This is a genomic window from Simplicispira piscis (assembly GCF_054783455.1).
In genome coordinates, this window is sequence record NZ_BAAGQN010000016.1 from 1 (window position 1) to 57,671 (window position 57,671).

The window sequence follows — 57,671 nt, forward strand, 5'->3', positions numbered from 1 at the left end:
AGGTCAAGCGCTCTCGCAGCAAGTTCCCAACAAAAAAAATGCCAGTCAGGGCTTAACTGACTGGCATTGCACTTCGGTGGCCTTTGTTTTGGGTGAAGCACTCCACCTGCGGCGTGAGGCCACGGCTACACTGCAGCGTTCTGTGGTGAGTTCGTACTACTTTTTTGATAGCTGCTTGCGCTTAATAGATAAGCGTTGGAGACACATTTGATGCATGACGGAGAAGAGTCCCATACTGACCAGGGCGTAGTGCTACGCAAGCGGCGCAAGGGCATCTACATCCTGCCCAACCTGTTTACTCTCGCCGCGCTGTTTGGCGGGTTCTATTCCATTGTCATGGCCATCAACGGTCGGTTTGACCAAGCTGCCATCGGTGTGTTCTGTGCCATGGTGCTGGATAGCCTGGATGGCCGCATTGCCCGCATGACCAATACGCAAAGCGCGTTTGGCGAGCAAATGGACTCTCTCTCAGACATGGTGTCGTTCGGCGCCGCTCCTGCTCTCATCGCCTATGTCTGGGCGCTGCACGGCCTGGGTCGGTGGGGGTGGATTGCCTCGTTCGTTTATTGCGCCTGCGCTGCTTTGCGGCTGGCGCGTTTCAACGTCAACACGGCTGTGGTGGACAAACGTTATTTCCAGGGTTTGCCGTCCCCGGCTGCCGCTGCACTGGTAGCGGGGTTTATCTGGCTGATGACCGAGTTGGGCGTAGCACGTGGACAAGATCACTGGATCAGCTGGGCGCAGGTGACCTGGTTGATGTTTGCTTTCACGTTGTACGCGGGCCTGACCATGGTGACCAATGTGCCGTTCTACAGTTTCAAGGATGTGCAGATGAAGAAAAGCGTGCCGTTCATCGTGATCGTGCTGATTGCGTTGGGCATTGCCATCATCAACATCCACCCGCCCATCGTGTTGTTCAGCGTATTCGTGTTCTATGGGCTCAGTGGCTATGTCGTTTATGCCGTGCGCAAGTCCCGGGGGCAGCACAGCAGCGTCATCAGCATGTCTACGGATGAGCCCGACGAGCGTGGTTTGCACAAATGATGCGGGCGCATGCAATTTTTGTGCTACATTGACATCCATGAAATCGTTTGCACTGGCCCTACTGCTATCCCCCCACGGGCGGAGACAGTAAAGCGCGCGCGCACACTTTTTCCACACAGGCCCGTCTGCAGTCGCAACGGGCTTTTTTTATGGGTGCCATAAATTGCGCTGCGGGCCATCAACCCACCAGGAACCAGGAGAAACCACATGGCTGACAAACTGATTATTTTCGATACCACCTTGCGCGACGGCGAGCAGTCGCCCGGTGCATCCATGACGCGCGACGAGAAGCTGCGCATTGCACGCCAACTCGAACGCCTGCGCGTGGATGTGATCGAAGCCGGTTTTGCGGCCAGCTCCAATGGCGATTTCGAGGCGGTGCAACTGATCGCCAACTCGATCAAGGATTCCACCATTTGCTCGCTCTCGCGCGCCAATGACCGCGACATTGCCCGCGCGGCCGAGGCTCTTAAGGGGGCCAACAGTGCGCGCATTCACACCTTCATTGCCACCAGTCCGTTGCACATGGAAAAGAAGCTGCGTATGACACCCGAGCAGGTGCTGGAGCAGGCCAAGCAATCGGTGCGCTTTGCACGTAACCTGGTGGGCGACATCGAGTTCAGCCCTGAGGACGGTTACCGCAGCGAAGTGGACTTTCTTTGCCGCGTCATCGAGGCCGTGATCCATGAGGGCGCTACTACTATCAATGTGCCTGACACCGTAGGCTATGCCGTACCTGAGTTGTACGGCAACTTCATCAAGACCTTGCGCGAACGCATTCCCAACAGTGACAAGGCAATCTGGTCTGTGCACTGCCACAACGACCTCGGTATGGCAGTGGCCAATTCGCTCGCCGGCGTCAAGATTGGTGGCGCGCGCCAAGTGGAATGCACCATCAACGGTTTGGGTGAGCGTGCGGGAAACTGTTCGCTCGAAGAAGTGGTCATGGCGGTCAAGACACGCAAGGACTACTTCAACTTGGAAGTGGGTATCGATACGCAGCATATCCTTGCGGCCAGTCGCATGGTAAGCCAGACGACTGGCTTTGTGGTTCAGCCCAACAAGGCCGTGGTAGGCGCCAATGCCTTTGCCCATGCCAGCGGTATCCACCAAGATGGCGTGCTCAAGGCACGTGACACCTACGAAATCATGCGCGCTGAAGACGTGGGTTGGAGCGCCAACAAGATCGTTCTGGGTAAGCTCAGCGGTCGCAACGCTTTCAAGCAGCGCTTGCAGGATCTGGGAGTAAGTTTGGAAAGCGAGGCCGATACCAACGCCGCGTTCGCTCGCTTCAAGGAACTCGCCGATCGCAAGAGCGAAATCTTTGACGAAGATATTCTGGCGCTGGTGAGCGATGACAGCGTTCACGGGGGCAGCGAGCAGTATGCGTTCGTGTCTCTGGCGCAGCACAGTGAAACCGGAGAGCGGCCCCATGCCAGCGTGGTTTTCACGGTAGACGGCAAAGAGGTGCGAGGCGATTCTGATGGCAATGGGCCTGTGGATGCCTCACTCAAAGCCATCGAGTCGCATGTGAAAAGCGGCGCAGAAATGGTGCTGTATTCGGTCAATGCCATCAGCGGCTCCACCGAGAGCCAGGGCGAAGTCACTGTGCGACTGCAAAACAGTGGGCGGGTTGTCAATGGTGTGGGGGCTGATCCCGATATCGTGGTGGCCTCGGCCAAGGCCTATATCGGTGCACTCAATAAACTGCACAGCAAGGCGGATCGGGTGGCTGCGCAGGGTTGAATCGCCGAGGCGAGTTCGCAGGGGCGGTTGAATCCGCGTAAAATCTCGCCTAATTGATGCAAATCATCGCGCAAGACATTGATCTTGCGCGATTTTTTTATTGGAACTACACTGTGAAACAATTGTTGCCGCCAGGAGATGAGCTTTGATTTCACACCAATCCAAGATGGCCCCACGCTCACTGCTTCAACTGTGTGGAATGGTATTGGCAGGGCTGTTGTTTGCCACCTCTGGCGCCCAAGCCGCACCGCGTAAACAGGCGGTGGAAAAAAAGCACCAAGTCGCAGGAAAACGTCCTGCAGCCAAGTCGGTGGCCCCGCGCAAGCTGGCAGCACGTGGGAAGGCTTCACGTATCGTTTCGGCGTCCGCACGTGCACCGGTTCGCATGGCGGCAGCGCGCCAGTCCTTTGGAGAGTTGGCAGGCCTGCATGATCGGAATGACCCCCTGGACCTCAAATCCAGTGTTGCCTTGGTCGTAGACCAGGACACCCACGAAGTCTTGTTCAGCAAAAACGATCAAGTCGTGCTTCCTATTGCCTCGCTCACCAAGCTCATGACGGGTCTCATCATCAGCCAAGCGGCCTTGCCGATGGATGAGGCCATCACCATCACAGAAGACGACATCGATACGGAGAAGGGAAGCCGCTCGCGTCTGGTTGTTGGCACCACGCTGAGTCGGAGGGAGATGCTTCATTTGGCGCTGATGTCCAGCGAGAACCGGGCAGCCAATGCATTGGGACGCACCTATCCCGGAGGCCTCAAGTCTTTTGTCACCCAAATGAATGTCAAGGCGCGCCTGTTGGGAATGACCGATACGCGCTACGTCGAACCCACCGGGCTTTCCAGCCTTAACCAGTCCAGCGCCCGCGATCTGGCGTTGCTGGTCAACGTTGCTCACAGCGACCCGGTTCTGCGCGAATTCTCCACTTCCCCAGGTTATGAAGTTGCGGTCGGGCAAAAAACCCTCCAATACAACAACACAAATCAGTTGGTGAAAAATCCCAGTTGGGATATTGGCCTGCAGAAAACGGGCTATATCTCGGAAGCAGGCCGTTGTCTGGTGATGCAGACACAAATATCGGGACGTAAACTGATCATGGTTTTCCTCGATTCGGCAGGCAAGCTCAGCCGAATTGGCGATGCGGTTCGCGTGCGCAACTGGGTTGAATCCATGGTCGCCACGCACCCAGCGGCTTTGGGTGGCGGGGGCATTGCGGGCAAGAGTTGAAAAAATTCTTGCCGTGTCGCACTGGTGCAGCCTGTTGTTGGGCCTAATGGGTCGGTAACGATAGGGCGCCCCGTGGCGCACTATCTGGCTGCGGTTTGTAGCCTAAAGCTACGGATATTTCGTGCGCTGTGGACTGCAATTTGGGTAACCAGCTTTCATCCAGCCGATCGGCCGGAGCAGAGATCGATAGGCCGGCCACTAGCCGTCCTTGGTCGTCATAGATGCCTGCCGCCATGCATCGCACCCCCAGTTCCAACTCCTCGTTGTCACGGGCGATGCCGCTGGCGCGGGCTTTGGACAGTTCCCGTTCGAGCGCAGGCAATTGCGTCAGGCTGTTGCGTGTGTGGCCAGCCAGGCCTGTGCGCATGGCGTAGGCGCGTAGGCGTTGAGGATCGTCAGCCGCCAGAAATAATTTGCCAGTAGATGTCAAGTGCAGTGGCGCACGCCCCCCAATGGCCCGCACCACCTGCATGCCTGAGCGTTCGCTGTACGCCCGTTCGACATAAATGATCTCATCACCCTGGCGCATGCTGAGATTGACAGGTTGCTGTATGAGGCGGTGCAACTCGCGCATGGGATGCATGGCTGCATCGCGGACACTCAGGCGCCCTTTGACCAAGTTACCCAATTCCAGAAGGCGCATCCCCAGCCTGTAACTACCTGATTCGGGGCGGTCCACGAAACGGCCAATGGCCAAGTCATTCAGGATGCGGTGTGTGGTGGAGGGGTGCAGTCCGGTTCGCTCGCTGATTTCTTTGAGAGAAATCGCTTCCTCACGCGAGGCAAGCACATCGATCAGTGCAAACATGCGCTCGATGACTTGTACGCTGGGTTTGGCGGGAAGGTCCGGGTCTGTTTTCTTCATGGGGTGTGCAATACGGCAGAAATGTGATTTTACCTTGTGAAATCACGCCGCTTCTCTGGAGCAGGTGCCTTGCGTAAACCGACCGGGTGCCACTGTTCGTCTGTCAGTACTTCATGGGGAAGAAAGCGGGCCTTGTAGTTCATCTTGGGGCTCTCTGCAATCCAGTAGCCCAGGTAGACATGGGCCAGGCCCAGTGTACGGGCCTGTTCAATCTGCCACAGGATGCTGAATGTGCCATAGCTGCTGCGGGCTTGGGGTTCGTAGAAGGTGTAGACCGCCGAGAGCCCATCGTCGAGTACATCCAGTAGCGACACCATGCGTAAAGGGCCCGGGGTGCCTTCCGTGTCCGGTTCACGGAATTCCACCAGACGTGAGTTCACCCGGCTCTGGAGCAAAAACTGGGTGTACTGGTCAATGCTGTCGTGGTCCATGCCTCCGCCAGCGTGGCGACCGTTCTGGTAGCGTAGATAGAGTTGGTAGTGTTCAGGGACGAAGCTGGGGCGCAGTACCCGGGCTTGTAAATGGGCGTGCTGTGCCTGGGAGCGGCGTTGGCCGCGATCGGGCTTGAAGTCATTGACCAGCACGCGCAGTGCCTTACACGCTCGGCAACCATCGCAATAAGGGCGGTAGGTAAACATCCCGCTGCGGCGGAAACCTTGTGAGACCAGTTGGGAATAGATGTCGCTGCGGACCAAGTGGCTAGGCGTTGCAACCTGTGATCGGGCTTGGCGATTGGGCAGGTAACTGCACGGATATGGTGCCGTGGCGTAGAACTGCAGTGTTTGTAGAGGAAGGTCGTTGAGTTGCGTCATGCCGCAGGCGCTGAGGGTGGCAGAAGCTCGTCCCAGTATACGGGGTCGAAAGACCAATGCAGTGGTTCCTGCGTGCATGCTGCAGACACATGTTGCAAGAATGCCGTGCGCGAGATTTCCCGTGCGCCGAGTGACGCAAGATGGCCCGTGTTTTGCTGGCAGTCAATCAGAGGAACCTGCTGGTGACGGCACAAGCATACCAAAGCAGCCAAGGCGATCTTGGAGGCATCAGTCGCCAGCGCAAACATGGATTCACCGAAAACAGCGCGACCCATGCCAATGCAGTACAGACCTCCAACGAGTTGACCGCCCACCCAGGTTTCAACACTGTGGGCATGGCCTGCTGCATGAAAGGCGCAATAAGCCTCGATCATCGATGGCACGATCCAGGTGCTGTTCTGTTCTTTGCGTTTTTTTCCTGCGCAATAGGCAATTACTGCCTGAAAGTCGTGGTCTACCCTGATTTCACATTCAGAGTTGGCACGAAATTTTTGGAGTGTCTTGCGCAGTGAACGGTGCAGCTGAAAGTTGCTTGTCTCCAGCACCATCCGTGGGTCGGGTGACCACCATAAAATGGGCTGGCCCGTGCTGAACCAGGGAAAGGTGCCTTGGCGATAGGCTTGAGCGAGATGAGATACGTCGAGATTTCCCCCGGCCGCTAGCAGTCCAGGGGCTGGGCTATCAGGCCCCCAAGCCCGAAGAGGGGCGGGGAATGGATCCGTATCTTCCAGCCAAGGCAGTTCGGGTGACATGGGGTTGGTTAACGAGCAATGTCATGATTGTCGCTGAGACAAGGGGTCTTGAATTCAGACAAATCTGGTGCAGCAGCAATTTGCAAAAAAAGAGCCCTGAACGGAATCGTTCAGGGCTCTTTTTTTTGGCTCCTCGACCTGGGCTCGAACCAGGGACCTACGGATTAACAGTCCGGCGCTCTACCAACTGAGCTATCGAGGAATGATTGGTATTGAAAAAGCCCTGCTTACACATGCAGGGCCTGAAAATTTTGGCTCCTCGACCTGGGCTCGAACCAGGGACCTACGGATTAACAGTCCGGCGCTCTACCAACTGAGCTATCGAGGAATAAGCCTCAGATTATATACATAAAAAATTGTGAAATTCAGCTGTTTGCCATATTCATACAGGCTCTGGGCGGCACCAGAGCCATGTCAGCACGCAGGCCATGAAAGTGCAGGCCATCGCCGCAGCCCAAATCTTGGGCGTTGTGACAAACAAGATGACTCCGCACAAGGTCATCAGTATCGTCGCGCTCCATTTTGAGCGGCGGTTGACACGGCCGCCGTTGGCCCAGTCGCGCAGCATGACACCAAACAAGGGGTGGTACCACAGCCATTCGTGCAGGCGGGGAGAGCTACGAGCTGCGGCCCATGCGGCCATCAGTATGAATACGGTGGTCGGCAGTCCGGGAACAAACACGCCAATGATTCCCAGCACCAGACACATGATGGCAAACGACAGCAGTGCCCATCGCACCAGCAGCGGAAGCGTGCGGTGAACGGGTGGAGCAGGTCGGCCGGTGCCCGCTGCCGCTGCGGTAGGCTTGCCAGTGGAGGGTTCCATGGTCTGGGTCGGTAGGGCATGGTTTTTAGTCACCGTATTTTGCATCCAGGGCTGTGCTACTGGAGGGAAAGAGCCTGTCCGCAGTACCGGTATGCTGTGGTTCGGTTTGCAGCCCCTGCCAATACAAGCGTTGGCAAAAAGATTTACGCTCGCCCGTTACCAACTTTTCTCTGACCATGGCTGTCCACACGATACTGAGAATGGGTGACCCGCGGTTGTTCCGTGCGGTTCGTCCTGTGACTGAATTTGGCACTGATGCACTGCGGCAACTGGTCGCCGACATGCACGACACTATGCGTGCGGCCATGGGGGCAGGGCTTGCTGCACCGCAGATCGGGGTGGATCGTCAGGTGGTGGTCTTTGGCTCCGATGTACCCAACCCCCGCTACCCTGACCGGCCACTGGTGCCTGCCACGGTGCTTATCAATCCAGTGATTACCCCGGTAGGGGATGAAGAGGCGCTGGATTGGGAAGGCTGTCTGTCGGTGCCCGGATTGCGAGGCCGCGTGCCGCGTTGGTCCCACATCCGCTACACAGGTTATGACATGCAAGGGAATGCCATAGAGCGCGATGTAGATGGTTTTCACGCGCGGGTGGTGCAGCATGAGTGCGACCATTTGGCTGGCATCCTGTACCCGATGCGTATGCGCGATTTCACCCAGTTTGGTTTTACTGAGGTACTGTTTCCGGAGATGGATCCGGGCCTGGATGATTGAGGGTCTCCAGCTCTGCGTCGGTCCACAGTCTGGAGCCAGTCGTAAAGCAGACGCCCTCTGGGCCTTCTAGGGAGAAGGTGGAACCACTTCCTTCGGTGACGTCAATGATCAACTGGCTGTTTTTCCAGTATTGATACTGGGACTCGCTGATATAGAAGGGGCAGCCTCCGATTTTCCCGAGCAGCAGGTCGTAACGGCTTGGGGTCAGCTCGCCTTCGAGGTAGCACATCGGCGCACTGCCATCGCAGCACCCGTGTGATTGATAGAACATCAATGCCAAACCGTGCTGCTCTTTGAGGCGATCGATCAGGGCCTCGGCAGCAGGCGTCGCTACGACACGTTCGGGCATGGCAGTCCTTTCAAGGTCGGTTGCTGAGAGAAAAAAGGCGGCCAGAGGCCGCCCGTCCTACGTCAGAAGAAGCCGAGTGCCTTGGGGCTGTAGCTTACGAGCAGATTCTTGGTCTGCTGGTAGTGGTCGAGCATTACCTTGTGGGTTTCGCGGCCAATGCCTGATTCCTTGTAGCCGCCAAACGTGGCGTGAGCGGGATAGGCGTGGTAGCAGTTGGTCCACACCCGGCCTGCCTGGATGGCGCGTCCCATACGGTAGGCTGTGCTGCCGTCCCGCGTCCATACCCCAGCGCCCAGACCGTAGGGTGTGTCGTTGGCAATCGCCAGGGCTTCAGCTTCGTCTTTGAACGTGGTGACTGCCAGCACAGGGCCGAAGATTTCTTCCTGGAAAATGCGCATCTTGTTGTGGCCTTTGAACAGTGTTGGCTGGATGTAGTAGCCGCCCGACAGGTCGCCGGGCAGCTGTGCGCGGTTACCCCCGATCAACACCTGCGCACCTTCTTCCTTGCCCAATGCAAGATAGGTCTCGATTTTTTTCATCTGCTCAACGGAGGCCTGGGCGCCCATCATGCAGTTGGTGTCAAGTGGGCTGCCCTGCTGGATGGCTTTGACACGTGCCAGAGCGCGTTCCATGAAGCGGTCGTAGACCGATTCCTGGATAAGTGCTCGGGAGGGGCATGTGCAGACCTCGCCTTGGTTGAAAGCAAACAGCACCAGTCCTTCGATGGCTTTGTCAAAGAAGTCGTCATCGGCATTGGCCACGTCGGCAAAGAAGATGTTGGGCGACTTTCCACCCAGTTCCAGCGTGGCCGGAATCAAGTTGTTAGCCGCAGCTTGCGCAATGACTCGTCCTGTGGCGGTGGAGCCCGTAAAGGCAATCTTGGCAATGCGGCGGCTGGACGCCAGCGGCATTCCCGCCTCACGGCCATAACCGTTAACAATGTTCAAAACTCCGGGAGGCAATAGGTCGGCAATCAACTCCATCATGACCAAGATGGATACCGGCGTGGATTCCGCCGGTTTGAGTACCACGCAGTTGCCAGCGGCCAGTGCCGGTGCAAGCTTCCATGCAGCCATCAGAATGGGAAAGTTCCAGGGAATGATTTGGCCAACGACGCCCAGGGGTTCATGGAAATGGTAGGCAATGGTGTCGCCATCGATTTCGCTCAGACTACCTTCCTGAGACCGCAGACAGCCTGCAAAGTAGCGGAAATGATCCGCGGTGAGGGGAATGTCTGCATTCAGCGTTTCACGAATGGCCTTGCCGTTATCCACCGTTTCTACGTAAGCCAATAGTTCCAAGTTTTGCTCGATACGGTCGGCAATTTTGAGGAGAATGTTGGAGCGCTCTGCGGCAGGGGTGCGACCCCATTTTGTCGAGGCGGCGTGTGCGGCATCCAACGCCAGTTCAATGTCTTCTGCAGTAGACCGTGCAGCCTGGGTGTACACCTTGCCGGTGATGGGAGTGACTACATCAAAGTACCCACCCTTCACCGGTGCAACAAACTTGCCGCCAATAAAATTGTCATAGCGGGGTTTGTATTTGATCTTCGCGTCGGGGGAGCCGGGGAGGGCGTACAGCATGGAATGTCTCCTTGAATGAATGTGTTGACCATGAAGCGATCCACGATTCCCGTGGGCAGTCTTCGCAGGACGTTACGCACAATGCATGCCAGCCTTTGTTTGGGTAGTTTGATGGCGTGAAGCCAGTGTTCTTGCTGGTTTAAGGCGAAAGCGAGGCTGTACCGGGTGTCCCAGTGTGCTGCCAGGTGGTACAGGGTGTTGCAAAACAGAACAACTGGGTGGGTTTTCCTGCTGAAACTGAAATACACCCTGGCGCACAATGGGCCTGTCACCATGTATGCCGCAATGGCGACGCCGGAGATGGCGCACCCATCCTGGCCACTGAACCATCAGGAGACAAACGGCCATGCCCCCTTCCGCTCTTCCGGATAGACCCGTTCCGCGTCTGCTCAGGCAGGCACGCCGCCAACTGATGAACAGCGGCAGCCTGCCGCCCGACATGATTCAGTCGGAGTTATCCCGCTCCTGGTTGCGAAGCTGGAATGCCGGTTTACAGCCTTGCGGTCGAACTCCAGGCGTCCCGCATGCTTCTGCTGCACAACTGGCCCGGGCGCTCGAAATTCAGCGTGAATTGGTCGCGCATGCGCGACCAGTGATGGAGTTTTTGTTCGACCAGACACGCGACAGCGACAGCATGGTGGTGCTGGCCGGGACGGACGGCATGCTCTTGCATGCATCAGGAGACCCTCAGTTTGTGGACCGTGCCGAGCGAGTCGCGTTGCGCCCGGGTGCCACATGGCATGAGCAATACCGCGGTACGAATGCGATTGGCACGGCACTTACGGACGATCGTGCGCTGGTTGTGCACGCCGATGAGCATTTTCTTGAGCGCAATGGTTTCCTGACCTGTGCCGCAGCCCCCATTCACGCCCCCGATGGCCATTTGCTGGGTGCACTGGATGTGTCCGGCGACTACCGTGGCTACCATCGTCACACCCTTGGTCTGGTACGGTCGGCCGCGCGAATGATTGAGCACCGGCTGTTTGAGACGCGGCACGACCTGCGCCAATGGGCTGGATTGCGATTGCGTCTTCATGCCCAGCCTGAAGGTCTGGGAACCATGACGGAAGGTTTGTTGGCAGTGCGGGGGGATGGTGTGCTCGTCGGCGCCAGTGTTTCGGCCCTCGATCTTCTAGGCCTTGTCTGGCAAGACCTGGGACAGGTGCGGTTGGATGCAGTTTTGGTGGAACCACTAGACCAGTTGTTCGATTGGTGTCAGCGATCGGTGCATATTCCGCGGGTCGTACACACAACATCAGGAGAATCCGTCTGGTTGCGGGCCGAGACGGGGCGTTCGCTGCAATACACGCGCGGCGCGCAGTCACAGTTGCCCGAGGCGGGGCAAAGGAAGGATGCGCTGGCGGCGCTGGACACGGGTGATGCAGTGATGCAAGCAGCGATTGCGCGTGCACGCAAGGTGATGGATAAGCCGATTCCCTTGCTGCTGCAGGGGGAGTCGGGCGTGGGCAAAGAGATGTTTGCCCGGGCCGTGCACGACAGCGGCACACGCTGCACAAAAGCCTTTGTCGCGGTGAACTGCTCCGCTTTGCCCGAGAACCTGATAGAGGCTGAACTGTTTGGTTATCAAGGGGGCGCATTTACCGGTGCCCGCCGCGAAGGCACGCCTGGGCGTGTCCGAGAGGCACATGGCGGAACCTTGTTTCTGGATGAGATCGGAGACATGCCGTTGTCTTTGCAGGCCCGGCTGTTGCGTGTCCTGCAAGAGCGCGAGGTCGTGCCCTTGGGGGGTGGAAAACCTGTGCCAGTGGATTTTTCCCTGGTCTGCGCAACCCATCGGCAGTTGCCTTTGGAGATGCAGGCAGGACGCTTTCGCGAAGATCTGTATTACCGCATCAATGGTCTGACACTGCAATTGCCCGCGTTGCGTGAGCGCTCCGATTTTGACCATCTCTTGGAAACTCAGCTCTCGCGCCTGGTGCCCGATCGCCCGATTGCCGTTGCTGCTGGGTTGCGCGACAACTTGCGTCGGTATCCCTGGCCGGGGAACGTGCGTCAGCTGGCAAATGCCTTGCGCACGGCCTGCGCGCTGCTGGAAGAGCATGAATCCATCATCGACTGGCACCACCTTTCCGATGACTTGGCGCTGGCCCTCGGATTGGGCGTTGCTGCCCCAGACCAAGCAGGCGCGGCCGGTAGTGAGGCGGTAGACGTGAGATTGGCGAAGCTTCAGTCGATTTCGCGCCAGGCCATTGCTCAGACCGTTGCGGCTTGCGCGGGCAACTTGTCCGAGGCAGCCCGGGTGCTGGGTGTCAGCCGCAATACCGTCTACCGGCGCCTTCGGGAAGTGCCGGGGGGCGACTGATTCAGGGGCCGGGGGGCGTGACCAGGTCCCAGATGGCGATGAACAATGCAGCGATCACGGGCCCGATGACAAAACCATGCAGGCCGAACAGGGTCATGCCGCCAAGGGTAGAGATGAGCACCACATAGTCGGGCATCTTGGTGTCTTTTCCCACCAGGATGGGCCGCAAGATGTTATCCACCAGCCCGATCACTCCCACGCCATAAGCTGTCAATATGCTGCCTTGCCATACAGCGCCTGTGGCAAAGAAATAGATGGCCACCGGGCCCCAGATCAGACCGGCGCCTACAGCCGGCAAGAGGGACAGAAAAGCCATCAGGACCCCCCACAGTACGGGCCCTTGAATTCCCAGCACCCAGAAGATGAATCCCCCCAGCAAGCCCTGCGTGGCGGCCACCATGATGTTCCCCTTGAGGGTGGCGCGGATCACGGTGATGAACTTGCTGCTCAGATCCTGTTTATGGCTTTCGTCCAGCGGAATAGCTCTGCGGATACGCGCCCCCAGCGCCTGGCCATCGCGCAGCAAAAAGAAAAGCAGATACAGCATCACGCCAAAGCTCACCACAAACTGAAGGGTGTTCTGCCCAATGTTCAGTGCGCGGGTCGCCAGCAGCTGGCTGGCCTGCACCGATACCGTAGACAGCTTGTGCTGCAGTGCGGCCACACTGGTCAGATCCAGGCTGTCGAGCAGGCTCACGGCCCAGGCGGGCAGGGCGGCAATGACCTGTTGCACATAGGTGCCGAAATCCAGTTGGCCCGAGCGCAGCCGCTCGTACACATGGGTGGCCTCCTGCACAAGCGAAATGCTCAGCAGCGTCATGGGCAGGATTACCACCACCAGGCACAGCAGCAGGGTCGACAACGCAGCCAGATTGGGCTTGCCTGGCATGCGCTTACGTACCTTGCGGTGCAGCGGCGAGAAAAGAATGGCCAGCGCAACACCCCAAAAAACGGCTTCATAAAAGGGGAAAAGAATCGCCGCGAAGGCCACGGAGACCGTGACCAGGAGCAGCAAGAGGGTCTTGTTCTGGAGCGTAGGCTGGTTCATGGGTGTGTGTCGGTTCGGCAACAATGCAAGGCGCTGAATGTACGCCAGAGCCGCATCGCGCGGACGGTGTTCATGAAACAAATGAGGCGCAACGGCGCCAGGTTTCAGCGATCAATGGCACAATCGCGTTCGTACCAGGCCCTTCCCCAGCCACAGTCGCATCCGCCAACCGGTTCAGCCGTGTCGCGGAAGGTTTGTTAAACCACCAAATGCTTTCTCAAGGAAAGCGGAGGTCAGCGGAATATGAGCGAGACAACGTCCGTCTATCAAGCCTATCAAGGCAACACCTACCTCTTCGGCGGCAATGCGCCCTATGTCGAAGAAATGTACGAAAACTACCTGGCCAATCCCGGTAGCGTCCCGGACACCTGGCGAGAATATTTTGATGCCCTGCAGCATGTGCCTGCGGTGGATGGCAGCAATGCCAAGGACGTGCCCCACATGCCGGTCGTCAATGCCTTCGCCGAGCGCGCCAAGGCAGGTGGTACCAAGGTGGTGGTGGCCAGCGCCGATGCCGAAATGGGCCGCAAACGTACCGCCGTGCAACAGCTCATCGCTGCATACCGCAACGTGGGACAACGTTGGGCCGACCTGGATCCGCTCAAACGCACCGAGCGCCCGGCCATTCCAGAACTCGAACCGTCGTTCTACGGCTTCAGTGACTCTGACCTGGAAACGGTGTTTGACGCCAGCAACACGTTCTTCGGCAAAGAAAAAATGCCGCTGCGCGAATTGCTCAACGCATTGCACGAAACCTATTGCGGCACCATCGGTACCGAATTCATGTATGCCACCGACCAGAACCAGAAGCGCTGGTGGCAACAAAAGCTCGAAAGCATTCGCAGCAAACCTAATTTCAGCCCAGAACGCAAGAAGCGCATTCTGGATCGCCTGACGGCGGCCGAAGGCTTGGAACGTTTTCTGCACACCAAGTATGTCGGCCAGAAGCGCTTTTCGCTCGAAGGGGGCGAGAGCTTCATTGCCGCCATGGATGAACTGATCAGTGCAGCAGGTGCGCGGGGCGTCCAGGAAATCGTGATTGGCATGGCCCACCGTGGTCGGTTGAACGTGCTGGTCAACACACTGGGCAAGATGCCCAAGGACCTGTTCGCAGAATTCGACCACACTGCGCCTGAAGATCTGCCCTCCGGTGACGTGAAGTACCACCAGGGCTTTAGTTCCGATGTTTCGACCCCTGGCGGCCCCGTCCATTTATCGCTGGCCTTTAATCCTTCTCACCTGGAGATCGTGAACCCGGTGGTCGAAGGCTCTGTGCGGGCTCGCATGGACCGTCGCGCAGACCCGCAAGGCAAGCAGGTGCTGCCTGTGCTGGTGCATGGTGATGCGGCTTTTGCTGGCCAGGGCGTGAATCAGGAAACATTGGCATTGGCACAGACCCGTGGTTATTCCACCGGCGGCACAGTGCACATCATCATCAACAACCAGATCGGCTTCACGACCTCTGATCCGCGCGACATGCGGTCCACGTTGTACTGCACGGACATCGTCAAGATGATCGAGTCGCCGGTTCTGCACGTCAATGGCGACGACCCTGAAGCCGTCGTGCTGGCCATGCAGTTGGCGCTGGAATTCCGCATGGAGTTCTGCAAGGACGTGGTGCTGGACATCGTCTGCTTCCGCAAGCTCGGCCACAACGAGCAAGACACCCCCAGTCTGACGCAGCCCCTGATGTACAAGAAGATCGGTCAGCACCCCGGCACGCGCAAGCTGTATGCCGATCGCCTGGCCACGCAGGGCATGGGCGAAACCCTGGGCGACGACATGGCCAAAGCCTACCGCGCCGCCATGGATGCTGGTAAGCACACGGTCGATCCGGTGCTGACCAACTTCAAGAGCAAATACGCAGTGGACTGGAGTCCGTTCCTTGGCAAGAAGTGGACTGATGCTGGCGACACAGCGATTCCGTTGGCCGAATGGAAACGCCTGGCCGAGAAGATCACCACCATTCCAGAGTCTGTTTCACCGCACTCCTTGGTGAAGAAGGTCTATGACGACCGCGCTGCCATGGGCCGTGGGGAAGTCCCGGTGGACTGGGGCATGGGCGAGCACATGGCTTTCGCTTCGCTGGTGGCCAGTGGCTATCCGGTGCGTCTGTCGGGCGAAGACTGCGGTCGTGGCACCTTTACGCACCGCCACGCGGTCATTCATGACCAAAAGCGCGAGAAGTGGGACGTGGGCAGCTACATTCCGCTGCAGAACGTGGCGGACAACCAGGCGCCTTTTGTTGTCATTGATTCCATCCTGTCGGAAGAAGCGGTGTTGGCCTTCGAATACGGCTATGCCTCCAATGATCCGAACACGTTGGTGATCTGGGAGGCGCAGTTTGGCGACTTCGCCAACGGTGCGCAGGTCGTGATCGACCAGTTCATCGCTTCGGGTGAAGTGAAATGGGGCCGTGTGAACGGCATTACCCTGATGCTGCCGCACGGCTATGAAGGCCAGGGCCCCGAGCACAGTTCGGCCCGTCTCGAACGATTCATGCAGTTGGCGGCTGACGCCAATATGCAGATTGTGCAGCCCACTACGGCAAGCCAGATCTTCCATGTGCTGCGCCGCCAGATGGTGCGCAACCTGCGCAAGCCCCTGATCATCATGACGCCCAAGTCGCTGTTGCGTAACAAGGACGCGGCCTCGCCGTTGTCCGAGTTCACCAAGGGCAGTTTCCAGACGGTGATTCCGGAGCACAACCAGGATGTCGTGCGCAATGCTGCCAAGGTCAAGCGCGTCATCGCCTGCTCAGGCAAGGTGTATTACGACCTGGTCAAGCACCGCACTGAACTGGACAGCCTGGACGTGGCCATCGTGCGCGTCGAGCAGGTCTACCCATTCCCGCACAAGGCCTTTGCAGCGGAACTCAAGCGCTTCCCCAAGGCGACTGAGATCGTGTGGTGCCAGGACGAGCCGCAAAACCAGGGTGCCTGGTTCTTCATCCAGCACAACATCTACGAAAACATGCTCGATGGCCAAAAGTTGGGCTACTCGGGCCGTGCGGCCTCCGCATCGCCGGCGGTGGGTTATTCGCATCTGCACCAGGAGCAGCAAAAAGCCCTGGTCGAAGGTGCCTTCGCCAAGCTCAAGGGTTTTGTCCTGACCAAGTAAGGCCGGAAACCCCTCACTCAGTACAAAACACCTCTCTGGAAAGAATTCAAAATGGCTATCGTAGAAGTCAAAGTCCCCCAGTTGTCCGAGTCCGTGGCCGAGGCCACCATGCTGCAATGGAAGAAAAAGGCCGGTGATGCTGTCGCCATCGACGAGATCCTGATCGAGATTGAAACCGACAAGGTCGTACTCGAAGTGCCGGCGCCCGCTGCGGGCGTGCTGGCCGAGATCGTGCAGGCCGACGGCGCTACCGTGACGGCAGAGCAACTCATCGCGCGCATCGACACCGAAGGCAAAGTCGGTGCTGCACCCGCCGCTGCCGCGGCGCCTGCAGCACCGGCTGCAGTAGCGCCCGTCGCAGCCTCTGCAGGTGGCAGCAAGAATGATGTGGCCATGCCGGCTGCCGCCAAATTGCTGGCAGACAACCATTTGTCGGTCAGCGCCGTGGCAGGCACAGGCAAGGATGGTCGTGTGACCAAGGGCGATGTGCTCGCAGCCGTGGCTGGCGGCGTGCAGTCCACCGCCTCGGTGATTCCCACCGGCGTGCCGACCAAGACACTGCCCCAGGTCTTGGCTCCTGCGGCCAAGCCTGATCTGGGCGATCGTCCCGAGCAGCGTGTTCCCATGAGCCGCCTGCGCGCCCGTGTGGCCGAGCGTTTGCTGCAATCGCAATCGACCAATGCCATCCTTACCACGTTCAACGAAGTGAATATGGCCCCGGTGATGGAGATGCGCAAGAAGTTCCAGGACGCTTTCTCTAAAGAGCATGGCGTCAAGATTGGCTTCATGAGTTTCTTCGTGAAGGCGGCGGTGCATGCGCTCAAGAAGTACCCGGTGATCAATGCATCGGTCGACGGCAACGACATCGTGTACCACGGCTATTTCGACATCGGCATCGCTGTGGGTTCGCCCCGTGGTCTGGTGGTGCCGATTTTGCGCAACGCCGACCAGATGAGCTTTGCCGAGATCGAGAAAAAGATCGCCGAGTACGGCCAAAAGGCCAAGGACGGCAAGCTGGGCATTGAAGAAATGACGGGCGGCACGTTCTCCATCAGCAATGGCGGCACCTTCGGCTCCATGCTCTCCACGCCTATCATCAACCCGCCACAGTCAGCGATTCTGGGCGTACACGCGACCAAGGACCGTGCCGTGGTGGAAAACGGCCAGATCGTCATCCGTCCGATGAACTACCTGGCCATGTCGTACGACCACCGCATCATCGACGGCCGCGAAGCCGTTCTGGGCCTGGTCGCCATGAAGGAGGCTTTGGAAGATCCTTCCCGCCTGCTGTTCGACATCTAAGCCACTGCACGTGGCCCGACCCACCCGCGCGGCACCCTTGGGCGCTGCGCCTGGTGGGTTTTCAACCCATTGAATGAGGTTTTCCCCATGAGTAAACAATTTGACGTCATCGTCATCGGCGGTGGTCCCGGCGGTTACATCGGTGCAATTCGCGCTGCCCAGTTAGGCTTCAACGTTGCGTGCATTGACGAGTGGAAGAATGAAAAAGGCGGCCCCGCGCCTGGCGGCACCTGCACCAACGTGGGCTGCATTCCGTCCAAAGCGCTCCTGCAGTCGTCTGAGCATTTTGAACACGCCAACAAGCACTTTGCAGACCATGGCATCACCGCTACGGGCGTCAAGATGGACGTAGCCAAGATGGTCGGCCGCAAGGATGCGGTGGTGAAACAGAACAACGACGGCATCCTCTACCTGTTCAAGAAGAACAAGATCAGCTTCTTCCATGGCCGCGGCTCCTTTGTGCGCACGGTGGAAGGCGGCTACGAGATCAAGGTCGCCGGCGCTACTGAAGAGTCCCTGGTGGGCAAGCAAGTCATCGTGGCTACGGGGTCGAATGCGCGAGCGCTGCCTGGCGTGGCGTTTGATGAAGAGAACATCCTGTCCAACGACGGTGCACTGCGCATTGGCGCGGTGCCCAAGAAGCTGGGCGTGATCGGTTCGGGCGTGATCGGGCTGGAGATGGGTTCGGTCTGGCGCCGCCTGGGTGCCGAAGTCACCGTTCTGGAAGGCCTGTCCACCTTCCTCGGCGCCGTGGATGAGCAGATCGCCAAGGAAGCCAAGAAGGCCTTTGACAAGCAAGGCCTGAAGGTCGAGTTGGGCGTGAAAATTGGCGAAGTCAAGTCCGGCAAAAAGGGCGTGAACGTCGCCTACACCAACGCCAAGGGTGAGGCTGTCAGCCTGGATGTGGACAAGCTCATCGTGTCGATCGGCCGCGTGCCCAACACCATTGGCCTGAACCATGAGGCTGTGGGCTTGCAGCTGGACGAGCGCGGCGCCATCGTCGTCGATGCCGATTGCAAGACCAATCTGCCGGGCGTCTGGGCGGTGGGCGATGTGGTGCGCGGCCCCATGCTGGCCCATAAGGCAGAGGAAGAGGGCGTGGCCGTGGCCGAGCGTATCGCAGGCCAGCACGGACATGTCAATTTCAACACCATCCCCTGGGTCATCTACACCAGCCCAGAAATTGCCTGGGTGGGGCGCACCGAGCAGCAGCTCAAGCAGGAAGGTGTGCAGTACAAGGCGGGTACCTTCCCCTTCCTGGCCAATGGCCGCGCACGCGCCCTGGGTGACACCACGGGCATGGTCAAGTTTTTGGCCGATGCAAGCACAGATGAAATTCTGGGCGTACACATCGTCGGGCCTATGGCCAGCGAGTTGATTGCAGAAGCGGTGGTCGCCATGGAGTTCAAGGCCAGCAGCGAGGACATCGCCCGGATCTGCCACGCCCACCCGTCGCTCTCCGAATCGATGAAGGAAGCTGCGCTGGCAGTGGACAAGCGCACCTTGAACTTCTGATGTTTTTGTTTTGTAGAGAAATATGGCTCTAGCGCTTATTGGATAAGCGTTAGTAGCTATTGTTTTTATAGTATGGAGAATTGCCTTTGTCCTCGTCAGTAATCCAGGCTTACGAGGCTGAGCTGGCCAGCAAGGGCTTTCAGAGCGACCCGGCGCAACTGCGCGCGGTGCAGGCCCTGCAGCGCTGTGCCGACGAGTGGGCTGCCTATAAGTCCAAGCGCTCCAGCGCCCTGAAGAAGCTGATCAACCGCCCCGATATTCCGCGGGGCGTGTACATGTACGGCGGAGTGGGGCGCGGCAAGAGCTTCCTCATGGATTGCTTCTTCAATGCCGTGCCGCTCAAGCGCAAGGTGCGCCTGCACTTTCACGAATTCATGCGCGAGGTGCACCGCGAGTTGGCTGGCCTGCAAGGTACGGTGAACCCGCTGGATGTGCTGGGCGCACGCATTGCCAAGCGCTACAAGCTGATCTGCTTCGATGAATTTCACGTGGCGGACATTACCGACGCCATGATCCTGCACCGGCTGCTGGCGGCCCTGTTCGAAAATGGTGTGGGATTTGTCACCACCTCTAATTTCGAACCCGATGGCCTGTATCCGAACGGCTTGCACCGCGACCGCATCCTGCCCGCCATCGCTTTACTGAAAGAGCGCATGGAAGTCATCAACGTCGACAACGGCACCGACTACCGCAGCCGCACCCTGGAGCAGGTTCAGCTGTACCACACGCCGCTAGGGGCTCTGGCCGACGCTGAGATGGAGCGCACTTTCGATCAGCTGGCGGAGGTGCGCGATGAAGACCCGGTGCTGTACATTGAAGCCCGTGAAATTACGGCACGGCGCAAGGCGGGCGGAGTGGTGTGGTTCGATTTTCGTACCCTGTGCGGCGGGCCGCGATCGCAGAATGACTACCTCGAAATCGCCACGCAGTTCCATACTGTGCTGCTTTCTGATGTGCCCTACATGCCCGTCAGCATGGCGTCGCCTGCGCGGCGTTTCACTTGGCTTATTGACGTGCTGTACGACCGGCGCGTCAAGCTCATTCTCTCTGCCGCGGTGCCGCCCGAGCAGCTTTACACCGAAGGACCGCTGGTGCATGAATTTCCACGCACGGTCTCGCGCCTCAATGAAATGCAGTCCAAGGAATACCTGGCCCTGGAACGCCGCGTCGTCGACACGGGGTTGACGTGAAGCGGACAGTCTCTCTGGCCTTCCTGGGCGCCGCTTTCATGGCCATGGCCGCCTGGGCCCAGGTGTTGCCGGAGGAAGGGCGTGCGGCTTCCGTTCCCGCACCCTCTGAAGCGTCTGCCCGGGCCGCTGGGCGACAGGCCGTGCGCAAGGAGCGGGAGGCCATCGCCCAGGCTTTGCGGCAGTCCGAGGCTGATTGCTACCAGCGTTTCGCCGTTGAAGACTGCCTGCGCAAGGCCCGGCGCCATGCACGCGATGCCCAGGCTGTGCTGCGCCAGCGCGAGTCCGTGTGGGATGAGGCCGAGCGCCAGGAGCGTGCGGCCCAGCGTCTCGAAGACATCCGGCAGCGCCAGCGCGCGCGCACCGCACCGGTACCAACTCCTGCGCGGCCTGCGGTAGCCCCAGGCCGCGTTGACCGCAATACGGAAGAGGCCCACGCGGATCAGCGTGCCCATCATCTGGCAGAGCGCCAGCGAGCCGCACGCAAAGCCCAGGCACAGCACAACCAGGCTGTGCAGCAAAAGGCAGAGAGCGAACGCTTGCGGCGAGCCGAACGCTTGCAGGCCGCCACGGCCCGCAAGGCGCGTGTGCAGCAACGGCAAGCCGACGAAGCTGCTCAAGGTAAAAAGCCCGCAGCGCCCTTGCCGCCCTGAGCCGTTACCGCCGAGCGGGCCAGGCCTATGTGCAGATCAGGTCTTGACCGCTGGCGAAATACCGAGCGGTGGCACCAAAGGTGCGACCTTTTTTTCTTCCTGCAGGGCTTCAATCTTCACGATCACCAGCGACAGGTTGTCGCCGCCGCCCCGGGCACGCACGCGCGCTTTCTCGATCAGAAACTCGGTGGCTTCGCGGGGGGTGAGCGAGTCCACGACCGAACCCAGTTCGGTGGGAGAAAAATAGTGCCATACGCCATCACTGCAGGCCAGCAGCACATCGCCCGGATGCAGTTGGTGAATCATGTGGGTGGCGATAGGCGGGTCGCTCTCGGTGCCCAGGCAACCCACCAGAATGTTGGAATGCGGGTGGTTGTTGGCCTCGGCTTCGGTGATCTCGCCCCGGTCTACCAATGCCTGCACGTACGAATGGTCGCTGGTGCGGTGCATCATGCGGCCATTTTGGAAATGATAGATCCGCGAATCCCCCGCATGTGCCCAGTGGCAGTCCCCCCTTGGATTGATGAGGAAGGCTGTAATGGTGCTGTGGGGTTCTTGCTCTGACGTGATGGCGGTCAGCCGGATGACGATATGCGCTTCCTGCACCAGGGCTTTGAGCATGGTCACAGGATCATCGGTTTCGGGAGAGTAGCGCTCGAACAACTGGCGTGCGGTCAGCATGACCTGATCAGAGGCCTTGCGGCCCCCGCTGCGGCCCCCCATGCCATCGGCCAGCACCGCTAGAACGCAGCCGTTGTAGCGCGGATGCGAGAGCAGGGCGACCTGATCCTGCTGGTATTCCCGGTCACCTTTGTGGATGCCGGTTGAGGCGCTGAGGCGAATCGCTTTGGACATTCCGTTGATTGTGGATGAAGCAGAGATTGCCGGAACCTGGACAGACCATTAGAGCGCGTATTATCAAGCGCTGTGTGGCGTTTTTACCATGCCACGACGCCCCCAGGGGCCCGCTCTGTCTTGGATTTGTCGCAAACACCCCTCGAAAACCCCCTCTCATCGCTTGCCCGGTGTGTGGAGCAGTCGTTTGCGCCCGGGGGGGCGCTCTCTCGCACCGAAGCCGATTTTCGGCCCCGGCCGGGCCAGCTGCGTATGGCGCTGGCGGTGGCCCGGACCATAGAGCAGGGTGGTGTGCTGGTGGTTGAAGCGGGCACCGGCGTGGGTAAAACTTTTTCTTACCTGGTGCCGGCACTGCTCAGCGGTGAGAAGGTGCTGCTCTCCACCGCCACCAAGGCCTTGCAGGACCAGTTACATGCGCGGGACTTGCCGCGCCTGGTGCAGGCGCTGGGCCTGCCCGTGCGCACGGCGCTGCTCAAGGGCCGGGGCAGTTACCTGTGCCTGCATCGGCTTGAGCAGGCCCGCCAGCACAGCGCCGTCCATGACGGCAGCGTGGCACAGACGCTGGCCCGCATCGAGCTGTGGGCCCAGACCACCCGCTCCGGAGATCTGGCAGAACTGCCCGCACTGGATGAACGGTCGGCGGCCATCCCGCTGGCCACGTCGACGCGCGACAACTGCCTAGGCTCGCAATGCCCGCAGTTTCGACAGTGCCATGTGCTCCAGGCGCGGCGTGAAGCCTTGGAGGCCGATATCGTGGTCATCAACCACCACCTATTCTTCGCAGACAGTGCAGTGCGTGAATCAGGCATAGCTGAATTGCTGCCCACAGTGCGCGTAGTGGTGTTCGATGAAGCCCACCAACTCAATGAAACGGGAGTTCTGTTTCTTGGACGGCAGCTTGGCACGGGGCAATTGCTGGATTTTGCGCGAGACCTGCTGGCCGTGGGCTTGCAGCGCGCGCGTGGCATGGCCGACTGGCAAGGGCTGGGCGTGCAGATGGAACGTGCAGCCCGTGACCTGCGATTACTGTCCGACAAAGTCTGGCCTGCGACTCGCCTGCCCTGGGAGGGCGAGGTACCCGAAGGCCTTTCTGCCGTCGCCTGGCACGGTGCATTGGCCCAGGTCATGCAGGCCTGTCGCCAGGCACTCCAGTCGCTGGAGGTGGTGTGCGCGATGGCTCCGGATTTTGCGCGCTTGCAAGAGCGCAGCCTGGCGATTCTGGCAAGCCTGGAACAGTTTGCCGGGCCTTGTGCGCATGACGCTGTGCGCTGGGTGGAGGCGGGCACCCAATTGCAGATGGTAGAGGCGCCGCTTGATATTGCGGTCTCTATGCAGGCGCGGTTGCAAGACTCCTTGGCGGTAACCGATGGCGAGGAGACTGGTCGCAGGCCGGGTGAAAATCAGGAGCGCGCACGTGCCTGGATCTTCACCTCGGCAACGCTGGGAACCGATCCCCAACTGCGCTGGTTTACCGAGCCTTGCGGCCTGCAGGGTGCCGAAGTCCTGCGTGTGGAAAGCCCGTTTGATTACGCGGCCCAGTCGGCGGTGTACGTGCCTCGGCATCTGGTGTCGCCCACTGACCTGCAGCACGGCCCGCAACTGGCCCAGCTGGTGGGAGATGCTGCGCAGCGTTTGGGCGGACGCACCCTGGTGCTGACGACCACCCTCAAGGCCCTGCGCCTGCTCGGTCATCTGCTGCAGGCACGGTTTGCGGATGGTTCGGCGGGGCTGGAAGTCCTGGTGCAGGGCCAGGGAGCAAAACGCCGATTGATGGACCGGTTTCGCATCGGAAGCAGCCAGGGACAGGCAGGCTGCATTTTGGTGGCGTCCGCGTCGTTCTGGGAAGGGTTTGACGTGCCGGGGGATGCGCTGCAAATGGTAGTGATCGATAAACTGCCTTTTCCGCCCCCGGATGATCCTTTGGTCAAGGCGCGTTCACACCGCATTGAGCAGGCTGGGCACCGCTCTTTCAAAAACTATTCGTTGCCCGAGGCCGCGGTGGCGCTGCGGCAAGGGGCCGGCCGCCTGATTCGGCATGAATCAGATGCCGGTGTTCTGGTGATTGGTGATACGCGGCTGGTGACCAAAGGCTATGGTCGGCAATTGCTGGCAGCCTTGCCGCCCATGCGCCAGCTTCAGTCAGAGCAGGAGTTTGCCCAAGCGCTGGATGCGCTCACCAGAACTTCCACCAAGGATTCGTCTTGCCCTTGAGGCCGTGCTGCATGTAGCTGCTTTGCGGAAAGGTGGTGTCCATGACGCGGCGGGCGTCATCACGCAATTGGGTCAGTCCCAGGGCATCGTAGGACTGGATCAGAATGTACAGGGCCTCTTCGGTGGCTGGTACGGCCTGGTAGTCGGCCAGCGCGCTTTGTGCCCGGGCGATGGCAGCCACGTAAGCACCCCGCTGAAAGTAGTAGCGCGCCACATGCACTTCGTACTGCGCCAGCGAGTTGACGATGTAGGTCATTCGCAGACGTGCATCCTGGGCATAGCGGGATTCGGGAAAGCGGGTGGTCAACTCACGGAAGGACTCAAAAGAGTCTTTGGCGGCCTTCTGGTCGCGCTCCGACAGGTCCTGCTGCGACAACCACGAGAACATGCCCAGGTTGTCATTGAAATTGACCAGTCCCTTGAGGTAGAGCGCGTAGTCCAGCGCCGGGCTGGCCGGGTGCAGCTTCATGAAGCGGTCCAGCGTTGCCAACGCCTGGGCTTTCTCGCCACCCTTGTACTGTGCATAAGCCTTGTCGAGCTGGGCCTGCTGTGCCAGCGGCGTGCCGGCGGCGCGGCCTTCGAGTTTTTCAAACAAGGGTACGGCCTTGTCATAGCTGCCACCATTGAGCTCGTCGCGGGCCTCTGCATAGATGCGTTCGGTGGTCCAGCCTGCGGTCTTGTCTTCCGGAGTGCTGGAGCAGCCTGCGGTAAGCAGGCTCGCAGCCAACAGGACAGGGACGATCGCAATGGGTGCACGCAGCATGGCAGGCAGCTTTCTGGCAAAAACAAGGAAATTCCTGGGACACCGCAGCCGGTGGCGGCGTAGGACGAGAGCGGGCCATTGTAGCGGTCACGGGTCGCCCGGGGCGCTGCTGATCGATTGCGTCCGGGCGGAGGGCCTGGGGCTTTCTACAATGCCTGCATGTTTGTTCATTTGCGCCTGCACACCGAATTTTCCGTCGTTGACGGCACCAACCGCATCGACGAGGTGGTTGCCACCGCCGCCGCCGATGGCCAGCCTGCGCTGGCCATCACCGACTTCAATAACCTGTTTGGCGCCATCAAGTTTTACAAGGCAGCGCGAGGCAAGGGTGTCAAGCCGCTCCTGGGCGCCGAGATCCTGCTCGAGGGCGAGGGGGCCGCTGCTCCCACACGCCTGGTGCTGTTGGTGCAAGGCCCGCAGGGCTATCTGAACCTTTCGGAGTTGCTGGCACGCGCCTGGACACGCAATGTGGTGAAAAACCTGGCGGTCTGCACCTGGCAATGGCTGCAGGAGCTGGGCGAAGGGCTGATTGCGTTGTCGGGAGCCCAGGCCGGGCCGGTGGGGCAAGCCCTGGTACGGGGAGATGAGACCGGCGGCGCTGACCTTGCGCTGCGGCTGGCGGGCATATTCCCGCACCGTTTTTATCTGGAAGTGCAGCGTGCCGGGCGCCCGGACGACGAAGCCCATGTGGTGGCTGCTGTGCAGTTGGCGGTGCGTCTGAACCTACCGGTGGTCGCCACCCATCCGGTGCAGTTTGCCGCCCCGGAGGATTACGAAGCGCACGAAGCGCGGGTGTGCATTGCCGAGGGGGAAATCCTGGGCAATGCCCGCCGCGTGCGCCGCTTTACCCGTGAGCAGTATTTCAAATCTGCCGCGCAGATGGAAGCGTTGTTTGCCGATGTGCCCTCGGCCGTGGCCAACACAGCCGAGATCGCGCAGCGCTGCAATTTGTCGCTGGTGCTGGGCAAACCGCAACTGCCCAACTTCCCCACGCCCGGCGGCATGCCCATTGAAGAGTATTTTCGGGTGGCGTCTTTCGAGGGCCTTGAGGACCGGCTGGCGCATCTCTACCCGGACGCTGCCGTGCGCGACCAGCAGCGTGCGCGGTACGTGGAGCGCCTGGAATTCGAACTAGGCACCATCCTCAAGATGGGGTTTCCGGGTTACTTCCTCATCGTGGGCGACTTTATCCAGTGGGCCAAAAGCAATGGCTGTCCGGTGGGGCCGGGTCGGGGATCGGGCGCGGGTTCGTTGGTGGCCTATGCGCTCAAGATCACCGACCTTGACCCCTTGCAATACAACCTGCTGTTCGAGCGTTTCCTCAATCCCGAGCGGGTATCCATGCCCGACTTTGACATCGACTTCTGTCAGGCCAACCGCGATCGGGTGATCGACTATGTGAAGGACAAGTACGGCAAGGACGCCGTCAGCCAGATCGCTACCTTTGGCACCATGGCGGCCAAGGCGGCCATTCGTGACGTGGGCCGGGTCATGGACATGAGCTACATGTTCTGTGATGGCATCTCCAAGCTCGTGCCTGCCAAGCCGGGCATGTCGTACACGCTGCAATACCCTCCGGATCCCAAAAAGGACGGCGATAAAAACAACTACGCCCTGGAGCTTGAACCCCAGCTTTACGAGCGCGTGCGCAAAGAGGAGGACGTGCGTACCGTCATCGAGATGGCGCAAAAGCTCGAAGGCATGACGCGCAATATCGGCATGCACGCAGGCGGCGTGCTGATTGCGCCGGGCAAGCTCACCGATTTTTGCCCGCTGTACCAGCAGCCCGGCAGCGACTCGGCCGTGAGCCAGTACGACAAGGACGATGTGGAAGCCATTGGCCTGGTGAAGTTCGACTTCTTGGGGTTGGCCACGCTGACCATCCTGGAGATTGCCAAGGACTTCATTGTTCAGCGCCACAAGGGACAGGAGAGCTTCGCTTTCGAGAACATCCCGCTCAACGATCGTGCAACCTACCAGCTGTTTTCAGATGGCAAGACCGAGGCCGTGTTCCAGTTTGAAAGCCGGGGCATGCAAGGCATGCTCAAGGAGGCGCGGCCCTCGCGGCTTGAAGACCTGATTGCCCTCAATGCCCTGTACCGTCCGGGCCCCATGGATCTGATCCCGAGCTTCGTGAACCGCAAGCACGGGCGGGAAGAGGTGGAATACCCGCACCCGCTGGTCGAGCCCGTGCTGGCCGAGACCTACGGCATCATGGTCTACCAGGAGCAGGTGATGCAGACCGCCCAGGTGCTGGGCGGCTACAGCCTGGGTGGCGCCGACATGCTGCGCCGGGCCATGGGCAAGAAGAAGGCCGAGGAGATGGCCGAGCACCGTGCCATCTTCCGCAAGGGCGCTGCGGAGAAGGGCATCGGCCAGGAGAAGGCCGACGAGGTGTTCGACCTGATGGAGAAGTTCGCGGGCTACGGCTTCAACAAGTCGCACGCCGCCGCCTACTCGCTGCTGGCCTACCACACGGGCTGGCTCAAGGTGCACTACACGGCCGAGTTCTTCTGCGCCAACATGACCGTGGAAATGGACGATACCGACAAGCTCAAGGTCTTGTTCGAGGACGCCCGCAAGAACTTCAAAATGGAGTTCGAACCCCCCAACATCAACCGGGGGCGCTACCGTTTCGAGCCCGTCACCAACACCGTGATCCGCTATGGCCTGGGCGCCGTCAAGGGTACGGGCCAGCAAGCCATCGAGGCGATCGTCGCTGCGCGCGAAGGCCGCGGCGAAGGGCCGCAGGGTACAACGTGCGGCCCTTTCACCAGCTTGTTTGACTTCTGCGTGCGTGTGGACCGCAGCAAGATCAACAAGCGCACGGTCGATGCGCTTATCAAGGCCGGGGCCTTTGATTCGCTTGACCAACACCGCGCCGCGCTCTCGGCGTCGCTGGATCGGGCCTTCGATTTTTCTACAGCCACCCTGGCCAACGTCAACCAGGGCGGGTTATTTGACATGATGGGCGACGATGCCCACGGCTCCAGTACCCAGGAGCCCGACCTGGTGGATGTGCCGCCCTGGGGTGTTCGTGAGCGCTTGATGTTCGAAAAATCGGCGCTGGGCTTTTACCTCTCCGGCCATTTGTTCGATGAATCTGCGCGGGAAGTGGGCCGTTTTGTGCGGACTCGACTGGATGAGTTGAGCGAAGGCCGTGAAACCCAGACTGTTGCCGGCATCGTCAGTGACTTTCGCGTGGTCAACGGCCAGCGCGGGAGGCAGGGGATTTTTCAACTCGACGATGGAGCGGGCAGGGTAGAGGCGTCGGCCAGCGAGGCCGTCATCACGGCGTTCCGCGACCAGCTCAAAGACGATGAGCTGGTCATCATCAGTGGCCGCCTGCAACCTGGGCGCAACGGCTTTGAGGCCCGTTTTATCGTGCAGCAGGTCATGGATCTGGCGACCGCACGCTGCCGTTTTGGCAAATACCTGCGCGTGGCTGTAGGAGATAAGCCGCCCGAAGTCGCTCGCCTGCTGCGTGAATTCTCACCCCGCCGGGAGAGCACTGAACAAGGTGAATTGCTGCATGGCCTGCGCGTGCGCCTGGGTGTGCGTTGCATTGCAGGGGGGCAGGGCGCCACGGCAGAGTTGCAGCTGAGCGAGGCCCACCGTACCTATCCCACCGATGCAGCGCTGGCGGCCTGGCGCGCCCAGGCCGCCGGTGGCGATGCCGTGGTGGTCTATGAATGAAGCGTCAGGACCCGGGGTTTGAAATGGCCCCTATCGTGGTCATATTTCCCTTGCAAGCAATCGAATCCGCGGGTCGCTAGAATGAAATTAATGGCAACTAAACCCCCTTCAATTTCCCCTGCGCCCGCCGTGCAACGGCCTTCGCCGGACGACGGCGGTTCGGTCGTGCTGGAGCGGCGCACCCAAAAGGCCAAGCCGCCGCAGATGTACCAGGTGCTGATGCTCAACGACGACTACACCCCCATGGAGTTCGTCATCGTTGTTTTGCAGGAGTTTTTCAGCAAGGACCGCGAAACAGCCACCCAGATCATGCTCAAGATCCATCTGGACGGCAAAGGTGTCTGCGGCGTGTATTCGCGCGACATTGCCGCCACCAAGGTCGATCAGGTGCTCGATGCCGCACATCAGGCAGGTCATCCGCTGCAGTGCGTCAGTGAGCCGGTTGAATAAATGACCGTCCGCCCCGATCTACCCACCAATACCTTACCTGCAAGCACAAAGGAGTTCATATGATTGCCCAGGAACTGGAAGTAAGCTTGCACATGGCCTTTGTGGAGGCCCGCCAGCAACGCCACGAATTCATTACCGTCGAGCATTTGTTGCTTGCCCTGCTCGACAACCCCAGCGCAGCTGAAGTTTTACGCGCTTGTTCGGCCAATATCGATGATTTGCGCTCATCTTTGGCGAACTTCATCAAAGACAACACCCCCCAGGTGGCAGGTACCGATGAGGTGGATACGCAGCCCACGCTGGGTTTCCAGCGCGTCATCCAGCGCGCCATCATGCATGTGCAGTCCACTGGCAATGGCAAGAAGGAGGTGAACGGCGCCAACGTGCTCGTCGCCATCTTTGGTGAGAAAGACTCGCATGCCGTGTATTACCTGCACCAGCAGGGCGTGACGCGCCTGGACGTGGTCAATTTCATTGCCCACGGCATCAAAAAGGGCGAACCGCCAGAGCCTGCCAAGGGGTCGGAAGGCCCCGCAGAGAACGAGGAAGGGCCGAGCGGCGAAAAGAGCGAGAAAGCCTCGCCCCTGGAGCAGTTCACGCAAAACCTCAACCAGCTGGCCAAGGACGGCAAGATCGATCCCCTGATTGGCCGCCACTTCGAGGTGGAGCGCACCATTCAGATTCTGTGCCGCCGCCGCAAGAACAACCCACTGCTGGTGGGTGAGGCCGGCGTGGGTAAAACCGCCATTGCCGAGGGCCTCGCCTGGCGCATCACACAAAACGACGTGCCCGAGATTCTGGCCGAGGCCGTGGTGTATTCGCTCGATATGGGTGCCTTGCTGGCGGGTACGAAATACCGGGGTGATTTTGAGCAGCGTCTCAAGGGGGTTCTCAAGTCCCTCAAGGACAAGCCCAACGCCATCTTGTTCATTGACGAAATCCACACGCTGATTGGTGCGGGGGCGGCCTCGGGTGGCACGCTGGATGCGTCCAATCTGCTCAAGCCGGCGCTCAGCTCTGGTGCACTCAAATGCATCGGTGCCACCACGTTCACGGAATACCGTGGCATCTTTGAAAAAGACGCTGCGCTGTCGCGCCGTTTCCAGAAGGTGGATGTGGTTGAGCCTACCGTGCAGGAGACCATCGACATCCTCAAGGGTCTGAAATCGCGCTTCGAAGAGCACCACAGCGTGAAATATGCTGCGGCGGCACTGCAGGCTGCGGCAGAGTTGAGCGCCAAGTACATCAACGATCGCCATTTGCCCGACAAGGCCATCGACGTGATCGACGAGGCGGGCGCCGCACAGCGCATCCTGGTGCCCAGCAAGCGCAAGAAGACCATCGGCAAGACCGAGATCGAGGAAATCGTGGCAAAAATCGCCCGCATTCCCCCGGCCAACGTGTCCAACGACGATCGGGGCAAGCTGCAAACGCTGGAGCGCGACCTCAAGAGCGTGGTGTTTGGCCAGGACAAGGCGCTCGAAGTGCTTGCGTCCAGCGTCAAAATGGCCCGCTCGGGCCTGGGCAAGGGTGACAAGCCGATTGGTTCGTTCCTGTTCAGCGGCCCCACGGGCGTGGGCAAGACCGAAGCAGCCAAGCAGCTGGCCTATATTCTGGGCATCGAGCTGATCCGCTTCGACATGTCGGAGTACATGGAACGCCATGCCGTCAGTCGCATGATTGGTGCGCCCCCCGGCTACGTGGGCTTTGACCAGGGTGGCCTGTTGACCGAAGCCGTGACCAAGAAGCCGCACTCGGTGTTGCTGCTCGATGAAATCGAGAAGGCGCATCCAGACATCTTCAACGTGCTGCTGCAGGTCATGGACCACGGCACGCTGACCGACAACAACGGACGCAAGGCCGACTTCCGCAACGTCATCATCATCATGACGACCAACGCGGGTGCCGAGACCATGAACAAGGCCACCATTGGCTTTACCAACCCGCGCCAGGCGGGCGACGAAATGGGCGACATCAAGCGCCTGTTCACGCCCGAATTCCGCAACCGGCTGGACGCCATCGTCAGCTTCAAGGCGCTGGACGAGCAGATCATCCTGCGCGTGGTGGACAAGTTCCTGCTGCAATTGGAAACGCAACTGGCCGAGAAGAAGGTGGAAGTCACCTTCACCGACACGCTGCGCAAGTTCCTGGCCAAGAAGGGCTTCGACCCTCTCATGGGCGCACGCCCTATGCAGCGCCTGATCCAGGACACCATTCGCCGCGCCTTGGCAGACGAGTTGCTCTTTGGCCGCTTGCAGGACGGTGGCCGCCTGACGGTGGACATGGACGTCAAGACGGACGAGAAGGGTGTCGAAACGGGCGAGGTGCTTCTGGACATTCAGCCGCTGCCCAAGAAGGAACGGTTGGCCAAGTCGGAGCCTGCAGAGCCGGAAGAGGCGACCGCCGGGTAAGCCCGGTCCTGGCCGCACCTGTGTGCCGCCTGCCAGTGCAAAGCCAGCCACCGCCGAGGTGGCTGGCTTTTTTGCTATTGAATCAATAGCTTTTGGCGCTTTATTGGCATGCGTCTGATGGCTAATTCTGTTTCCAAATCATTCGTGTCTAGGCGCGAAGCCTACGATCAGTGCTGTAGCACGGCAAGGCAAAGCAACAACGACACGGGTGATTTAGAAATGGAATCAGGTGATGAATCTATGCGCGTGCGTTATTCAGGGGGCGGGCGTGGAGTCGCCGTCATTGCTGCGTTCCACCCGGTTGCGTCCGGCTTCCTTGCCACGGTAGAGCGCGGCATCGGCCTGCTGCATGGCGCTGTCAAACTCGTCCACACTGGCAAAACTCTGCGACACCCCGATGGTGGCCGTGCAATGGATGGATTCGCCGCCACGGATGGGTATCTGATGGTCTTCAATGGCTGCACGCAGGCGATGGGCCAGGCGCATCGCGCCCGCACTGTCTGTTTCCAGACAGACGGCGACGAACTCCTCGCCACCCACGCGGGATGTCAGATCTCCCTTGCGCGCGTTCTCACGCAACACGTCGGCCACATGGCACAGCACCGTATCGCCTGCCTTGTGGCCGTAGGCGTCGTTGATGCGCTTGAAATAGTCGATGTCCACGATAAACAGGTGCGCAGGCACTGCAGTGCGCGAACGGAAATACGCCTCCAGCGCCTCGCTCAGGCCGCGCCGGTTCAACAATTGCGTCAGTGGATCGCGTGCCGCCATGGCGCGCAGATCGTCCGTCAGGCGGCGCAGCACCAGCCAGATCATCGAAGGCGCCAGCACGGTGGCCAGGAAAGACATGTAGATGTAGAACACCATCTGGAAACGGCTTCCCATGTCCAGTGTCTGCAGCCCTCCTGTCAGGACGTTCACGAACTTCGCGGCGTTCAGCGCGCAAATGCCGCCGATAAGGACGGCGAACAGCACCATCTCGATATGCAGTTGCCTGGCGAAGGTGCGCACGCCGTAGATGACGGTGACCATCATGGCCAGAAAAGCCAGTGCCGACAGGCCGGACAGCATGGCGTAGCGGGCCACCGACCCCAGCGTCCACTGCACCAGCAACTGCAGGGCGGTGTAGGCCAGCGCCAGTGTGATCAGCGGGCGCCACAGCGGCGCAGGGCGGTCGAAAAAACGCATGGCGCCCACCCAAAAAACGGCCGGCACGCAGAGGGTCAGCGTATGGTTGAGCACGCTCATCAGGTTCCAGCCCGGCGGCCCGCCCAGCAGTTGCAGGACGTAGGCCGAGCCCAGCAGCAGGTTGCCGACAGCGAAAGCATCCATGCCCATCTTTTTGCCATGCAGGCGCGCGCCGATCAGCAGGAACATTCCGCCAAAGCACAGCAAATGCACGCACAGCATGCCGACGATGACGGTTGCAACCATGGATTCGTGTGGGAAAAAATGAACGGATCGGGAGTGGGGTGGAAGGGCTGTTACGAATGCTAACCCAGGCACAGAGGCTTGTGCTGACCAAGGCTTTGGTGACCGACGAACCCCGTGGTTGATTGAAATGCTATAGATTCGATAGCTTTTGGCGCTTTCTGGCAAAGAGCTAAAGGCACAAAACACCCATATTTCTTCAATGGCAGGCCCCGCACCGGTTACATTCCCTCCATCTCCGTTTCAAGCACCTGCGCCGCGCATGTCCTCCCACACCTTCCTCTGGCACGACTACGAAACCTTTGGCGCCAACACCCGGCGCGACCGCCCGGCGCAGTTTGCCGCCATCCGCACCGATGCCGAGTTGAACGAGATCGGCGATCCGGTCATGCTGTACTGCAAACCGGCCAACGACTACCTGCCCGATCCTGAGGCCTGCCTCATCACCGGCATCACGCCGCAGATCGCCTGGGAGCGCGGCGTGCCCGAGCGCGAGTTTGCCGCCATGATCGAAGCCGAGATGGCGCAGCCCGGCACCATCGGCGTGGGCTACAACACCATCCGGTTTGACGATGAGATCACGCGCTTCATGTTCTGGCGCAACCTCATCGACCCTTATGCGCGCGAGTGGCAGAACCGGTGCGGCCGCTGGGACCTGCTCGACGTGGTGCGTCTGGCCTATGCGCTGCGGCCGGGCGGCATCGTCTGGCCCACCAAAGAGGACGGCACGCAGAGCTTCAAGCTCGAGCACCTGAGCAAAGCCAACGGCCTGCTGCACGAGGCCGCGCACGATGCGCTGTCAGACGTGCGCGCCACCATCGCCCTGGCGCGGCTGCTGCGCCAGCACAACCCCCGGCTGTTCGACTTTGCGTTCAGCCTGCACAAGAAAGACCGCGTGGCCGCCGAGCTGCGCCTGCCCGCCACGGCGCAGACGGCGCGGCCATTCCTGCACGTCTCAGGCATGTTCCCAGCCGAGCGCGGGTGTCTCGCCGTGATGTGGCCGCTGGCCAGCCACCCGACCAACAAGAACGAAATCATCGCCTGGGACCTGGCGCACGACCCGCGCGAACTGGCCCTGCTTGACACCGATACGCTGCGCCTGCGCATGTTTACCCGGGCCGCAGACCTGCCAGAAGGCGTCACGCGCCTGCCCATCAAGACGGTGCACCTGAACAAGTCGCCCATGGTGGTGGGCAATGTGAACACGCTGACCCCCGCCCTGGCACAGCGCTGGCACATTGACCTGGCCCAGGCGGCGCAGCACGCCGAATGGGCCCGCGCGCTGCCCGACATGAGCGCCATCTGGCCCGCCGTGTTCGCGCGCCCGCAAGAGCCCGCACCCGATGTGGAACAGGATTTGTACGGCGGCTTCGTCGGCAACACCGACCGCCGCCGCCTCGACGAGCTGCGCAGCATGACCGGCGCACAACTGGCCGCTGCGCGCACCAGCTTTGACGATCCGCGCCTGGGCGAACTGCTGTTTCGCTACCGCGCGCGCAATTTTGCGTCCACCCTCACGCCCGAAGAACAAGCCCGCTGGCTGCAGCACCGCACCGACTGCCTGTTGCACGGCCAGGGCGGGGCGCTGACGGCCGAGGCGCTGTTTGAGCGCATCGACGCGCTGTCCGAGACCGCCGACGAACGCGCCGAGGAAATTTTGGGCGCCCTGTACGACTGGGCGGAAGTCGTCGTGCCTGAGCACTGACATGAGCGCCGCCCCCACCGCCATTGGCAAATACCGCATCGAGCGCGAGTTGGGCCGCGGTGCCAGCGGTGTGGTGTATTTGGGGCTCGACGGCCTGCGCGGCCGCAAAGTCGCGGTCAAGCAGATGCACGCGCACCTGCTGGCCGACCCGCAGCTTGGCGCACGCCACCGGCGCCAGCTCCAGCAGGAAGCCGCCCTGGCCGCGCGGCTGCGCCACCCCAACATCGTGCGCCTGCTCGACGCCGACGAAACGGCCGAACCGCCGTACCTGGTGTTTGAGTACCTGAACGGCCAGCCGCTGTCCCATCACGCCAGCGCCGATGCGCTGCTGCCACTGGCGCAGGTGCTCGACATCGCCTTCAAGTGCGGCCACGCGCTCGAATACGCCGAGCGCCAGGGCCTGGTGCACCGCGACATCAAACCCGCCAACATCTTGCTGGAGCAGGACGGCGACGTGAAACTGGTCGATTTTGGCGCCGCGCTTTCTACCCGCAGCGATGCCACGCAGCTCGCCGGCCTGGTCGGCTCGCCCTCGTACATGTCGCCCGAGCAGGTGCGGGAAGAATCGCTCACGCACCACAGCGACATGTTTTCGCTGGGCGTGGTGCTGTACGAGCTGCTCACGGGGCGGCGACCCTTCGATGGCGAAACCGATTTCGCCACGATGTACCGTATCAGTAACGACGAGCCCACTGCCCCTGGCCTACTGCGCGCCTCGCTCCCGCCCGAGGTCGATGCCTTTGTGCTGCGCGCGCTCGCCAAGGCGCCGCAAGACCGCTTTCGCCGCTGGGCCGATTGGGCCGAAGCGCTGACGGCCATCTCGCGCGCTTTGCCACGCCAGAGGTCGCAGGACACCGAAACCGAGCGCTTCACCCGCCTGCGTGCACTGCCGTTTTTTGCCGATTTTCACGACGTCGCTCTGTGGGAGCTCATGCGCCTGGGCAACTGGCGCCGCGTGCCGCGCGGCACCGCGCTGATGCGCGAGGGCGCGCCGGGCGATTCGTTCTGCATCCTCATCGAGGGCCAAGTGGGCATCCACCGCCAGAACTGGCAGCTGTGCACGCTGAATGCCGGCGTCACCTTCGGCGAAATGACCTACCTGCGCCCCGAATCCCCCCTGCGCACCGCCACCGCCGTGGCCGAGAGCGAGGTGCTGGTGCTCAAAGTGCGCAACCCGGCGCTGCGGGGGGCTTCGGAGGCGCTGCAGTCGTGCTTTGACAAGGCGTTTATCAAGCTGCTGGTGGGGCGGTTGGTGGCCACGAACGAGCAGGTGGCGGAGTGGGATTTGGTGGCTGCGCCGCCAGATCGTTCCTGAATTGATAGCTGGTAGCGCTTATGGGATAAGCGCCAGAGGCTATTTTGGCTATATTTTTTCTGGCATTGGCGCCAGCATTCGCGCAGGCATTAGGGTCGGATCACGATTTCGCGCAGCGAAACTCGTGCTCAGACCCCAATCCCGGAACGGTGGGCGCAGCGCAGGTTCTTTGCCGTTTCTGTCTGAGGCAGCGCATTCAAATTCGAGAAGATGAGCGGCTGGTCTCGGCCAAAACCGGTCGTTCGGTGTGTGCCCGCTTCAGGTAGGGTATGCCTGACGCCGAGACAGTGCAGAGTTTGGGATCCGCTTATCAACGTCTATAAAGATTCACTTTTATATCATCAGTAAATAAGCGATCCTCACCCCATGACGAGATAATATTTCTTGAATCAAGCCACTTGACAAAATCCCGATTCGCGGGGGTGTTTTTCAGTCTCGGCGTGAAATACCCCGTTTTAATTTCGGAAAATGGATGGGGCAGATTAGCCAAGACATGACGCACTTCGTCATCTGACATAAGAGCATGATATTTGTTAAAGAGTGAAATCTGCGTCGCTGTAGGTCTAGAATGTATTATTAAGGACTGCGCACTACTCCCGCCAATCTTAGATATGTTGGCATCTGCGTTACTAATAATTTGACCGATAAGTGCTGATCGTTCTGGAAGGTCCACGAGCGCCTCCAAGTCCATCAATTCAACCACCCCGAGCTTGCCTGCATTATCAACATCAGATCGTAGAAGCTCCTCTCGAAAGTCGTCGTCAAGTGCAAAGATGTTGGGATCAGTCAGATATGTGTCGAGGTTGGTCGCGACGAATAGTACCTGCAAATCCTCAATATCAGCGAGTGCATCGAAGCTTTCCTTATTGAATTTGATTTTTCCCTCAGATATCAGGATTCGAAGCTTGATTGGCTCGAGTCCTTTAGGCAGCGTTTTGAATGAATTCGGCAGAGCGTGGACATAATCTTTGTAAGCGGCATCAGACAGCGAACCCGCATTGACGAGGAAATGTCGCAGATTCAGTGAGTTCGAGTCGCTTGGTATGGGATGTTGCAGAATGGTCGCACGGACACCATCTAGATCAAGATACTCAATTAGGATATCTTTCTCAAACCCATCAGTTTCTATGAAGGCGAGACAATTCATCCAGGTCGCTTCAATCGCATTTAGCTGGAACAGTGTTGCGTGAAATTTTTCAGGCACACCCTCTAGAGTCGGTAGTCGGTTCATCTGCCTTTCAAGAAACTTCCGAACATCATCTTGATCAAGTGTATCCTGGCTAAGAATGGCTAGAATAGCAGGGACGTCCTCCTCTGAATTTCTTTGCAACTCTAAAAGAATATCGCTCAGGTAAAGATTAAAGTCACCTTCCACCCTTTTTATCAAGGGTGCGTTATTCGTTGAACGAATGGTAGTGAAATTTCTCGCGCGCATTGACTTGAGATCGCCCTGTCCCAAAATCTCTTGGTAGACATATTCGAGGTTCGTTATCGTGAGCCCGTACCGTCCCTCCTCGAACATGAAGCGTACAATTTCAGAGTGTTCTTTGATTGCAGCTAGATCCTTGACCTCAAAGTCGAGGCATTCAAGGCGTTCTGGTGCTAGTTCGGGCAAGTGCACCAGAATTTCTGGAAGGTTCTCTGCAACAAACTCTGATAGTCCGTCATAGTCCCCGGCGAGCGTTTTGAGCGAGCTTACCGGTAGATTCGCAATCAGTCGGGTAACGTGGGAGATACTGTTGGGGCTGGCAATGGCAGCTGGTACAAGCTTTTTCCAAGCGTTGACTAACCCCAGAAGTAGCGCTGAAACATCTAGGCCGCTGGTGTAATAGGCACTGAAAAAGTCTTCGCACCTCTCGAATTCAGATGAGAGAAGCTCGAAAAGTTTCTTTGCTTGATCAGGGTAAAGACTCTGATCCTTCAGAAGGTTATCGACGAGCTTAACGTTCAAGACATAGCTCTGTCGGAAGTCCTCATCTCGCATCGCTGCGATGACCTCTTTAGGATTGTCGAGCGGAAAATTCGGCTCAGGAGTGACAAATGCCCGAATTTGGATCAGAAACCTGTTGTCATTGGGCGACAAGCGGCCTGAGTGAAATAGTGAGGTGTATTGGTAGTAGGTGTCGTCGAGATGGCCTTCTAAGATCAAAAAGCGGGCGAGTTCTCCATTCTCTTCGAAACCTTTGAAAATCTCCTCTATGTGGTCGGCATTTAAACGCAACAGCTCATTGAGCTTAATCATGCGAAGTGTTGGGATTTTTAATCTGAGATCGTGTATTCGGCGCAGCACCTTGTTCTTACGATCAGACCCTTTACTTTCGATCTCATCCTTGCGTTGCAGGTAGGATTTTTGAGAGTCCACCTCAGTTTGCAATTTTGAAATATCGACCCAATTTGAGTAGTTATTGGCATCGCGGAGGCGTATACGCGGTGCCTCAATCAGTTTTTCGAACGAATCGTGACTAACTAGTTGGGGAAGCGCGATCCATTCCTGATTTTCAAGACTGACGTACACAGCACCCGCTGGAAGCTTCTCAATCAGAGCCATGGCGTAGATTTTCCGCAACTCTCCCAGGTCTGAAGGCGTCTGTCGCTCGGCAACTTCAAGTCGATTTTCGAATTCCTCGATCTCGGTCCTATATCTGGCTTCACCATGCCTAATAAGCTCGTGTTGGTGATTCAGTATTTCAGCGAGATTCCCCGCGCCGCGGTGCAATTGCTCAAAGTCCCTTGGATAGACGTTTTTATAGATCAGGATCGCGAGAAGCTTGTTGGCGTCAAGCAGGTTCTCTCCATCAGTTTCCAAATTGGCTACGTAAATGGCGTATTCATTAAAAATGTTCTGAATCAACCTCAGGTCGTTCAGGTAACGTGAGACCTCTCTTAGAAACTGCCGATCGAGACGATCATCGAGTGCAAGTCTTCTCCCTTGCACCAATACCATATCGATCGAATTTGACGTATTGATGATCGGTATTACGGGAATAATAAATTCGAAGAACTTGGTTCGATCGGTGTTGATAAACATGTCATCGCGCAAGGCGTAGAGGAACCTGATGGCCCGTTTTACGCCGGAGTTTTCGTTTACGAGGCTATTAATTTCGCGCAGTGTGACAAAAATCTCGGCGTCGTTGAATCGATCTAGATCCTCGATGATTACAAGATCGTAATCGGTTGATTGGAAGAAATAGAGTATTTCGTCTAGGTGGCGATTCAGTATTGATGTCTGATCATCATATGTAGGCCTTATCTCAATGTCCTTCAACGAGATGCTCTTGAGTGACAGGCCGAAGCTAGCAACGTAAAATTGATGCAGTGTCATCCATAGAAACATTACTGCGAAGGCGCAAGTCCCCAGATTGAATCCATTGCTGAGCGCGAGCGGAGTGAAAAAGGTGCCGTTAATGATATCTGCTCGCTGACTAAACACATACCAAAGTGCAAGAATTCCAATCGTTATATAAAAAGACTTAAAGATCGACCAAACACTGGGCGACTGGATTCTTTTAAATCGTGACAGCGGGAGTTTGTTTGCGTCAGCACCATACAGCATCTGCTGCAGGATACTTCTCTCAATCTCTTGGCGGCTCACCTTCTCGCCGTTCGAATCAGCCTCGGGAACGAACGCAGCGAGAGAGATATGAAGTGCAGGCCGCGGATATTTCTTCAGGAAGGATTGGATGATGCTGCTCTTTCCTGAACCATAGGGACCAGTTAGGGCAATATTGGAAACCTTCGTGTTGTTCGTCGCAAACAGAATCGCTTCGGAATATATACCGTCCTTGTCCGCCTTATCAGTTGGTGCCAGATCCACAAACTTCGCTTGGGTACCGGCCGAGCCGTCTTTGCTTTCTAGCCAAGACAAAATGCTATTGAGGCTGTTGGCAAGCCCGCGAGTTATGGAGATGGTGGTTTTTATCATGCGATGCTGGAGAAACTAACCTTTAAGAGTCAGATCGCCTTCCTCCCCGAATGTTTTGATGTTACCGAGGATAACTCGGTTGCTGTCATTGAGGCCTTTTTCGATGCGCTTGACCGAGGCCGGATATTATTTGCGCCCACTTTATGTCGGTCTTCTACGGCTAATTGATGTTCGAAGTGTGGAGGATCGAAAGATTGCTTTGGGTCGGCACCAGTCGCTCAGCGTCGCAGACCGTCTTGCACCAATCGAGTGAATGGGCCAGCGCAACCCTGCTGACTCAGACTTCGCTATTTAGCTGCAGCAGCCGTTTCTTTCTGGCCCTATTTGTCATCAAAATTCATAGCTGTCAGCGCTTATCTGATAAGCGCTATAGGCCAATTTTGCTTGAAATCCTAGCCAAAAAACCAATAGCAAACCCCAATCGCCGCCAACACCCCCGCCAGCTCCGCCAACAGCGCACAAGGCACCGCGTGCCGCACCCGCTGAATGCCCACCGCGCCAAAGTACACCGCCAGCACATAAAACGTGGTTTCCGTGCTGCCCTGCACCGTAGCGGCGACCAGGGCGGGGAAGCTGTCTACGCCCTTGGCCTGCATGGTCTCGATCAGCATGGCGCGGGCGGCGCTGCCTGAGAACGGTTTGACCAGCGCGGTCGGCAGCGCATCGACAAAGCGCGTGTCCCAGCCGGCGCCTTCGACCAGCCAGCGGATAGCGTCGAGTGCGTAGCCCAATGCGCCGGATGCGCGCAGCACGCCCACGGCGCAGAGCATGGCGACCAGGTAGGGCAGCAGGCTGCGCGCCACGTCGAAACCGTCGCGTGCGCCTTCGACAAAGGCCTCGTACACCGGCACGCGGCGCCAGGCGCCCAGCAGCACGAACAGCAGCACCAGGCCAAACAGCGTCAGGTTGCCGGTGAGGGACGACAGGCTGGCCAGCGCCGTGGCGTTCAGCGTGGAGAGGAAGGCGACCAGCGCGGCAATGCAGAGGGCCAGCGGCAGCAGGTAGGCCAGCACCACCGGGCGCCACAGCGGCAGCCGCTGCACAAAAGCTACGGTGAGCAGCCCCACCAACGTGGAGGCCGAGGTGGCGAGCAGGATGGGCACAAACACCAGGGTCGGGTCAGGCGCGCCTTGTTGCAGGCGGTACATGAAGATGGAGACGGGCAGCAGCGTGAGCGACGAGGCGTTGAGCACCAGGAACAGGATTTGCGCATTGGTGGCAGTCTGGGGCTCGGGGTTCAGGCTTTGCAGCGAATGCATGGCCTTGAGGCCAATGGGCGTGGCCGCGTTGTCCAGGCCCAGCGCATTGGCGGCAAAGTTCAGCGTCATCAGGCCCAGCGCCGGGTGGCCGCGCGGCACGCCGGGCATCAGCTGCGCAAACAGCGGCGACAGCCAGCGTGCCAGGGATTCGACCAGGCCGGCGCGCTCTGCAATGCGCAAAAAACCGAGCCAGAGGGTGAGGGTGCCAAACAGCAGCAGCATCACCTCGACCGAGAGCTTGGCCATGGCAAACAGGGCCTCGACCATGGCGGCAAATACCTGCGCGTTGCCGCCAGCGAGCCATTGCACCAGCGCGGCGATGGCCGAGGTGACGAAAAATCCCAGCCACAGAGTGTTAAGCATCAAGTCTTCGTGGGTCAGTAGCGGTGCGATCAGGTTAACAGCCCAGCCTCAGGTGTATAAACATCCATCTTCAAATTTTTGAGTCTGGCACCGCAAATGCCAGTACCGCAAGGAATCCGTTTATGGGCGCACAGTGGAAGGCAAAGGGCAAGGCTTTGGTGGCCGATGCCAAGGGAAAACTCTTTGGCAAGCTGGTCAAGGAAATCCAGGTGGCTGCCCGTGGGGGCGCAGACCCGGCCAGCAATGCGCGTTTGCGCCTGGTGGTGGAGCAGGCACGCAAGGTGTCCATGCCCAAGGACACGCTGGAGCGCGCCATCAAGAAGGGTGCCGGCATTGGCGGCGAGGCGGTGCACTATGAGCACGTCATCTACGAAGGCTTTGCACCGCACCAGGTGGCGGTGATGGTGGAGTGCCTGACCGACAACGTCAAGCGCACGGCGCCTGAAATGCGCGTGCTGTTTCGCAAGGGGCAACTGGGTACCTCGGGCTCGGTGGCCTGGGATTTTGACCATGTTGGCTTGATCGAAGCCGAGTCCGCCGTGGCCGGGGCCGACCCCGAAGAAGCCGCCATCGAAGCGGGTGCCCAGGATGTCGAGCCGGGCGATGAAGAGGGCACGACGCTGTTCATTACCGCAGCGGCAGACCTCGATGTGGTCAGCCGCGCCTTGCCAGCGCAGGGCTTTACGGTGCTGTCGGCCAAGCTGGGCTACAAGCCCAAGAACCCTGTGAACCCCGCCAGCCTGAGCGCCGAGCAGCTCGAAGAGGTGGAGGCCTTTCTGGCCGCCATCGATGCCAACGACGATGTGCAGAACATGTTTGTCGCCCTGGCCGGCTAAGGCGCACGACTGCGGCTGGAGATATACCCTTGCAAACACTCCCCATTCGGCGCATCGCCATCAGTACGGGCGGCGGTGACGCCCCGGGTCTCAATGCCGTGATTCGGGCCACGGTATCAACGGCGGGCAACCGGGGATGGGAGTGCGTGGGAATCCGTGACGGCTTCAATGGCCTGTTGCAGCCCGAGCGTTATCCCCAGGGTGGGCTGGTGGCGTTGACGCATGAACGGGTGCGCGGCATTTCGCACCTGGGTGGCACCATTCTGGGCACCACCAACAAGGGCGATCCCTTTCATTTCCCGACCCGCCTGCCCGACGGCAGCATGGGCGAGAGCGATCGCTCCGACGAGCTGCTGGCCTGTTTTGCACGCGAAGGCATCGATGCCCTGGTTTTGGTGGGCGGCGATGGCACGCTCTCTATTGCCCATGCGCTGCACTGCAAGGGTTTGCGCGTGGTGGGGGTGCCCAAGACCATCGACAACGATCTGGACAAGACCTTCACCACCTTTGGCTTCGATACCGCGGTGGCCTTTGCCACCGAGTGCCTGGACCGCCTGCACAGCACGGCGGAGAGCCACCAGCGGATCATGGTGGTTGAAATGATGGGCCGGTATGCGGGCTGGATATCGCTGCATGCCGGCATTGCGGGCGGTGCCCATGCCATTTTGATTCCCGAAATTCCGTTCAACCTGGAGCCGGTGGTCGCCAAGATACTGGAGCGCGATGCACTGAGCCGCTCGTATTCCATCGTGGTAGTGGCCGAAGGGGCGCACCCGCGCCAAGGCGCGCGTGCGGTGCTGGCGTCGGCCGAGGCCGGGCACGCCGAACGCCTGGGCGGCATGGGCGAACAGGTGGCGCAAGAGCTGGCCCGCCGCACCGGCAAGGACGCCCGGGTTGTGGTGCTGGGCCACTTGCTGCGGGGCGGCAGCCCGACGGCGTTTGACCGGTTGGCCGCACTGCGTTTTGGCGCGGCCGCCGTGCGTGCGCTGGACGAAGGTTTGTCGGGCGTGATGGTGTCGCTGGCTTTTCCCAATGTGGAGTACGTGCCGCTGGCCGAGGTGGCCGGGCGCATGAAAGGCGTTCCCATGGACAGCGACACCTTGCAGACGGCGCGCGACCTGGGCATTTGCTGCGGCGACTGAGGGGGGAGGGTGCGGCACCAGTCAGGTTCCCGCAAGCCCGTCATGAATAATTATGAATTCAAAACCTGCCTTTCGGCAGCGTGCGAGGCCAAGGAGACCACACCATGAGCAGTTATGCGGAGTTTTATCGCCAGTCCATCGACCAACCCGATGTCTTTTGGGCCGAGCAGGCCCGACTGATTGACTGGCAGACCCCGCCGCAACAGGTGTGCGACTACAGCAACCCGCCGTTCGCTCGCTGGTTTGTGGGTGGCACCACCAATATCTGCCACAACGCCGTGGACCGGCACCTCAAAGACCGCGCCAGCCAGCCTGCGCTGGTGGCGATTTCGACCGAAACGGACACCGAGCGCAGCTACAGCTTTGCCGAGCTGCACGCCGAGGTGCAGCGCATGGCAGCCAGCCTGCAAGCGCTGGGCGTGAAGAAGGGCGACCGCGTCCTCATCTACATGCCCATGATTGCCGAGGCCGCTTTTGCCATGCTGGCCTGCACGCGCATTGGTGCACTGCATTCGGTGGTGTTTGGCGGTTTTGCCTCGGGTTCGCTGGCGTCCCGCATCGAGGATGCCGAGCCTGTGGCCATCGTCAGTGCCGATGCGGGTTCGCGTGGCGGCAAGGGCGTGCCTTACAAGCCCTTGCTGGACGAAGCCATCCGCCTGTCGCGCCATAAGCCCGCCAGCGTGCTGCTGGTGGACCGGGGCCTCTCGCCCATGGACCTGGTGGCCGGGCGTGACCACCTCTGGAGTGCGCTGCGCGCGCAGCATCTGAACGCCACCGTGCCTTGCGAGTGGGTCGACGCCACGCACCCCAGCTATACGCTCTACACCAGCGGCACCACGGGCAAACCCAAGGGTGTGCAGCGGGACACGGGTGGCTACGCCGTGGCGCTGGCTGCCAGCATGAAGCATATCTTTGCCGCCGAGGCGGGGCAGACCTACTTTGCCACCAGCGACATCGGCTGGGTGGTAGGCCACAGCTACATCATCTATGGCCCGCTGATCGCAGGCATGACCACCATCATGTACGAGGGCCTGCCCATCCGTCCTGACCCCGGTGTATGGTGGAGCATTGTCGAAAAGTACAAGGTCACGCACATGTTCTCGGCCCCCACGGCGGTGCGCGTGCTCAAGAAACAAGACGCTTCCTGGCTCAAGAAGTACGATGTTTCTACCCTCAAGGCCCTGTGGCTGGCCGGTGAGCCGCTGGACGAGCCCACGGCCCAGTGGATCAGCGATGCGCTGGCCGTGCCCATCATCGACAACTACTGGCAGACCGAGACGGGCTGGCCCATTCTCACGCTGGCCAACGGTGTGGAGCAGCAAACCACCCGCTTTGGCAGCCCTGGCAAAGCCATGTACGGTTACAACGTCAAGCTGATCGACGAGGCCACGGGCCAGGAACTGACGGCGCCCAACCAGAAGGGCGTGGTCGCCATCGAAGGCCCGTTGCCCCCCGGTTGCATGCAAACCGTGTGGCGTGACGACGAGCGCTTCGTCAACACCTACTGGAAGAGCATTCCGGGCCGCATGATTTACAGCACCTTCGATTGGGGTATCCGCGATGCCGATGGCTACCACTTCATCCTGGGCCGCACCGACGATGTGATCAACGTGGCGGGCCACCGTCTGGGCACGCGCGAGATCGAGGAATCCATCTCTTCGCACCCCAACATCGCCGAAGTGGCGGTGGTGGGCGTGGCCGATAACCTCAAAGGCCAGGTCGCCATGGCCTTTGCCGTGCCGCGCGACGCCAGCGGCCTGGACAGTGACGCTGCACGCCAAAAGCTCGAGGCCGAGGTGATGAAGGTGGTGGACGGCCAACTGGGCGCCGTGGCCCGGCCTTCGCGCGTGATCTTTGTCACCGCGCTGCCCAAGACGCGCAGTGGCAAGCTGCTGCGCCGCGCTTTGCAGGCCGTGGCCGAACGGCGTGACCCGGGCGATCTGACCACCATGGAAGACCCGGCGGCGCTGCAACAGGTCAAGGATTTGGTCGAAGGCTGATCGGGCGCTGGTAAGAGACGGGCCCCGCATGGGGCTGATCTACTATCAAAAACAGAGCTTCTAACGCTTTATGGACGGGCGCTAGAGGCTGTTTTTCTATATAAACCTAGCCCGTATGCGGCCGAGAGGCCAGGGCCGGGGCCTGCCAGTTCTTCACCCACGGGATGAAGTCCGCCACCGGCATGGGGCGGGCAAAGTGGTAGCCCTGGGCCAGGTGGCAGCCCAGCTGCAGCAGCATCTGGCCCTGGTCGGCGGTTTCCACGCCTTCGGCAATGATGCGATAGCCAAACGAGCGCGCCAGACCGATGACACCCTGGACGATGGCCAGGTCGCCCGCGTCGTTCATCATGCCGTGTACAAAGCTCTGGTCGATCTTGAGGGTGGACAGCGGCAGGCGGCGCAGATAGGTGAGCGAGGAGTAGCCGGTGCCAAAATCGTCCAGCGAGGTGCCTACGCCCAGGTTGCGCAGAACCTTCAGGGTGCTGGCCACATGCTCGACGTGGTAGAGCGCTGCGGTTTCGGTGATTTCGATTTCGAGCAGGGCCGGTGGAATGTCTGGATGGTCGGCCAGTTTCTGCTCCATCCAGTCGGCAAAGCCGGGTTGCTGCAGGTGGGGGGCTGAAATGTTCACACTGACCGGAAGGTGGAACTGGTGTGCCATCAATTGTTTGATCAGCGCCAGTCCCGCATCGACCACCCAGGCGCCAAAGGCCACCTCGAATTCTGTGCCTTCGAGCAGGGGCATGAAAGCTGCGGGTGACAAAACCCCTTTTTCAGGGTGCTGCCAGCGCGCCAGCGCCTCGGCGCCCACCACAGTGCCCAGGTGCATGTCCACTTTGGGCTGCAGGTACAGCACAAACTGCCCCTGGGCCAGCGCTTCGCGCAGTTCCGCAATCTGTTCGCGCAGTTGGCGCGACTGGCGTTCCTGTGTGGCGTCGAACTCATGAAAACGGTTGCGCCCCCCCTGCTTGGCGGCATACATGGCCTGGTCGGCATGGCGCATCAGGGTGTCGGCATCCGCATCATCGCTGGGGTACAGGGTGTAGCCGATGCTGGCGGTCACCGAGACCCGGTGGCTGCCGATTTGGTAGGGCGAGGCCAGGCTTTGCATGACCTGGCTCAGCGCATGCTTGCATTCGATGTTGCTGGACAACCCAGGCATCAGAATGACGAATTCGTCGCCCCCTAAGCGCGCCACGCAATCTTGCGGGCGCAGTGCGCGCGTCAGGCGCTGGGCGGCAATCACCAGCAGGCGGTCGCCGGCGTCGTGTCCCAGGCGGTCGTTGACGGGTTTGAACCCATCGAGATCCAGGTAGGCCACACCCAGCAGGGAGCCTTCGGCATGGGCCAGCGACATGCCTTCGGCCAGCTTGCGGGCCAGCAGCACGCGGTTGGGCAGGCCGGTCAGGGTATCGAAATGGGCCAGTCGGCGCAGCAGAATTTCTTGCTCGCGCTGGCCCGTCACGTCCATGGACACACCCAGCATGCGTGTGGGCTGACCGGTATCGTCAAAGCGCACAACTTTGCCCAGCGCGCGCAGCCAGCGGTCGTTTTGGTGGGGCCGCCGGATGCAGGTGGTGGTGTCGAACGGGGTGTCTGGGTCGGATGTGTGGCGCGTGACTTCGGTCGTGATCTGCAGTACATCCTCGGGTTCGAGGGCGTCGGTCCAGACGACGCCGGAGGCATCCACGGCGTTGGGCGGCAGCCCGCGCATGGCCAGCCAGCGCTGGTCGCCCGTGACCAGGCCGGTGTGCAGGTTCCAGTCCCACAGCCCCAGGTTGGCCGCCGAGAGGGTGAGCGAGAGCAGTGCTTCGCGCTCGCGCACCTGCTCTTCAGCCTTCTTGCGATCGGTGATGTCGTGCAGCGCGAAAAGCCAGACGTCCTGGCCATCAAACTCGGTGGCGCGCATGGACTGCAGCAACGTCAGCTGGGCGCCGCTGCGCGTGATGGCCGTGATCTCATAGCCCTTGAGCATCTCGGTGGCGTTGGCCACATGGACCATGTTCGCACGTGCCGTAGCGGCGTAGATGCCCAGGTCGATGGAAGAGTGGCCCAGGGCCTCGTCGCGGGTAAAGCCAAACATGGCTTCCCAGGCCGGGTTGACCTCGATGTAGCAGGCGTTGTCGCGGCGCACCATGCCCATGGGGTAGGGCGCGAGCTGGAACATGCGCGAGAAGCGCTCTTCTGACTGGCGCAGGCGTTCCTCGGCACGCTGGTATTCGTCAATGTCCTGCATCACCCCCTGGATGCGGACCACGCGGCCGTTCTCCACCACGGGTTCTCCCCGCGTGCGCACCCAGCGCAGGCTGCCATCGGCGTGGATGATCTGGATATCCATGCTCCACTCGACCTGCTGCGCGATGCATTGGCGGAAGTTTGCCCGCATGGCGTCTTGCCACGGTGGTGCCACATAAGTCTCGATGTACTGGCGCGGTAGCGCGGAACCCGGTTGCAGGCCATGGATGTCATAGCAGACGTCGGACCAGTACACCAGGCCCTGGCCGCGCACGTCCTCCCAGGCACCCAGCCGCGCCATGCGGCCCGCCTGGGCCAGCGCTGTGTTGACGGCCATGAGCTCTGCATTGGTGCGCCGCTCTTCGGTCGTGTCGTGGAAGACGAACACCAGGCATTCGTCGCCGTCGATTTGTACCTGGCGCGCAAACATCAGTCCGTGGATGGAAACACCGTTGCCGTGGGCCACCATTGGTAGATCATCGACCTGGCCCGTGTTCTGCAGGGCCTCGATCAGCCGTAGGCGCTCGTGTTCGTTGGCCCAAATTTTCAGTTCGGTTGATGTGCGGCCAATGACGTCATCGCGCCGCAGGTTGAGGCGACGGCAAAAGGCGGGGTTGATTTCAAGGTACCTGCCATCCGACAGCCGTGTCAGGCCCGCCGGGTCGGGCAGCACCTGGTAGATCGCGTTGGCGTGGTCTTCAGATGCGCGCAGAGCATCCACGACGGCCTCCATACGGGCAGATTCTGCGGGCTCTGCGGCAAGAGGATGGCGTTGCGCATCTGACATAGCGGCAGTTTAGGGCTGTTCTGCCTCTTTCGCAGCAGGCCGGCGCGCACCAATGAGTCCTGTCGACAACAAAGTGCCCGAAACAATCACCACCGCGCAGCCCAGCATCCAGGGTGTCACGGTCTCATCAAGGAATACCACTCCGTAGAACACGGCAAACACCGGCGCCATGAAGGTCACCGCCAGCGCCCGGCTGGGCCCGGCATGGGCAATCAGGCGGAAATACAGAATGTAGGCAATGCCCGTGCACAACACGGCAATGGCCACAATGGCCGCCCAGGCCCGCACGCCCGGCATGGTGGTCGGCCAGAACCACAGCATGGGAACGCACAGACCCAGCGCCGCCCCCAGCTGGCTGCCGGTGGCAGTGGCCAGCGGCGGCACCCCCATCAGGTACCTGCGGGCGAAGCTGGCCGCCAGGGCATAGCAGATGGTGGCGCCCAGGCAGGCCGCAATGGCCCAGGGCGCTGCCGCTGACTTGATGCCGGCGCCCCCCGGCGCCCGCCAGGCCAGCAACGCCACGCCCACAAAACCAATGCCCAGGCCCAGCCAGCGCAGGCGATTGATACGGTCGCCCAGCCAGACCCAGGCCACCAGCGCGCCAAACAGCGGCACGGTGGCGTTCAGGATGGAGGCCAGGCCCGTGGTGATGTGCAGCACCGCCCAGGAATACAGCGCGAACGGGATGGCCGAGTTCACCAGCCCGGCGAGCAACGTCGGCTTCCAGTGTCGGCGCAGCGCAGGCCACTGGCCCTGGTGCAGCAGGATGGGCCACAAGAAGAGAGTGGCCAGCAGCACGCGCAGCCCGGCGGTGGGCAAGGGACCGAATTCGGCGGCCCCCATGCGCATGAACAGAAATGATGCCCCCCAGAGGGCTGAGAGAAGGACGAATTCACCGATCCAGGAGGAGACTGGGGCGTGGTGGGGGCTTGTCGTCATGCGATAACGCCTTCAAGGCGCAGCAAGGCGGTTTTGCGGTCCAGGCCACCGGCATAACCTGTCAGGCTGCCGTCTTTTCCCAGCACACGGTGGCAGGGCACCACCATGCTCAAAGGATTGCGCCCGACGGCTGCACCCACGGCGCGCACAGCCGCCGGGCGATCCATCTGGCGCGCCAGCGCGCCGTAGCTGGTGGTCTGGCCCCTGGGGATGCGCAGCAGCGCCTGCCACACGGCCTGTTGGAAGGCAGTGCCGCCCGCCAAATCCAAGGGCAGGTCGAACGGCTGGCGGTCGCCGCGCAGGTATTGCTGCAGTTGCTCGGCAGCAAGACGCAGCACTGGGTGGTCGTGCACGGTGGGCCATGCGCCAGGACCGTCGAGCAGAGGGGGCTGGTGGCGTTGGCCGTCAAACCACAAACCGCACAGCCCGGCGGGTGAAGCGGCCAGCCGGACGGTGCCCAGAAGGGTGGGGGTGCTTGTTTGCACGGTCAAGGGATGGAATTGCATGGCAGGCTTTGAATTAGATACCAAAACAGGCTTTGGCGCAGGAGGGGAGAGCGCCAGCAGCTATTGATTCAATAGTGTTTGAGGGGCGGCAGCGTCCACGGGCCCTGTGCCCGCCCAGGCGCGCAGCACGGCGTAGCCGCGCCAGGGGCGCCAGGCGATGGCTGCTTCGGTGGCGGCCCGGGCAGGATTTTTGTGGCCTTGCACACCCAGGGCCTTGTGCAACGCCACGTCGCCTGCGGGAAAGGCGTCGGGCCAGCGCAACGCGCGCAGGGCGATGTACTGGGCTGTCCAGTCGCCAATACCGGGCAACTGGCACAGGGCGGCGGTGGTGGTCGCCACGTCGGCGCCCGGGTGCAGGGCGATATGGCCACTGGTCACCGCCCGTGCCAGCGCCACGATGGCCGCCTGGCGCTGGCGCACGATGCCCAGTTGCCCCAGTGCATCGCCCGCGGCCTGCGCGAGCACGGCGGGGGCTGGGAACAGGCGGTGCAGCGCGGGCCAAGGCGTGGTGATGGGCTCACCAAAGCGCTCCACCAGGCGCTGGCCCAGGGTGCGCGCAGCCGCCACGGTGATTTGCTGGCCCAGCACGGCGCGCACGGCCAGTTCAAAGCCATCAAAGGCGCCCGGCACACGCAAGCCATCGCCGGTAGGAAACGACGCATGCAGCACCGCATTGATGGCGGCCGGATCGGCATCCAGGTCCAGCAGGGCCCGCACCCGGGCAATCACCTGGGGCAGCACCGGGTACAGGCTGTCGCTGGTCTCGAGCAGCACCTGGTGGCGCGCCGTGTCAAAGCGGGCGCTGAGCCAGCCGGCCACCGCCTGGGCGCCGACCTGCAGGCGCACGGTGCGCCGCAGCGCCAGGGCTTCGTCGGCCTGCGCCCACTCCACACCACCAAATTGCCGCTGCGCAAAAAAGGCCAACAGGGCTGGTGCATCGAACGGAGGGCGGTAGGCCAGCCGGATGCGTGCACTGGGCGTTGCACCGGGCGGGGCGCCTGTGCGGCGCAAGGCGGTGGGCTGCAGGCCGTAATGCTGCGTAAACGCCGCATTGAAGCGGCGCACGCTGCCAAAGCCGCTGGCCAGCGCGACCTGGGTGATCGGCATGGCCGTGTCGGTCAGCAACTGCTTGGCCGCCAGCAGGCGGCGGGTTTGCAGGTATTGCAGGGGCGAGACGCCCAGCGCCGCCTCAAAAATGCGGCGCAGGTGCCGGTCGCTCACGCCCAGGCGCTGCGCCACAGCAGTCATGCGCGGAGTGGCCTGTTCTGCGCCCCAGGTGTCCAGGGTATCGAGCAAGTGCACGGCCTGCTGCACCAGGATGCCCGAGGCATCCTGCACCGACCACACCAGCGCCTGGGGCGCTATCTCGGGCCTGCAGCGCAGGCAGGGCCTGAAACCGGCGCTCTCGGCCTGCGCCGCCAAGGCAAAGAAGCGGCAGTTCTCGCGCCGTGGCGTGCGCACGGCACACACCGGGCGGCAGTAGATGCCGGTGGAGGTGACACCGGTAAAGAACTGTCCGTCAAAGCGCGCATCCCGCGCCTGCAAGGCGAGGTAGCGGCCATCATCGTTGGTGGAATCTGTGCGGGACATGGACGAATGATAGGCCGCTGCCGACCTGCTGCTAGCCGTTTTCGGACATGTGCCCGGTGCGAGCCATGCGCGGGATGCCGGGGGCAGGCCCCTACAATCGGCGCCGGTTCCGTACACCTGTGAAAGCGACACCCGTGCAACTCTCGCCTGCCATTTTCAAAGCCTATGACATCCGGGGCATTGTCCCCACCACCCTCGACGACAAAGTCGCCCGGGGCCTGGGCCGCGCCTTTGGCGCCGCTGCCCGGGCCGAGGGCCAGACCACGGTGGCCGTGGGGCGCGACGGGCGCCTGTCGGGCCCGGCGTTGTCGGCTGCCCTCATGCTGGGCCTGGCCGAGGCGGGGATGGAGGTGATCGACATTGGCCTGAGCACGACGCCCATGCTCTACTTTGCCGCCAGTACGCTGTGCAACAGCGGCATCCAGGTCACGGGCAGCCACAACCCCAAGGACTACAACGGTTTCAAGATGGTGCTCAATGGCCGCGCCATCTTTGGCGAGGAAATCCAGCAGCTCCGCCGCACCATGGAAGAAGACCGCTGGCAGATCGAACCGGGCGGCTACATCCGCCAGGCCGACGTGCTGGCGGCCTACCGTGAGCGCATCGTCTCGGACATCCGGCTCGCGCGCCCCATGAAAATCGTGGTGGACAGCGGCAACGGCATTGCCGGGGCTTCGGCTCCCGACATCTTCCGCGCCATTGGCTGTGAGGTGATCGAGCTGTTCTCCGAGGTGGATGGCAACTTCCCCAACCACCACCCCGATCCGAGCAAGCCCGAAAACCTGCGCGACCTGATTGCCGCCCTGCAGGCCAGCGACGCCGAACTGGGCCTGGCTTTTGACGGCGACGGCGACCGGCTGGGCATTGTTACCCGCGACGGCACCAACATCTTCCCTGACCGGCAAATGATGCTGTTTGCCCAGGACGTGCTCGCGCGCGTGCCCGGCGGCACCATCCTGTTCGACGTGAAATGCACGCAGCGCCTGGCGCCCGCCATTGAGGCCGCAGGCGGCAAGCCCCTGATGTACAAGACCGGCCACTCGCTCATCAAGGCCAGGATGAAAGAGCTCGACTCCCCCCTGGGCGGCGAGATGAGCGGCCACATTTTCTTCAAGGAGCGCTGGTTCGGTTTTGACGACGGTACCTACGCTGGCTGCCGCCTGCTGGAGATTTTGAGCCGCCACGACGACCCCGGCGCCGTGCTCAACGGCCTGCCGAGCAGCCACAGCACCCCTGAACTGAACGTGGCCTGCGAAGAGGGCGAGCCCCACCGCCTCACCGCCGAGCTGCAGGCCCTGGCATTTGAGACTTTTGCCGCGCCCGCTCAGATCAACACCATCGACGGCCTGCGCGTGGACTGGCCCGATGGCTTTGGCCTGATCCGCGCCAGCAACACCACGCCGGTGCTGGTGCTGCGCTTTGAAGGCCACACGAGCGAGGCGCTGCACCGTATCGAATCGGCCATGCTGGCGTTGCTTGAGCGGGTCAAACCCGGCGCGCAAGTGGGTGCAGCGGCGCACTGAAGCCACCACCACCCGTCTCCTTTCATGGCCCGATTGATCCTTCGCCTGTATTCGACGCTTCTCTGGTTGGCGCAGCCCCTGCTGCGCCGCAAGCTGCGCAGGCGTGCCGTGGCCGAGCCCGGCTATGGCAAAGCCATCAGCGAGCGCTTTGGCCGTTATCCGCAACCCATCGACAGCCTCATGCCGCACAGCAGCACCGATGCGCTGGGCCGGTTTTTGTGGATCCATGCCGTTTCGCTGGGTGAAACCCGCGCCGCGGCCATTTTGCTGACAGCGCTGCGTGACCAGTGGCCCGACATGCGCCTGCTGCTCACACACGGCACCGCCACGGGCCGCGCCGAAGGCGAAAAACTGCTGCTGCCCGGCGATGTGCAGGTCTGGCAGCCCTGGGATACGCCGGGGGCCGTGGCGCGGTTTTTGCGCAAATTCAAGCCCGTGGTCGGCATCCTGATGGAAACCGAGGTCTGGCCCAACTTGGTGGCCGGGTGCCGCCAGCAGGGCGTGCCGCTGGTGCTGGCCAATGCGCGCTTCAATGAACAATCGCTGCGCAAGGCGCAGCGCCTGGGCTGGCTGGCCCGCCCGGCGTATGGCGCGCTGACGGCCGTGTGGGCGCAAACCGAGGCGGACGCCGAACGCCTGCGCGCTATCGGTGCGCCCGTGCAAGCCGTGCTGGGTAACCTGAAGTTTGACGTGGTACCCGACGCCGAGCAGGTCGAACAGGGCCGTGCTTGGCGTACCACCAGCACCCGCCCCGTGGTCATGCTGGCCAGCAGCCGCGAGGGGGAAGAAGCCCTGTGGCTTGAAGAGTTGATGAAAAATAAGGCTCTAGCGCCCGTTGAGAAAGCGCCGACAGCTATTGATTCAATAGCATCTCAGCCCCTGCTGAATCGCTTGACCGTGCAATGGCTCATCGTTCCGCGCCACCCCCAGCGCTTTGATGAGGTGTACCAACTGCTCTCGCGTGCCGGTCTGCGCGTGTCGCGCCGCAGCCAGTGGGTGGCGGCACCGCCCGATGCCGATGTGTGGCTGGGCGACAGTCTGGGCGAAATGGCCCTGTACTACGGCCTGGCCGATGTGGCCCTGCTGGGTGGCAGCTTTGCGCCGCTGGGCGGACAAAACCTCATCGAAGCCGCCGCCTGCGGCTGCCCCGTAGTGCTCGGGCCCTATACCTTCAACTTTGCCGAGGCTGCGGTAGCCGCCTGCAGCGCAGGCGCCGCCCAGCGCGTGGACGACATGGCGCAAGGCCTGCGCCTGGCGAGTGAATGGGCCAGCGATCCCCGGCGCCTGGCCCGGGGCTGCACGCAAGCGGCGCAGTTCGCGCTGGACCACCGGGGCGCCGCCCAGCGTACGGCGGGTGCATTGGCGGATGTGCTTGCAGCAAGGCACGTGCGCAAGTAAGGTGGTGCGGTGGCTGCTGTGCGCCGCAATGCAGTGACGAGGAAAGGATCGACGTGAAGACTTGGTACTCGCAGTCGCTCGGCGACGGCATTCTCGCCTTTGAACCCAAGGAAGAATTGCGGGCGCAATTTGAGCCCTTGTTTGAAGCGACAGGCAAGCCGACCGATATGGCGGTGTTCACCCGGCACGAGCTGGAAGGGCGCTTGCAATGTGAAGTGATTGCCTATTTTTCCCCGGCTGCAGCTGCGCTGGCCCAGGCCGTTGGCGCCCGCCCCTGTGAGAGACCCGTCAACGCTGACCTTGACCTGCTGGCGGGTGACCCTGCCTGCTGGGCTGCGCTGTTTCCGGCAAGGCCTTAAACGGCTGCGCGCTGCGGAGCAGCGCGAGGCGCGTTTTATGCCAAAACACCCTCTCATGCTTATGGAATAAGCGCTGGCAGCTATGAAGACGGGAGCACAATGGTGGCCCGTGTGCCGTGTTGCCCATGTGCGCCGGGGCGTCGCAACCCATCTCCCTTTGCACCATGACCCACCTGCGCACCCGCGCTGTCCACGCCGGCCAGCACCCCGACCCCACCACTGGCGCCATCGCCACCCCCATCAGTCAGACTACGGCGTTTGGCTACGGCACGCTGGAGCGCGGCGCCGCCATCTTTGCAGGCGAAGCACCCGGCTACCGCTACAGCCGCTTTGCCAACCCCACCGTGGCCGCGCTGGAGGCCAAGATGGCCGACCTGGAAGGCGCCGCAGCCGCCGTGGCGTTTGCCAGCGGCACGGCGGCATCGTCGTCGGTACTGCTGGGGCTGCTGAACCCGGGGGATGAACTGGTGTTTCTGGGCCCGCTGTATGGCGGTACCGAAGGCCTGCTGCGCTCCCTGGGCGAGCGCTGGGGCATCACGGTGGTGGACGCCACCACGCGCGGTCTGCAAGCCTGCCTGACACCGGCCACCCGCATGGTCTGGGTCGAAACCCTCACCAACCCCACGCTGCGCCTGCACGACCTGGCTCAGGTGGCCGCCGTGGCCCGTGCGCACGGCGCCATCACCGTGGCCGACAACACCTTCTGCACACCCTGCCTGGTGCGCCCGCTGGAGCTGGGCATCGACCTGGTGCTGCACTCCATGACCAAATACCTCGGCGGCCACGGCGACGCCACGGGCGGCCTGGTGGCCGGTACCGAGGCCCTGGTGGGTGCCGTGCGCAAGACCGGCCTGGGCCATGTGGGCGGCAACCTGGCGCCGCAAGAGGCCTTTTTGTTTCTGCGCGGCATCAAAACCCTGCCATTGCGCATGGCCGCCCACTGCGAAGGGGCGGCCGCCGTGGCGCACTATCTGTCCACGCACCCCGCCGTGCGCGCCGTGCACTACCCCGGCCTGCCAAGCCACCCCCAGCACACACTGGCGCAGCGCCAGTTGCAGGGCGGGTTTGGCGGCATGGTGTCGTTCGATCTGGCGCGCAGCGAGCGGGCGGTGGCAGCGCAGGTGCTCAACCGCCTGGCGCTGTTCACGCAGGCCGTGTCCCTGGGCGATGTGGACAGCCTGGCCTGCCACCCGGCCAGCACCACGCACAGCTTTGTCTCGGCCCAGGCCCGCGCCGCCAATGGCGTGACCGAAGGGCTGATTCGCCTGAGCGTGGGGATCGAGCACCCGGACGACCTGGTGGCCGATCTGGCGCAGGCATTGCAAAACGCCGCCTGAGTGTGCGACCAAATAGCCCTACTGGGTGACACTTTGAATCAACCGGCGTAGGCTGTGCCCATCGTCCCGGTGGAGCGCATGGCGTCGGCTTCACCCATCAGCCAATCAGGGGGCGGGCGCCGTGTTTGACACAGGAGCCTGCCATGCCTGAAACCGAACCCGCCTTGCCGGGGTCCGACTTTGCCCAAGGTGTTGCCTTGGAGAGCATTCCCCCCAACGACATGCTGCTGGGCCACGCTTACGGCGAGGCCGTGCTCCTGGTGCGTCGGCGCGATGAAATTTTTGCCGTGGGCGCCACCTGCACGCATTACGGCGGGCCGCTGGCGCAGGGCCTGCTGGTGGGCGAAACTGTGCGCTGCCCCTGGCACCATGCAGCGTTTTGCCTGCGCACCGGCGAGGCCCTGCGTGCGCCCGCGCTGGGCGGCATTGCCTGCTGGCAGGTCGAGTTGCGCGATGGCACGGCGTCTGTCACCGGCAAGCGCATGGCCGCGCCCGTGCATAAGCTGCCCGCCGCCGTGGGCCTGCCATCGTCCATCGTGATCGTCGGCGGTGGTGCGGCCGGGCAGGCCGCTGCCGAAACCCTGCGCCGTGAAGGCTATGCCGGCCCCGTCACGCTGCTGAGTGCCGATGCGGCCTTGCCTTGTGACAGGCCCAACTTGTCCAAAAACTACCTGGCCGGTACGGCGCCTGCCGAGTGGCTGGCGCTGCGGCCGCAGGCGTTCTACCGCGAGCACGACATTGACGTGCGGCTGGGTGCGCGCGTGGCACGCATTGATGTCGCGCAGCGCCACCTGGAGCTGGTCGATGGCAGCCGGGTGGCTTATGGCGCCTTGCTGCTGGCGACGGGCGCCGAGCCGGTGCGGCTCACTGTTCCCGGCGCCGATCTGCCACATGTGCACACCCTGCGCACGCAGGCCGACGGTGAGGCGCTGGCCGCTGCGGCCCAGAAGGCGCAGCGTGCCGTGGTGATTGGCGCCAGCTTTATCGGCCTGGAGGTGGCAGCGTCGCTGCGCGCTCGCAACGTCGAAGTGCATGTGGTGGGGCGCGAGACGCAGCTGATGGAAAAGGTGCTGGGCCCGCAGGTGGGCGCGCATTTGCAGGCGCTGCATGAAAAGCACGGCGTGGTGTTCCACCTGGGCACAGTCCCGGCGCGCATCACCACAAGTGAAGTGGTTTTGGGCAACGGCGAAACACTGCCCGCCGATCTGGTGGTGGTCGGCATTGGCGTGCGCCCAGCGCTGGCACTGGCCGAGCAGGCGGGCTTGTCCATGGACCATGGCGTGCTGGTCGATGAATATTTGCAGACCAGCGTGCGCGGCATTTTTGCGGCGGGTGACATCGTGCGCTGGCCCGATGCGCTGACGGGTGAGCGCCTTCGCGTGGAGCACTGGGTGGTGGCGGGGCGCCAGGGCCAGACCGCGGCGCGCAACCTGCTCGGGCGCAGCGAACGCTACGACGCCGTGCCGTTCTTCTGGACTGAGCAGTACGACTTTGGCCTGTCGTACGTGGGCCACGCCGAGCGCTTTGACGAAGTGGTGATGGACGGCGACCTGGGTGCGCAGGACTGCA

General features: G+C 61.1%; 41 protein-coding genes and 2 tRNA genes (1 of these 43 running past the window's edge). 25 read left to right on the forward strand and 18 right to left on the reverse strand.

What is annotated here, in order from left to right; translation table 11 throughout:
* From ACYVOC_RS11975 to pbpG, 4 genes are all read left to right on the forward strand, one after another.
* A partial coding sequence (locus tag ACYVOC_RS11975; RefSeq protein ID WP_461161963.1) for a hypothetical protein occupies positions 1-211 on the forward strand: 211 nt, incomplete at its 5' end.
* The gene (pssA, locus tag ACYVOC_RS11980; RefSeq protein WP_116006045.1) at positions 211-1,044 is read left to right on the forward strand and encodes a CDP-diacylglycerol--serine O-phosphatidyltransferase; all 834 of its coding nucleotides are present in this window, start codon (positions 211-213) and stop codon (positions 1,042-1,044) included. The genes ACYVOC_RS11975 and pssA, both read left to right, overlap by 1 nt.
* A gap of 207 nt (positions 1,045-1,251) precedes the next feature.
* Positions 1,252-2,790, forward strand: a complete 1,539-nt coding sequence (locus ACYVOC_RS11985) for a 2-isopropylmalate synthase (RefSeq protein WP_461161964.1) — start codon at positions 1,252-1,254, stop codon at positions 2,788-2,790.
* 166 nt (positions 2,791-2,956) lie between these two features.
* A complete protein-coding gene (pbpG, locus tag ACYVOC_RS11990; RefSeq protein ID WP_116004005.1) occupies positions 2,957-4,018 on the forward strand; it encodes a D-alanyl-D-alanine endopeptidase in 1,062 nt (353 codons plus the stop codon).
* Positions 4,019-4,061: 43 nt separating this feature from the next.
* On the opposite strand, the gene ACYVOC_RS11995 is transcribed toward pbpG, so the two are convergent.
* From ACYVOC_RS11995 to ACYVOC_RS12020, 6 genes are all read right to left on the reverse strand, one after another.
* Positions 4,062-4,883, reverse strand: coding sequence for an IclR family transcriptional regulator (locus ACYVOC_RS11995; RefSeq protein WP_116004004.1), 822 nt, complete (start codon positions 4,881-4,883; stop codon positions 4,062-4,064).
* A 29-nt stretch (positions 4,884-4,912) separates the two neighbouring features.
* On the reverse strand, positions 4,913-5,695 hold the full coding sequence (locus ACYVOC_RS12000; protein WP_461161965.1) for an arginyltransferase: 783 nt from the start codon (positions 5,693-5,695) through the stop codon (positions 4,913-4,915).
* The gene (gene aat, locus ACYVOC_RS12005; protein WP_461161966.1) at positions 5,692-6,447 is read right to left on the reverse strand and encodes a leucyl/phenylalanyl-tRNA--protein transferase; all 756 of its coding nucleotides are present in this window, start codon (positions 6,445-6,447) and stop codon (positions 5,692-5,694) included. The genes ACYVOC_RS12000 and aat overlap by 4 nt, the downstream gene beginning before the upstream one ends.
* 126 nt (positions 6,448-6,573) lie before the next feature.
* Positions 6,574-6,649, reverse strand: a tRNA-Asn gene (locus ACYVOC_RS12010).
* A 50-nt stretch (positions 6,650-6,699) separates the two neighbouring features.
* Positions 6,700-6,775 (reverse strand) — tRNA-Asn (locus tag ACYVOC_RS12015).
* A 54-nt stretch (positions 6,776-6,829) separates the two neighbouring features.
* Positions 6,830-7,273 (reverse strand): YbaN family protein, encoded by a 444-nt coding sequence (locus ACYVOC_RS12020; protein WP_116006044.1) that lies wholly within the window; start codon positions 7,271-7,273, stop codon positions 6,830-6,832.
* A 176-nt stretch (positions 7,274-7,449) separates the two neighbouring features.
* Here ACYVOC_RS12020 and def point away from each other — a divergent pair, with 176 nt between their 5' ends.
* Positions 7,450-7,989, forward strand: coding sequence for a peptide deformylase (gene def / locus ACYVOC_RS12025; protein WP_461161967.1), 540 nt, complete (start codon positions 7,450-7,452; stop codon positions 7,987-7,989).
* On the opposite strand, the gene ACYVOC_RS12030 is transcribed toward def, so the two are convergent.
* The gene (locus ACYVOC_RS12030) at positions 7,943-8,338 is read right to left on the reverse strand and encodes a DUF779 domain-containing protein (protein ID WP_461161968.1); all 396 of its coding nucleotides are present in this window, start codon (positions 8,336-8,338) and stop codon (positions 7,943-7,945) included. The genes def and ACYVOC_RS12030 overlap by 47 nt on opposite strands.
* Before the next feature lie 62 nt (positions 8,339-8,400).
* Positions 8,401-9,921, reverse strand: coding sequence for an aldehyde dehydrogenase (adh, locus tag ACYVOC_RS12035; protein ID WP_116004000.1), 1,521 nt, complete (start codon positions 9,919-9,921; stop codon positions 8,401-8,403).
* Positions 9,922-10,267: 346 nt separating this feature from the next.
* Here adh and ACYVOC_RS12040 point away from each other — a divergent pair, with 346 nt between their 5' ends.
* Positions 10,268-12,244 carry a sigma-54-dependent Fis family transcriptional regulator gene (locus tag ACYVOC_RS12040; protein WP_116003999.1) on the forward strand — a complete coding sequence of 659 codons (1,977 nt, stop codon included), beginning with the start codon at positions 10,268-10,270 and terminating at the stop codon, positions 12,242-12,244.
* A gap of 1 nt (position 12,245) precedes the next feature.
* Here the strand turns inward: ACYVOC_RS12040 and ACYVOC_RS12045 are convergent, their stop codons facing one another.
* Positions 12,246-13,292 carry an AI-2E family transporter gene (locus ACYVOC_RS12045; RefSeq protein ID WP_116003998.1) on the reverse strand — a complete coding sequence of 349 codons (1,047 nt, stop codon included), beginning with the start codon at positions 13,290-13,292 and terminating at the stop codon, positions 12,246-12,248.
* A gap of 243 nt (positions 13,293-13,535) precedes the next feature.
* Here ACYVOC_RS12045 and ACYVOC_RS12050 point away from each other — a divergent pair, with 243 nt between their 5' ends.
* From ACYVOC_RS12050 to ACYVOC_RS12070, 5 genes are all read left to right on the forward strand, one after another.
* A complete protein-coding gene (locus ACYVOC_RS12050; RefSeq protein WP_116003997.1) occupies positions 13,536-16,412 on the forward strand; it encodes a 2-oxoglutarate dehydrogenase E1 component in 2,877 nt (958 codons plus the stop codon).
* A 51-nt stretch (positions 16,413-16,463) separates the two neighbouring features.
* A complete protein-coding gene (gene odhB, locus ACYVOC_RS12055) occupies positions 16,464-17,714 on the forward strand; it encodes a 2-oxoglutarate dehydrogenase complex dihydrolipoyllysine-residue succinyltransferase (protein WP_461161969.1) in 1,251 nt (416 codons plus the stop codon).
* 87 nt (positions 17,715-17,801) lie between these two features.
* Positions 17,802-19,229 (forward strand): dihydrolipoyl dehydrogenase, encoded by a 1,428-nt coding sequence (gene lpdA / locus ACYVOC_RS12060; protein ID WP_461161970.1) that lies wholly within the window; start codon positions 17,802-17,804, stop codon positions 19,227-19,229.
* 86 nt (positions 19,230-19,315) lie between these two features.
* Positions 19,316-20,419, forward strand: coding sequence for a cell division protein ZapE (gene zapE, locus ACYVOC_RS12065; protein WP_461161971.1), 1,104 nt, complete (start codon positions 19,316-19,318; stop codon positions 20,417-20,419).
* Positions 20,416-21,069 (forward strand): hypothetical protein, encoded by a 654-nt coding sequence (locus ACYVOC_RS12070; protein WP_461161972.1) that lies wholly within the window; start codon positions 20,416-20,418, stop codon positions 21,067-21,069. Before zapE ends, ACYVOC_RS12070 begins: the two co-directional genes overlap by 4 nt.
* A 36-nt stretch (positions 21,070-21,105) precedes the next feature.
* Here ACYVOC_RS12070 and ACYVOC_RS12075 read toward each other — a convergent pair whose 3' ends face one another.
* Positions 21,106-21,924 carry a PP2C family protein-serine/threonine phosphatase gene (locus ACYVOC_RS12075; protein ID WP_116003992.1) on the reverse strand — a complete coding sequence of 273 codons (819 nt, stop codon included), beginning with the start codon at positions 21,922-21,924 and terminating at the stop codon, positions 21,106-21,108.
* A gap of 126 nt (positions 21,925-22,050) precedes the next feature.
* Between ACYVOC_RS12075 and ACYVOC_RS12080 the strand changes: the two genes are divergently transcribed.
* Complete coding sequence (locus ACYVOC_RS12080) at positions 22,051-24,135, forward strand: ATP-dependent DNA helicase (RefSeq protein WP_461161973.1); 2,085 nt, start codon at positions 22,051-22,053, stop codon at positions 24,133-24,135.
* Here the strand turns inward: ACYVOC_RS12080 and ACYVOC_RS12085 are convergent.
* Positions 24,098-24,898 carry an outer membrane protein assembly factor BamD gene (locus ACYVOC_RS12085; RefSeq protein ID WP_116003990.1) on the reverse strand — a complete coding sequence of 267 codons (801 nt, stop codon included), beginning with the start codon at positions 24,896-24,898 and terminating at the stop codon, positions 24,098-24,100. The two genes, ACYVOC_RS12080 and ACYVOC_RS12085, sit on opposite strands and share 38 nt — an antisense overlap.
* A gap of 159 nt (positions 24,899-25,057) precedes the next feature.
* Between ACYVOC_RS12085 and dnaE the strand changes: the two genes are divergently transcribed.
* The 3 genes from dnaE to clpA all read left to right on the forward strand — a co-directional run bounded on the left by dnaE (position 25,058) and on the right by clpA (position 31,455).
* On the forward strand, positions 25,058-28,594 hold the full coding sequence (dnaE, locus tag ACYVOC_RS12090) for a DNA polymerase III subunit alpha (protein ID WP_461161974.1): 3,537 nt from the start codon (positions 25,058-25,060) through the stop codon (positions 28,592-28,594).
* Between the two features lie 81 nt (positions 28,595-28,675).
* On the forward strand, positions 28,676-29,044 hold the full coding sequence (clpS, locus tag ACYVOC_RS12095) for an ATP-dependent Clp protease adapter ClpS (protein WP_116003988.1): 369 nt from the start codon (positions 28,676-28,678) through the stop codon (positions 29,042-29,044).
* A gap of 59 nt (positions 29,045-29,103) precedes the next feature.
* A complete protein-coding gene (gene clpA / locus ACYVOC_RS12100) occupies positions 29,104-31,455 on the forward strand; it encodes an ATP-dependent Clp protease ATP-binding subunit ClpA (RefSeq protein ID WP_116003987.1) in 2,352 nt (783 codons plus the stop codon).
* Positions 31,456-31,710: 255 nt separating this feature from the next.
* On the opposite strand, the gene ACYVOC_RS12105 is transcribed toward clpA, so the two are convergent.
* Positions 31,711-32,889 (reverse strand): GGDEF domain-containing protein, encoded by a 1,179-nt coding sequence (locus tag ACYVOC_RS12105; RefSeq protein ID WP_461161975.1) that lies wholly within the window; start codon positions 32,887-32,889, stop codon positions 31,711-31,713.
* A gap of 259 nt (positions 32,890-33,148) precedes the next feature.
* On the opposite strand from ACYVOC_RS12105, the gene sbcB reads away from it, so the two are divergent.
* Complete coding sequence (gene sbcB, locus ACYVOC_RS12110; RefSeq protein WP_461161976.1) at positions 33,149-34,591, forward strand: exodeoxyribonuclease I; 1,443 nt, start codon at positions 33,149-33,151, stop codon at positions 34,589-34,591.
* Position 34,592: 1 nt separating this feature from the next.
* Entirely contained in the window at positions 34,593-35,906 is a 1,314-nt protein-coding gene (locus tag ACYVOC_RS12115) for a protein kinase domain-containing protein (protein ID WP_461161977.1), read from the forward strand.
* A gap of 310 nt (positions 35,907-36,216) precedes the next feature.
* On the opposite strand, the gene ACYVOC_RS12120 is transcribed toward ACYVOC_RS12115, so the two are convergent.
* Together ACYVOC_RS12120 and ACYVOC_RS12125 are read right to left on the reverse strand one after the other, a co-directional pair.
* A complete protein-coding gene (locus tag ACYVOC_RS12120; RefSeq protein ID WP_116003983.1) occupies positions 36,217-39,828 on the reverse strand; it encodes a YobI family P-loop NTPase in 3,612 nt (1,203 codons plus the stop codon).
* 392 nt (positions 39,829-40,220) lie between these two features.
* Positions 40,221-41,450, reverse strand: a complete 1,230-nt coding sequence (locus ACYVOC_RS12125; RefSeq protein ID WP_116006042.1) for a nucleoside recognition domain-containing protein — start codon at positions 41,448-41,450, stop codon at positions 40,221-40,223.
* 122 nt (positions 41,451-41,572) lie between these two features.
* Here ACYVOC_RS12125 and ACYVOC_RS12130 point away from each other — a divergent pair, with 122 nt between their 5' ends.
* The 3 genes from ACYVOC_RS12130 (at position 41,573) to ACYVOC_RS12140 (ending at position 45,428) form a co-directional block, all read left to right on the forward strand.
* The gene (locus ACYVOC_RS12130; protein WP_116003982.1) at positions 41,573-42,286 is read left to right on the forward strand and encodes a YebC/PmpR family DNA-binding transcriptional regulator; all 714 of its coding nucleotides are present in this window, start codon (positions 41,573-41,575) and stop codon (positions 42,284-42,286) included.
* A 29-nt stretch (positions 42,287-42,315) separates the two neighbouring features.
* Complete coding sequence (locus ACYVOC_RS12135; RefSeq protein ID WP_461161978.1) at positions 42,316-43,428, forward strand: 6-phosphofructokinase; 1,113 nt, start codon at positions 42,316-42,318, stop codon at positions 43,426-43,428.
* A gap of 104 nt (positions 43,429-43,532) precedes the next feature.
* A complete protein-coding gene (locus ACYVOC_RS12140; protein ID WP_461161979.1) occupies positions 43,533-45,428 on the forward strand; it encodes a propionate--CoA ligase in 1,896 nt (631 codons plus the stop codon).
* 106 nt (positions 45,429-45,534) lie between these two features.
* On the opposite strand, the gene ACYVOC_RS12145 is transcribed toward ACYVOC_RS12140, so the two are convergent.
* The 4 genes from ACYVOC_RS12145 to ACYVOC_RS12160 are packed head-to-tail and all read right to left on the reverse strand — an operon-like array spanning position 45,535 to position 51,485.
* Positions 45,535-48,450 (reverse strand): EAL domain-containing protein, encoded by a 2,916-nt coding sequence (locus ACYVOC_RS12145; protein ID WP_116003979.1) that lies wholly within the window; start codon positions 48,448-48,450, stop codon positions 45,535-45,537.
* A 9-nt stretch (positions 48,451-48,459) separates the two neighbouring features.
* The gene (locus ACYVOC_RS12150) at positions 48,460-49,389 is read right to left on the reverse strand and encodes a DMT family transporter (protein WP_116003978.1); all 930 of its coding nucleotides are present in this window, start codon (positions 49,387-49,389) and stop codon (positions 48,460-48,462) included.
* Positions 49,386-49,895: a methylated-DNA--[protein]-cysteine S-methyltransferase gene (locus ACYVOC_RS12155; protein ID WP_461161980.1), complete on the reverse strand. Its 510-nt coding sequence runs from the start codon at positions 49,893-49,895 to the stop codon at positions 49,386-49,388. Before ACYVOC_RS12155 ends, ACYVOC_RS12150 begins: the two co-directional genes overlap by 4 nt.
* Positions 49,896-49,955: 60 nt before the next feature.
* Positions 49,956-51,485, reverse strand: a complete 1,530-nt coding sequence (locus ACYVOC_RS12160) for a DNA-3-methyladenine glycosylase 2 family protein (RefSeq protein WP_461161981.1) — start codon at positions 51,483-51,485, stop codon at positions 49,956-49,958.
* Between the two features lie 134 nt (positions 51,486-51,619).
* Here ACYVOC_RS12160 and ACYVOC_RS12165 point away from each other — a divergent pair, with 134 nt between their 5' ends.
* From ACYVOC_RS12165 to ACYVOC_RS12185, 5 genes are all read left to right on the forward strand, one after another.
* The gene (locus ACYVOC_RS12165; protein ID WP_461161982.1) at positions 51,620-53,008 is read left to right on the forward strand and encodes a phosphomannomutase/phosphoglucomutase; all 1,389 of its coding nucleotides are present in this window, start codon (positions 51,620-51,622) and stop codon (positions 53,006-53,008) included.
* Positions 53,009-53,032: 24 nt separating this feature from the next.
* Positions 53,033-54,406: a 3-deoxy-D-manno-octulosonic acid transferase gene (locus ACYVOC_RS12170; RefSeq protein ID WP_461161983.1), complete on the forward strand. Its 1,374-nt coding sequence runs from the start codon at positions 53,033-53,035 to the stop codon at positions 54,404-54,406.
* A 53-nt stretch (positions 54,407-54,459) separates the two neighbouring features.
* Positions 54,460-54,765 (forward strand): hypothetical protein, encoded by a 306-nt coding sequence (locus ACYVOC_RS12175; protein ID WP_116003974.1) that lies wholly within the window; start codon positions 54,460-54,462, stop codon positions 54,763-54,765.
* Between the two features lie 164 nt (positions 54,766-54,929).
* Positions 54,930-56,102, forward strand: a complete 1,173-nt coding sequence (locus ACYVOC_RS12180) for a trans-sulfuration enzyme family protein (protein ID WP_461161984.1) — start codon at positions 54,930-54,932, stop codon at positions 56,100-56,102.
* A 143-nt stretch (positions 56,103-56,245) separates the two neighbouring features.
* Positions 56,246-57,671, forward strand: the 5' portion of a protein-coding gene (locus tag ACYVOC_RS12185) for an FAD-dependent oxidoreductase (RefSeq protein ID WP_461161985.1). The gene runs 134 nt beyond the window's last position; 1,426 of the gene's 1,560 nt are visible here — the first part of the coding sequence; its start codon is at positions 56,246-56,248; its stop codon lies beyond the right edge, outside the window.

Bases quoted from the DNA above. Each gene is read 5' to 3' on its own strand.
- lpdA (WP_461161970.1), top strand. From the start codon at position 17,802: ATGAGTAAACAATTTGACGTCATCGTCATCGGCGGTGGTCCCGGCGGT.
- ACYVOC_RS12125 (WP_116006042.1), bottom strand. From the start codon at position 41,450: ATGCTTAACACTCTGTGGCTGGGATTTTTCGTCACCTCGGCCATCGCC.
- odhB (WP_461161969.1), top strand. From the start codon at position 16,464: ATGGCTATCGTAGAAGTCAAAGTCCCCCAGTTGTCCGAGTCCGTGGCC.
- ACYVOC_RS12155 (WP_461161980.1), bottom strand. From the start codon at position 49,895: ATGCAATTCCATCCCTTGACCGTGCAAACAAGCACCCCCACCCTTCTG.
- pssA (WP_116006045.1), top strand. From the start codon at position 211: ATGCATGACGGAGAAGAGTCCCATACTGACCAGGGCGTAGTGCTACGC.
- clpA (WP_116003987.1), top strand. From the start codon at position 29,104: ATGATTGCCCAGGAACTGGAAGTAAGCTTGCACATGGCCTTTGTGGAG.
- adh (WP_116004000.1), bottom strand. From the start codon at position 9,921: ATGCTGTACGCCCTCCCCGGCTCCCCCGACGCGAAGATCAAATACAAA.
- ACYVOC_RS11985 (WP_461161964.1), top strand. From the start codon at position 1,252: ATGGCTGACAAACTGATTATTTTCGATACCACCTTGCGCGACGGCGAG.
- ACYVOC_RS12180 (WP_461161984.1), top strand. From the start codon at position 54,930: ATGACCCACCTGCGCACCCGCGCTGTCCACGCCGGCCAGCACCCCGAC.
- aat (WP_461161966.1), bottom strand. From the start codon at position 6,447: ATGTCACCCGAACTGCCTTGGCTGGAAGATACGGATCCATTCCCCGCC.
- ACYVOC_RS12075 (WP_116003992.1), bottom strand. From the start codon at position 21,924: ATGTCCAAAGCGATTCGCCTCAGCGCCTCAACCGGCATCCACAAAGGT.
- dnaE (WP_461161974.1), top strand. From the start codon at position 25,058: ATGTTTGTTCATTTGCGCCTGCACACCGAATTTTCCGTCGTTGACGGC.
- ACYVOC_RS12130 (WP_116003982.1), top strand. From the start codon at position 41,573: ATGGGCGCACAGTGGAAGGCAAAGGGCAAGGCTTTGGTGGCCGATGCC.
- ACYVOC_RS12030 (WP_461161968.1), bottom strand. From the start codon at position 8,338: ATGCCCGAACGTGTCGTAGCGACGCCTGCTGCCGAGGCCCTGATCGAT.
- clpS (WP_116003988.1), top strand. From the start codon at position 28,676: ATGAAATTAATGGCAACTAAACCCCCTTCAATTTCCCCTGCGCCCGCC.
- ACYVOC_RS11995 (WP_116004004.1), bottom strand. From the start codon at position 4,883: ATGAAGAAAACAGACCCGGACCTTCCCGCCAAACCCAGCGTACAAGTC.
- ACYVOC_RS12105 (WP_461161975.1), bottom strand. From the start codon at position 32,889: ATGGTTGCAACCGTCATCGTCGGCATGCTGTGCGTGCATTTGCTGTGC.
- ACYVOC_RS12085 (WP_116003990.1), bottom strand. From the start codon at position 24,898: ATGCTGCGTGCACCCATTGCGATCGTCCCTGTCCTGTTGGCTGCGAGC.
- ACYVOC_RS12045 (WP_116003998.1), bottom strand. From the start codon at position 13,292: ATGAACCAGCCTACGCTCCAGAACAAGACCCTCTTGCTGCTCCTGGTC.
- ACYVOC_RS12050 (WP_116003997.1), top strand. From the start codon at position 13,536: ATGAGCGAGACAACGTCCGTCTATCAAGCCTATCAAGGCAACACCTAC.
- ACYVOC_RS12000 (WP_461161965.1), bottom strand. From the start codon at position 5,695: ATGACGCAACTCAACGACCTTCCTCTACAAACACTGCAGTTCTACGCC.
- ACYVOC_RS12160 (WP_461161981.1), bottom strand. From the start codon at position 51,485: ATGTCCCGCACAGATTCCACCAACGATGATGGCCGCTACCTCGCCTTG.
- ACYVOC_RS12150 (WP_116003978.1), bottom strand. From the start codon at position 49,389: ATGACGACAAGCCCCCACCACGCCCCAGTCTCCTCCTGGATCGGTGAA.
- ACYVOC_RS12120 (WP_116003983.1), bottom strand. From the start codon at position 39,828: ATGATAAAAACCACCATCTCCATAACTCGCGGGCTTGCCAACAGCCTC.
- ACYVOC_RS12170 (WP_461161983.1), top strand. From the start codon at position 53,033: ATGGCCCGATTGATCCTTCGCCTGTATTCGACGCTTCTCTGGTTGGCG.
- ACYVOC_RS12115 (WP_461161977.1), top strand. From the start codon at position 34,593: ATGAGCGCCGCCCCCACCGCCATTGGCAAATACCGCATCGAGCGCGAG.
- ACYVOC_RS12140 (WP_461161979.1), top strand. From the start codon at position 43,533: ATGAGCAGTTATGCGGAGTTTTATCGCCAGTCCATCGACCAACCCGAT.
- def (WP_461161967.1), top strand. From the start codon at position 7,450: ATGGCTGTCCACACGATACTGAGAATGGGTGACCCGCGGTTGTTCCGT.
- ACYVOC_RS12040 (WP_116003999.1), top strand. From the start codon at position 10,268: ATGCCCCCTTCCGCTCTTCCGGATAGACCCGTTCCGCGTCTGCTCAGG.
- sbcB (WP_461161976.1), top strand. From the start codon at position 33,149: ATGTCCTCCCACACCTTCCTCTGGCACGACTACGAAACCTTTGGCGCC.
- pbpG (WP_116004005.1), top strand. From the start codon at position 2,957: ATGGCCCCACGCTCACTGCTTCAACTGTGTGGAATGGTATTGGCAGGG.
- ACYVOC_RS12020 (WP_116006044.1), bottom strand. From the start codon at position 7,273: ATGGAACCCTCCACTGGCAAGCCTACCGCAGCGGCAGCGGGCACCGGC.
- ACYVOC_RS12145 (WP_116003979.1), bottom strand. From the start codon at position 48,450: ATGTCAGATGCGCAACGCCATCCTCTTGCCGCAGAGCCCGCAGAATCT.